Source organism: Chryseobacterium phosphatilyticum (assembly GCF_002899825.2).
GTDB lineage: Bacteria > Bacteroidota > Bacteroidia > Flavobacteriales > Weeksellaceae > Chryseobacterium > Chryseobacterium phosphatilyticum.
Genome location: NZ_PPED02000001.1, coordinates 1 through 57,671 on the forward strand (window position 1 = coordinate 1; position 57,671 = coordinate 57,671).

The window sequence follows — 57,671 nt, forward strand, 5'->3', positions numbered from 1 at the left end:
AGAAGAGAGACTTTCAGATATTAAACTGAACAGAGACGGCTCTATTATCCTTGCCGGAACCAGCGCTACAGAATTAGGAAAAGAAAACTGGAAGATTATAAAGCTAGGCGATAAACAGGTAGATCAACTGATCCCAAAATATGATATTAAGATCTATCCGAATCCTGTTTCAGAGTATGCTTACGTAGAAATCGGTTTCGATTTTAAAGAAGCTGAGATTTTGTTGTATGACATGAGCGGAAGACAGCTTCAGAATCTTAAAACGAAGAATAAAGTGACTAAAATAAATACACAGGCGCTGGTGCAGGGTGCTTATTTAGTGATGATAAAAACGGATATGAATAAAACGGCTAATGCTAAGTTGATTAAGAAATAAACATGAAAAAGAATAAAATATTATTATTGGCTCTTAGTATTGCCAGTCACTATTATTGGGCACAACTAGATGGACCTCCCCTTGCTCCTTTAAAAGTAAAGGCGCCTAATGTAGATGCTATCTCGGTATTTAATTTCATAGAAAGCCCTGTTTCTCTTCATACAGGATTGGTTAATATAAGCTATCCTATATATGAGATTAAAACAAAGGGACTAACTATTCCTATTAATCTAAGTTATTTTTCCAGAGGAGTCAGAATTGAAGATATTGCTTCATCCGTAGGGATGGGCTGGAGCCTTAATTATGGAGGTATGATAAGCCGGCAAATCCGCGAGGTGGCAGATGAAGAAGGAGGTTATGGTTATTTGAATAACAATGTATACAATGGCTTTTTTACCGATAATGAGGAAAGGAAGAAAGTCATGCAACGGATGAACAGTGCGGAATTAGGAAAAATATATGATCTTGTACCCGATCAGTTTTACTTTTCAACAGCTGAAAATTCTGGAAAATTTATTTTAGACAGATATGATAAAAAAGCTGTTCAACAACCCTATACTGATATAAAAATAGAACCGGACTGGAGCCAGGGCTCTGTTCTTCACAGCTGGCTTATCACAGATACAAAAGGAAACAGATATTATTACGGAAGGAATGCTGAAAAAAATATTAATTATGAAAGTGTTATTAGAACACGAAATTTTAGACAAAAGCATCCATTTGCTCAGATTGCAACTCTTGATAATATAGAAAGCATAGATCCTGATAGTTGGTATCTTCAAAAAATAATAACTCCTTATAATGATACTATTACATATAATTATACCAAAGATGAGGTAAAATATTACAAAAAAAATTATGACCAACAAATTATGCCATGCCTTGCTCCATGTGATAATCCTCCTGATAATGCAGGAACAATTTATACTTTTTTTTCTGATGTAAATGAAGATAAATATTCTTTAGAGTCCATTGAATTTCCACAGGGAAAGGTACAATTTGTGACAGGAAGTACTGGACGACTAGATGTAAACCATGGTTTCCCATTGGAGAAAATTATAGTTTACGATAAGTATAATAAGCCCGTAGAATCTCATACATTCACCTATAGTTATTTTGATGCAGCACCAAATTTTTTAAGTACAAACGTAATATTAGTAAATAAGGATCCTAGTTCACTGAAAAGGATGTTTTTGACAGAAATTAAAAAAGAAGGATGGAGTAATAATTCTCCTGTTTTAATTGAAAAGACTAAATATAACTATAATTACGGTGAAAAAAACGCATTACCGGATCGCTTTTCAACTTCTAAAGATTTATGGGGATATTATAACAATCAGAACAATAGTACATTTGATCATTTTTACGATCATCAGGGGGTAATAACTAACAGAACGACCAGTGAAACCCATTCAAAAGTTGGTATTCTTACCTCAATAGAATTACCTACTGGAGAAAAAAGAGTGTTTGAATATGAGAACAACAAATTACTTGCTCCCTATTTTAATTACAGTAAAATTGCTGGTTTTCCTAATGTAGACGGTTTAGGATATAACTATGGACCCGGGCAAAGAATAAGGTCGATAAAATATTATGATGGTAATGAATTAAAGCTACAAAAAACATATGATTATACATCTGGTTCAGGAAAGTTATTCGGACTTCGAGAATACAGAGCTATATTAGGATACAAAAGTTTCCCCGCGGTAGGTCCCATTCCCATTCTTGATCCGGACGGAGTAATGGGTGGAGATCTTAATTCAGCTCTTGAATCCAGGGATTTTGGATATGAATATGTCACAGAATATTTTGGGAATTCTTCGAGTAATATCGGTAAAATAGATTACACATTCAGTAATCATCCCGATACATGGAATTTTACAGATTATCCTTTTCACTGGGCTAATGATAATAACTGGTTAAGAGGATTACTTCTGAACCAAAAATATTATGAAAGTAAAAACAATCAATATGTTGTTGTACAGGAAATAGACAACCATTATAAAATTGGTGGCTACAATTATCCTGATATAGCTGATTTGGTGGGTCCGGTACCTGGTGGTTTCGCTTTATCTTCTGTTGTTTTTGATTATGAGAAAACCAATTATTTATATAAGACCCCTTTGGCGAAAATTTATTTAGATAAAAGGATAAGTGCTGGTTTAGCTCAAACTGGAACCAACCCTTCATATCTGATACATATAGATAATACAAATAATAATCGGAGATGGTATTATAAACCTTATTTCTTTACTGCGGGAAAAATAGAAAAAGATGAAACAGTAGTCACTTCCTATTATGGCAATAATCAAATAACTACGAAAACAAAATATACATACCCTTCATACTCCAATAATATTTCTATAGTAAAGAACGAAGGCACCGACGGAAGCATATTAGAAACTAATTATAATTACGCTCAGGAAAAAGGTCATCAACTAATGATCAGTAAGAATATGGTAGGTATACCATTGGAAACTGTGACATCTAAAACAACAGGTAACGTTACTAAAACGATCTCTAAGGTTGAGACTTTTTATCCACCAGCTATTCCTAGTGCACAAACCGGAAATCTGGTATTACCACTATCAGTAAGGTCTTTTAATATTCAGAATCCTACCGATATCAATAGGGCAACTACAGACATCACCTATGATCAATACGATATCAAGGGAAATCTGCAGCAGTATACGACCAAGGATGGAATATCAACTGTAATCATCTGGGGATACAATCAAACCCAGCCTATTGCCAAAATTGAGAATGCAAAATTAGCGGATATTGGGCAATCTTTCATCACGGCTATCGTCAATGCCTCCAATACGGATGCAGCGGTAGGTGCTAATAATGATGAAACCAACTTATTGAATGCCTTTAATACATTCAGAGGACAATTACCTGGATATAAAATCACGACTTACAGCTATGATCCGCTTATCGGGGTCAGAAGCATCACTCCACCATCAGGAATAAGGGAGGTTTATCTTTATGATTCAGCCAACAGACTGAAAGAAATCAGAGAAAACAGCCAAACAGGCAATTTATTAAAAGAATTTAAATACAACTACAAACAATAAAAAAACAGAAATTATGAAAAGAATATTCTCAACAATTGCCGTCATCGCAGTTTCTTTTACCTACGCTCAAGAAATAGCGTTCGATAAATTGTACAGCAACTCAGATCCTGTCAACTATGTTATAGGTCACTATCCTGTCCAGGGTTCTGACGGCCTTAAAATCAACTGGCATGGAGGAATAAGATTAGAAGCATCAGCTGGAAAAGGAATTCAGGTATTAAAAGACGGAAATGTAGGCATTGGAATTCAGGATCCTCATTCCAATTTAGAAGTGGGTGATCAAAACGGGGGTAAAATCACTATTTCAACCGGAGGATCGAGCGCTTCTTCAGCGAACCCTAAATATCCGACCTTGGAATTTGCAGGATATTTAAACTCTCCTAAAGCAAGAATAACAGCGACTGAAGAAACAGGGAATAAATACGGATCAAAATTCTCGATTTTAGTAAACGATAACACTAATGCTACCCAATTGGTGGAAAGGTTTTCAATTTTGCAAGATGGAAAAGTGGGAATCGGAACCTCTGCTCCCGTCGAGAGACTTGATGTTTCAGGAAATATCATTGCAGGAGCCAGTAGTTCTACTGAAGGGATCAATGCTCTTGCCATACGATATGTGGACGGTTCTCTGAATAACTGGGGATCTCTCAGAAGTTCAGCGTCTACGTATATGAGCTTTGGAGTAAAGGCAAACGGTTCCAACGTAGGATGGTTATCCAGTAACGGAACCTTAAGCTATGTAAAAGCTGCGGTTACGCTAGATAATGAAGGATTTAAGTTTATGGCATCCCCTGCTCAGCAAACAGCTTTGAATGTTCCGGTAAACATGAATGAACTTCTTAAAATATCTCCTTCCGGAAATGCTTCATTAATAGGAAAACTGGAAGCCAAAGAAATTAAAATCACCCATACGCCAACTGCTGACTTTGTCTTCGAAAGTGATTATTATCTTCCCAATTTAGAAGAAGTGGAAAGACATATTAAAGAGAAAAAACACTTACCGGAAATTGCTTCGGCCAAAACCATGGAAAAAGAAGGGGTCAACATCGGAAGTTTCCAGATTCAGCTGCTGCAAAAAGTAGAAGAACTGACTCTCTACAGTATTGAGCAAAACAAACAGCTGAAAAACCAGCAGCAAAGAATTCAGCAGCTGGAAAGAGAAAATACAGAGCTTAAAAACTTACACCAGGAAGTAGAACAGCTGAAAAAGCAATTTCTTACCCTTAAAGCCAACCACTAATCCCATGAATAAAAAAATATGTTCTATTCTCTTATTGGCGGGAACTGTGATGCACTACGGGCAGATTGTCCTCAATGCTCCTCCTACGGCTAATACAGAGGTGTCCGATCCCCAGAGCATACGTTTGCTCCCGGGATTCAATTTCAATTCCAACAGCGGAACGTTCAGGGGATATCTGGGAACTTCCGGGAATTCGGGAAATAATCCTTATGTTCCTGTGGTGGTAGATCCATCTACCAATATCGCGAACACTGAAAATTATATCTATACCCGACAATATCTGGCTCCTACCACGACATCAAATGCTTCACTCCCACAGATACAGGGAATACAGTTTTTTGACGGATTGGGAAGACCTAAACAAAATGTAAGCATCAAATCTACCCCTGGTGGAAAAGATCTGGTGACGGTAATTCCTTATGATGGTTTTGGTCGTCAGGTAGACTCCTGGCTTCCGGTACCCATGGCTTCTCAAAACGGGAATATCCAATCCGGAGTGGAAAGTACTGCCACCGCCTACTATCAATCCAATGGGATTAACGACTCCTTTCCGTTTACCCATAAAAACCTGGAAAATTCACCTCTTGACCGCGTGTTAAACGTTAAAAATCCGGGTGCCGACTGGCAGAATAAACCCGTTAATTTTGGTTATGATGCCAATACGGTAGCGGATGGAGTAAGAAAATTCACCACCACCACGACGTGGGTAGAAGGAGCTACGAAATCTGTGCTTGGAGAAAACTGGCTGTATTCCGACGGACAGCTTTATAAAAATACGGTCACCGATGAAGACGGCAACAAAACCATTGAGTTTAAAAATGGCCAGGGGCAGATCATTATGGTGAAAAAAGAAGATGGCAGCAGCACTTACTACGTTTATAATGAATACGACCAACTGGCTTTTGTAGTTCCTCCATTAGCCAGTATAAGAGGAGATATTGTTGCCAATACCACCAAACATGATGAATTATGCTATCAATACCGTTATGACGGAAGAGGAAGACTGGTAGAAAAGAAACTTCCCGGTAAAGGCTGGGAATATATGGTCTATGACAAACAGGACAGGTTGGTAGCGAGTCAGGATGCTAATTTAAAAGCAAAAGGTCAATGGCTTTACACCAAATATGATCAGTTTGGAAGAGTGGCTATTACCGGCATCAGTACGGGAAGTAGCAGAGTAACGGAGCAGTCATTGGCAGATCTTCAGGGATCTAATTTTGTTACACGGCTTTCTACTCCTCTTTTCAACAGACAGGGAATGGATGTGTACTACGGTAATCCCGAAGGAACCTATCCCAAATCCCCAGCCTGGGTCACGCTATTATCGTTGAACTACTATGATTCTTATCCGGGATATGGTTTTAGTCCGGCTTTTCCTTCCTCTATTCAGGGAGTGCCAACGTTAACGGCAACTCCTTCTTCTGACGGAAGAAGTACCAATGGACTTCCCTTGGTGAGTCTGGTGAAAAATATTGAAGATGATAACTGGTCAAAGAACTATACCTATTATGATCAGAAAGGAAGAGCCATAGGAGGTTATTCTATCAATCATTTAGGCGGATATACCAAAACAGAAAGTCTGCTGAAATTTTCAGGAAAGCCTGAGTATGTCCTTACTTCCCACAAAAGGACTCAAAACGATGCTGAAATCAACATCAAAGAATCTTTTGAATATGACCATCAGGAAAGAGTGGTGAGACACTGGCATCAGGTCAACGGAGCGAACAAGGAACTTCTGGCAGAGAATATATACAATGATCTGGGACAATTGCAGGCTAAAAATGTAGGAAATACCACCGGCAGCCCACTGCAAAGTGTAAATTACCAATACAATATACGAGGCTGGATGACCAAAATCAATGAGCCGGGTAACCTGCTCAATAAACTTTTTGCCTATGAGCTGAGATATAACAACCCGAACTCCCAGTACAGCGGAACAGCCAGATACAACGGAAATATTTCCCAGGCTGCCTGGATCACCCAAAACGATGCCGTCTTAAGAAATTATTCCTATCAGTACGATGGACTGAACCGATTAACAGAAGGTCGCCTATGGGACGCCATGAATCTGGACAGAGGAGAATACACCGAAAGTCTGACCTATGATCTCAATGGAAATATGGGCACCCTGAAACGAAAAGGAAGACAATTCCCGGGATACACAGCTCCGGAAAACAGGGATGACCTGGTATATGAATATGCAGGAAACCGTTTAACCAAAGTCAATGATATTTCTCAAAACCCTTCAGGATATCCTCTGGGAGGAAAAGCTTTTGGGTATGATGACAACGGAAATATGACCATGCAGGAAGATAAAGGCCTCACCATCGCCTACAACTACCTGAACTTACCTCAAAGTATTCTTTCTCCACAAGGGAATACTTCATATCTTTACAGTGCTGATGGAACCAAGGTGAAAAAGACTTCAGGAAGTAAGGTGGTAGATTACCTGACCGGCTTTCAATATGAAAATAATACACTACAATTCTTCCCAACCTCAGAAGGCTACTTTGATTTTGTGAAAAATAAGTATATTTACAACTATACAGATCATTTAGGAAATGTGCGATTGAGTTATATGAACAACGGGTCCGGAGTAGAGATCATTGAGGAAAGTAATTATTATCCTTTTGGGGTAAAGCATGAAGGGTATAATATCCTGACTGGGAATGCTGCGTATCAGTACAAGTACAACGGGAAGGAGTTGCAAGAGACCGGAATGTATGATTATGGAGCAAGAATGTATATGCCGGATCTGGGAAGATGGGGCGTGGTGGATCCACTGGCAGAAAAATCTAGAAGATGGAGTACTTACAATTATGCTTACAACAATCCTGTTAGGTTTATTGATCCGGATGGAATGCAAGCAGAAGATAAGATTAAGATATTTAATAATGGAGATATAAAACGAACAGTAGATAGTAATCCTTATGATACTATTACTAATGAAGATGAATCTAAATCTATAAAAATTGCTCGTACCAATGTAACAGATACAAACCCAACAGGAGATTCTCAAATAGGAACTATAAATACAATTCCATTAAAAGTACCTGGAATTGATGAGGCTCCAGGAGGAGAACAGTTTACATTTTTTCAAATTCAGAATTATGACGCTGCTACCCAATTCTTTGAATTTGCATCACTTAATACGGATGTTGAATTTAGACAAGAATTGTTTTCTTTCTCCGATGGAGGATCTACTAATATGATTACTACAAATGGGATGAAAAATTTAGTTTTTGGAATTAGTGATATTTTTGAAAAAGATTATACATTTTCAGCAGGCCATAATGTTGGAAATTCTACAAAAACAGAAATGTCACATTCACATCCTGATGAAAATCCGTTTTGGCCTTCTGGATATAATAATCATGGAAAAGATAGTAATCCTACTTTTACCCCTGGTTTACCTTGGTACGATAGAAAATCAGCAAACGCCACAAATAATTATGTTTTCAGTAAATATCTGCATAATTTAAACGGTGGTGGCTACATCAAGTATAATACAGAAAAAGCAACTTATACAAAAACAAAAAAATGAAATTTTTAAACCTTATATTAATAATCTTATTAATATCCTGTAAGGGACAGAATATAGAAAATAAACAAAATAATTTAAAAAAAATTACCCAGTCATACATCGATTTTAAGAAGAGTATTAGAAAGTTTGATATGGAGAATGATGTTATTTTGATAGGTGCAAATTCTATTGATAAGAATTCCTATTGGTTGGATATTGTATTTGATAATAGCTATACTTTATCTGGCATGGACTATAAAGATTTATATCAAATAGATGGACTAAAGGTTATAATATTTAAAGATTTGGATAAAAGTCAATTGTTGGAAGAGCTTTTCGATAAAATCCCCTACGAGAATCTTAATAAAGCAAAATATAATATGACTTATGACTTAGTTCCTTTTCATACGGAGCTTAATAATAAAAATGAAATTTTATCAATAAAATCAAAGTATCCAATAAAAGATATACTTCCTTTTTTAAAGAAAAATAAAGTAAAATTTTCAAAGGACTACCAAGAATAATATTACATATATGAGAGGCTTTCTTTAGGGATAGTCTCTCATTATATTAAGTTCTACAAACTACAAGTACAATGGCAAAGAGTTGCAGGAGATGGGAATGTATGATTATGGTGCAAGGATGTATATGCCGGATATAGGAAGATGGGGTGTTACCGATGCAATGGCTGAACAATTTAGCTCACTAAGCCCATATAACTATGCGTTAAATACCCCAATTATGGTTGTTGATCCTGATGGGAATTATGCAGTAACCTATACTGGAGCAGCTGCACAGGAGGCTTTTAGAGCTTATAGAGAAAGTATGTCAATAAACGAAACTTCTAATTATTTTTCAGGATTTAATTTTATGCCTAACTGGCACAGAGATGAAAAAGGGAATCTAGTTAAGGATAAAGGAGACAATGTGAAAACGTTAAGAGAATATATAAATAAAAATTATAAAGAAGCAAAACTTACTTCGTCTGCTGCAAATACTTTATATGCTACGTTAAAAAATGGTAAGGTTAATTTAAACCAGCTAAATCCCGAGACACTAAATCAAAATTTATTTGGATATAACTATCCTGGACCTGATAATCCCAAAAAGTACAATGGAGAATCAGATTATTCTGTAGCTCCTACGGAGATTGAAGTTCCTGCATATTTACATGATAAAGACTATGACGAATTAGGTGCAAAAGGAGCAAATGGCCTTTTTGCAAATCCTGCAACTATATCTGCTGATAATCGTTTTGTTGAGCGAATGGGAAAACTCTCAGATAAGTACCAAAAAGAAGGGAAGTATAAATTGATGCTTCAGTCTACCATAATAGGGAATGGGCTGGGTGCTGCTTCAGCTCCAAAACAAATAATAAGTAAAGTAAAAGCTGCTATAACAGTTCCATCAATATTAACGCACCCCTAAGTATGAGAAATAGAAAAATTTTATTTAATACAATGCTATTTAGTTTGATTTATGTGATATTAGGTACTATTGCAGTAGTTGTAAGCTTTCCTAAATATTCAATTTTAGACTTTGATTATAACAGCCCATTATGGATTCCATTAGTTGTGGTAACCTTTCCCGTAAATATTACTTTGTTCGGTTTAGTAATGGTTGACAACTCATTTTTATCCATTTTCATACTTCAGACAATAGTTTTTTTAATTTTATGGTTTATTTTATACAAATTGGTTTTATACTACTTTAAGCTAAAAAATAATAATAGAAAATAAATCTATAACAACAAGCCCTCCCCGCTGCCGCGCGAATCCTTTCGCGTGGCATTTTTATTATTGACAGTGCAAAAATTATTATATTTACAACTATACAGATCACTTTGGAAATGTACGTTTAAGTTACATGGGTAGCGGGTCCGGAGTAGAGATCATTGAGGAAAGTAATTATTATCCTTTTGGGTTAAAGCATGAAGGGTATAATATCCTGACTGGAAATGCTGCGTATCAGTACAAATATAACGGCAAGGAATTGCAAGAGACTGGTATGTATGATTATGGTGCAAGGATGTATATGTCGGATTTGGGAAGATGGGGAGTGATAGATCCTGCTGCTGAATTAGGAAGAAGGTTTTCGCCTTATAATTATGCTTTTGACAATCCTGTAATGTTTATTGACCCTGATGGAATGTGGCCTTGGCCAACTTGGGGACAAGTTAAAAGCTTTGGGAAAGGAGCTTGGAATACGACTGTAGGAATGATTAAAGGCTTAGGTACTTCCAATGGAATATCAGGAGTACTGCAAGGAAGTAGAGAATTTAATAAAATTTATAATGCGTATCAAACAGGTGAAGCCTCTGCTGCTGTAAAACAATATGGAAAATCTCTTTATGAAACAAGCGGTGCAAAAGCGATTGTTCAAACAGCAAAAGGCGTGGCAAAAGGAGATGCTGAATCTATAGGCTCTGCAACCGTTCTGGTAGCCGCTGCTGTAATTAGCCATAAAGCAGCAGGTGGAACTAAAGCAGGAGGAAAAGTAGCCGCTGTTGAAACATCAACAATGAATGAGTTGACAAATGCTGTTAAGGAGAAAGCAGCACAACTAAAGGAAAATAAACAATTTGTAGCAACTGTTTCTGGAGCAGAATTAAATGGTCAAACTGTTATAGCAACAAGTGGAAATGCTCCGTCAGTTATAGCCCCACAATTAGAGGCAGTAGTAAATGAATTGGGAGGTTTAAATACTTTAAATGAAAGTTCTGGAAATCGAGTTGGTTGCTGTTCAGAATTTAATGGTGGAAATCAATTATTATTAGATAATCCTTCTGCAACTCCAGGACAAATCAACTTTACAGAAGCTATAAGACCTAGAAATGGTAAAGTAATTCAAATGTGTGAAAATTGTAAAAAAACTTTTGATAGATAATATTGATTATGATAACAGAAATGGAACAAGCTGGTTTAGACATAGATTGGTTTATTACGGATGGTGAATATATTGGATTTATGGCTTCAGGCGGTGGTAAATTACCTGAATCAGTTGCAAAATCTAAAAAAAATAATGAACTATTAGTTGAATATTTTAGGAATTTGCCTGAAATATCAGAGGTAGTAATTAATCCAAAATTAGACGATATATTAATTAAAATATTTGGTTCAGGAGTTGATGAAAGATATTTGGAATATTATGTGTCAATGACAAAAAAAGGATTATTCTCTTTTGATAAAACTTATCCAAACCAGTTTTCAGATCCTAACTATCATTTAGTTACAAGTCCAAAAACTCCATTGAAATTAAAAGAGCTACCACAGGACATATTAGATATAGTTATTGGAACGCAATATAATAATACGCTTATGGAAGTTCAAGAAATTAATAGATTAGAAATTAATTAAAATAACAAAGCCCCGCTGCGGCGCGAATCTTTTCGCGTCGCATTTTTATTATTGACAGTGCAAAAAATAAGTATATTTACAACTATACGGATCATTTAGGAAATGTACGTTTAAGTTACATGGGTAGCGGATCCGGAGTAGAGATCATTGAGGAAAGTAATTATTATCCTTTTGGGTTAAAGCATGAGGGGTATAATATCCTGACTGGGAATGCTGCGTATCAGTATAAGTATCAAGGACAAGAGTTGCAAGAGACGGGGTGGTACAGCTTTAAGTGGAGAAATTATATGCCAGACTTGGGAAGGTTTTTTAATATAGATCCTTTGAGTGAAAAATATGCTTATCAATCTCATTATAATTTTTCGGAAAATCGAGTTGTTGATGCAAGAGAGCTGGAGGGATTAGAAGCTGTAGATTTTAGAAAGAATGATGGCTATAAAAATTTAGTTGTTGTTGTACAGGGATGGTCGGGAGATACGAAGAGAGGATATACCCAATCTCAGAATGTAGGAGGTAGCAATAATCCTGATTTTAAAGGAAAAGGAAACCTTGATCTTACTGGTATTGGAGGATTAGTTGGTTTAGCTAATTCTAATACTCGAGTTGTTGTTTTTGATTCATCACAGAATGAAAATACAAAAAATGACCTCAAATCAACTATCTCAAATTTTAATAATGTGCATTCAGATGGTGTGGTTGCTGCTGTTGGGCATAGTTTAGGAGGTGATAATCTGGTAGAATCAGTAAATGAAAATAAAAATTTAAAAGTAGATTTAATGGTGACTTTAGATATAATGGATAGTTATTCTGATACAAAGATACCATCTAACGTATCGAAAGCGGTTAATTACTACCAGACAAAAAATATATACGGAGGAGAGAAAATAGAACCTACAAGCGATAATAAGACTACTAAAATAGTAAATGTTCTTGCCCCTACATCAGATCATAAAAGCATAGATAATGATTTAAGCACAAAAGTTAGAGATGTTGTAAAAAGAGAATTAATACCTAATCAATAATGAAAACAGTCACAAAAATAATTTTAATTATTTCAGTAATTCATACCGTACTTTTATTATATTTTCAATATGATTATTTTTTAGAATTTACCCCTTTGGTGATAGTTCTATTGGCAATTAACTTTTACATGATTTATAAATACAATAATAAGCTGCTAAACTTTATTTTAAATGGTTTATTGTTTGTCTTTCTAATATTTTGCTTCTCCTTTGGGGTAGCATTAAGGCAGGACTGGTAGACATAAGCTTTATAAAAACAACAAAGCCACTCGTTTGAGTGGCTTTTATATTACATAATAGATTGCAGCTTAATTTGTTTAAGGAACGCATCCAGGAGAGCGAAGACATGTTGTCTGTCGTTCTCTTTTAGTTTTTGGATGTCAAGGATTTTGGAGACGATATTTTTATCCAGTAGAATATCCGTAGAGCCTACGAGATAATCCAGAGATACTTCCAAGGCTTCTGCCAGCTGCCGCGTGAATCTTTTCGCGTGGCATTTTTATTATTGACAGTGCAAAAAATAAGTATATTTACAACTATACAGATCATTTAGGAAATGTACGTTTAAGTTACACGGGTAGCGGATCAGGAGTAGAGATCATTGAAGAAAGTAATTATTATCCTTTTGGCTTGAAGCATGAAGGGTATAATATTCTGAGTGGGAATGCTGCGTATCAGTATAAGTACCAAGGACAGGAATTACAGGAGACTGGATGGTACAGTTTTAAGTGGAGAAATTATATGCCAGACGTAGGTAGGTTCTTTAATATAGATCCATTAGGAGAAAAATATACCTACAATTCTACCTACGCGTTCCAGGAAAATAAATTGGGAATGGGGGTCGAATTAGAAGGATTGGAATTATTAAAAAATCATACAGGATTTTTTGCAATTTATGGTAACGCAATGAGAGTTGTGCGTGCTCCGACATCGCAAATAAGTAATGGCCAAGCAAATTTTACGGCTGCTGATATTGGATTAAGCACACAAGGATATAATCCGGGTGCAGCAAGAATATCTGATGGCTCCAGCGGTTTAAAATTGAAATCTTACGCTTATAGTGGCCCTACTCCAAATGGAGCAACTATGGAGAATTTACAGGAAACACCGGAAAGTATGGATAGGCAAAAGTTTACCACAACAAAAAGAGGTTTAGAGATGACCAATAAAATGATAAAGAATTATGATAAACTCAATATTGCTGCAGGAGGGGCACAGGAACTGGTTGGATTATTAGATCTAGCTGTTAATGTTCCTGATGCAGTAAAGAGCACAAAAGTATATGTACAGGCTGTAAATGATGTTAAAACAGTTGATTTTCAGGGCTCACAAATGGATAAAGCGATTAAATATGTTGATGGGAGTGGAATTAAAATGAATCAGCAAACGAGAAATGATGTGATAAATTACATTTTTGATGGAACTTTACCTAATCCACGAGCAGGATTGATGCCAAATTCTTTGATTATCCAAAATGGATCACAAATTATGAAAACTAACAACATTCCGATCCAACCAGTTAATCAACAATTAAACATAAATAAAAAAGTTTTACCGTAATGAAGTCAGCAATACTATATTTAGTTTTATTATTGTTTTGTATAAGTTGTGTATCACAAGATCAGAAAGATAAAGAACAGATAAAAGAAACAGTTGTAGAATATTGGAAATCAGTTAAGTGTAATGATTTACAGTCATATAACAATTTAATTTATAACTCTGAAAATTATCCTGGAGTAACTGCCTCTGAATTATTTTTTTTGAATAAACATTATAATGAAATTAACTCTAAAAAACATTTTTTAAATAACATTATTATAAAGGATACTATAGATGCTTTTGTTCCTAGTGTTAAAATGAAATACGTCCAGTATACATATAAAAAAGAAAACGATACAACTTACTTAAAAAAACCTTTAGTTATTACGTTAATGTTTTATAAACCTAATGGACTTAATAAAATATCTAATCCTGGAGTTTTAGAAAATCACATAGGTTGGGATAAATAATTTTGATAACTATATGCCCCCGCTGCCGCACGAATCCTTTCGTGTGGCATTTTTTTTAATAACAAGGTTTACGTATTCTGGATTGATATTTTAGATCCTGATGAAAAAAAACAAAGAAATCTTAGCTGATTATAAAAAATGTAATTAATTTTAACCTGTTCAAATTGCTGAAATAAAGAATGTTATGATGGGGGGCGTGATTCATTTATCCAGCTTGTTTAAAATAGAATATTATGAAAATACCAATCATTTCCAGGGTGTCTTTTTTCTTTGTATTGTGTTTGTTCACTTTTTCTTTTGGAAAATTATGGGCATCTCCGGTTGTAAAGATTAAAATGTATGAAAACTCCGCTGTACTGAATGCCACGATTATGCGCAGTACAGTGACTAAGCTTGCAGAAGGTGTTACCTATGAAATATTTATGTTTACCAATGCTAACGGAAAAATAGGTAAAATAGATATTGCGGTATTGTCTAACGAGAAGAATATTGATGTTCAAAGTCTGATTCTGAAAACCTTTCAACAGTCTGTTATAACAACGGTACCTGGTATCAGACCTTGTCTTACAAATGAGGGATCAGATAAAGATACATTAAAATGTATTCAGCCATGGGTAGAAAAGCAGTTTGAAGGAGTAACTGTAGATTTGATCATGAATTTGTTTGAACAGCATTTAGGTGAAGTAAGGGAATGTTTTCACTCCAAAGCAGTGGATCCGGTATGTGTTTCCGGTATTCTGTTTCCTTAGCTTGAATACAGTTAAATTAATACCTATACCCATCTTGCCATTCTAATTGCAGGGTGGGTTTTATTATTGGGTGAGGATCTCCATTAAGACCAGAATAGATACTAATTTCTTTGACGATTTATAATCAGGGCTCAGCTTTTCACGGATTTCTCCAAGGGTTTTGCTGAGTTTATTACTCACGGTCTTATTACTTATCCCCAGAGTTTCGGCAGTTTCGTTTACTGACATATTCTTTCGTATTCTCATATCATACACCTGCTGCTCCGTGAGAGGGAGTTGTGCAACTATTTCATCAATCATAGACAATAAAGACGAAATTTCATTTTCTTCAAGAATTTCGAAATAGTCTGTATCAGATAGTTCTGCCTCATTGGGAATATCAAACTCATCAATACTCACAGTAGGAGGGGCTTTTTTATAACTGTTGTAATAATCAAGGATCCGGTAATGAAGATGACGAAGTAAATACCCTTTTGCACTTCCTGAATCATCAGTATGTATTGCATCCGTATTTTCCAGGATTTTCACCCAAAGATCCTGAAGGATTTCTTCCGTAATTTCTTTATCCCGCGTACGTACAAAAACAAATCGATAGAGACTATTCCAGTATCGGTCATACAGCAACATAAAAGCAGGGCGGTCACCTGATTGTATTTTCTTTAATAATATAGAGTCTGTCGGGTTCATAATCTGACCACAAAATTACCTAAAGGAAAATTAACTTTTTGTGAACTTTGGGTATAGTAACATTAAATATTTCTGAAAAATACCGCTTAAAAAGGGTTATTATGTTGAGTAAATGTGAAAAACGAAGAAAATTATTAACAATTTGGTCATAATATGAATAAAACATTAACAAAGCCTTAGGGAAGTTTTTCATTTTCACTGTCTTATAGATAGAAGTATCTGTGAATACCATGAAAGACTCTATGAAACGTTTAACATATAAAAATATTGAAACCTTTGTTTTCAGACTTTGGGAGCGGGAAGTTTCGGAACATACAATTTCTGAAAAGGAAAATGAACTTTTAAAACAATGGAAGAGCCATACAGAAAAAGATCTGGATTCCATTCATATGAAAGAATCAAAAGAAAGAATACTATCCGGATTGGAACACTACTTTTCATCATCGGATAGTATTGCTGTCAACAGATTTAAATCATATATCTATAAGATGGCAGCTGTTATTATTCTGTTACTGTCTTTGGGAGGTATTTTCACTTACACAATGTTTATTAAGCCGGATGTGTACGTTGCAGGAGCCGGAAATCGTATTGTTCACCTTGAAGACGGATCTGTGGTAACCCTATTGCCGGGATCTGAGCTTACTGTAGAAAAATCATTTCCCGCTTCTACGAGAGTGGTCGATTTAAAGGGAGATGCAGTATTCTCTGTAGCCAAATCAAAAACACATCCTTTTATTGTGAATGCAGAGGGGTTCAGTACCAAAGTATTGGGAACCGTATTTAAAATTTCACAATCCGGGAAGAAAAAAGCGGTAGACCTTTATGAAGGTAAAGTAGCGGTCTCTTCTTCAGGAGTACCTGTTTCTTATCTGAAACCCAATCAAAAGTGGACCAACTTCGGAATCGCCCATACGACGGCCATTATTTCTATGACTTCAGACAAAACTTCAGGAAAAAAAGCTTTTGAGCTTTTGTCTTTAAGCTTTAATGATGTCCCGTTGAAAGAGGTGGTTACAATCCTTGAAGGCAATTATAGTACAAAAATCCACTATCCTGAAGAAATTGAAAATAAAAAGATTACCGCAGACTTTACAGGAGGAACCTTTGGAGAAAATATTGAATCACTCGCCTTTATATTGGGATTGGAGGTGCAAAAAAAAGATAATATCTACACCCTGAAAAAATAAAAAAACAACCATAAAAAAAATTAATAATCAGATAACCTTAAATCAAAAAGAGAACATTTACGTATGAAAAGTTTGAAATGTGGTTTTACCATAGCAGCGTTATTTTTTACGGTAGCAGCCGAAGCACAGGAATTGGTTCAGAAAGTTTCATTTTCTGTTCCTGCCAGCAGACCATTAATCGAAGTATTGGAAGAATTTGCAGGAAAAACAGGGATGAGACTGGCCTATTCAAAAGTAGATATCAAAGAGCTGAAGGTAAAAGGAGTAAAATGTGAAAATACATCGATCAACAGCTGTCTGAAAGATATTACCAGTGGGCTTCCTGTGGTATTCCGGCTTCACGGGGATCTTATTTCAATCAAGTATGAAGGAGGCAATGCTTCTGTACAGGGAAACGGACGTATTTCCGGGAAAATCGTTGACGAGGTAGGAAATCCTGTCGCCGGAGCTGAAGTGAGTATTGCACAGAAAACTGTACTGACGGATAATAACGGTGATTTTACGGTAGATCTTCCTTCAGGAGTGTATAATCTTACCATTAAGGCTCCAAAATATAATACACTCAGAGTAGAAAAACTCTCGGTTGTCAATAAAGAAACCAATACCGTTTCATTTGCTTTAAATACAGTTTCGGATAAAATTACAGATATTAAAGAAGTGGTGGTAACGGCGACACGTAAAGCCGATACTCAGGCTGGATTACTGGCTCAGCAGAAAAAAGCAGCCCAGATGAGTGATGGGATTTCTGCTGAACAGATTTCCAAAACACCGGACAGCGATGTCGGTGGAACATTGAAAAGAGTAACCGGAATCACAACGATCGATAACAAATATGTAGTAGTTCGCTCAATGGGAGAACGATGGAACACCGCGGCTATGGATGGGATTAACCTGCCCAGTACAGAAGCGTATAATCAAAACTTCTCATTCGATATTATTCCTACGGCCATGGTAGAAAGTGTGGTGGTAAGCAAATCAGCCACTCCGGATATGAATGCCAATTTTGCTGGAGGATATGTGGAGGTAAGAACCAAAGATATTCCCAATGAGAATTTTACAACAATAACGTTAGGAACATCTTATAATGATCAGGCCACATTTAAAGAAGCACTTACCCGTAAGAGAGGAAAATACGATTATTTCGGATATGATGACGGGACAAGGGATTTTCCAAAAGGATTGGAAGCACTGGCAGTCAACAATCCTCAGCTTTTTGAGCAATCTAAGCAGTTTGTCAATGACAATTTTACTACTTATAAGACCAGAGGAGATATGGGATCTAATATTCAGGTAGCATTAGGAAGAACCTATCGTCTTAAAAATAATAACAAATGGGGTTTTGCGGGAGCTTTCATCATCAAAAATGAGCAGAATAAACTGGATATTGACCATACGGGAAGAGGAAACTGGCTGGACACCAACAGCCCCCGGGATCCTGAAGGGAATATCACTTTTTATAACTTTAAAAATAAAGGAGCCTCGTACAATTATAATTCTACCGTAGCAGGAATGCTTAATTTCGGTGTACAGTTGAATAAGAGCAGAATTTCATTCCGTAACTCATACACTCATATTTATGATAATACCCTGACAAGAATTACCGGCTGGAATGAGTACACAGGGGGAAGTGGAATGGCTTCCAATGCAGAAGCTTCCTATAATTATTTCTATAACGGAATCGTTCCCAATAATGATCCTTCACAGATTAAATCTTTAGACAAACCTTTTACAGGAAACACAGATTATCCTGTCTACCAGATGTTTTTACAAAATAAACTGGAAGGAAATCACAAAATAGGCAATATGGAAATCAACTGGTTTGCCGCCAGAACCGGAGTTTCTTCTGATACTAAAGACTATACAATACATCAGACTTTATACAATTTTATAGGGAGGGAAATTTTAAATTATCATGAGGTCAATAACTCTTCCAGTGACTTTGCCAGAGGGTATATTGCCACTAAAGAAACGGATTACAACTATGGAGGTTCCTTCAAATGGAGTTTTGATAAAAATGCATTTAAAAATGACATAAAAATCGGATATGCGGGGGCATCAAAAACGAACACCAATCAACAACAAAAATTTTTACTGAGAGTGGATGAAAAACGAAATGTACCCAACAGCAAGATTCTACAAATGTATGGAGCTCTTTCAGATTGGTTTGACGGTTCCCACTATGCACCCGGGGGAATCGGATGGGAAACAAGACCCTTGTATAATAATGAAAAATATGAAGGTGAAGTAGAGCAACACGCCATGTATGTAATGTTTGATAATCGCTGGAGGAATAAATTCAGATTAGTATGGGGATTGAGAGCAGAATATTTTAAATATGATCTTATCTCTCAACAAATTGATTCTGAAGACGCCAGGAATGTCAATAAACCTGTCATTGATGATCAACCATGGCAATGGATGCCTTCAGCCAATTTTACGTATAGCCCCACCAATAAAATGAATGTGAGACTGGCATATAACAAAACGGTAATCCGGCCTCAGTTCAATGAAAGAACAGGACTACCTTATTTTGATCCGATTGCCAACGGAATGATTTACAACACATCAATGGTATCATCTGTGGTCAATAATTATGATTTTAAATTTGAATGGTTTCCGGGATTAGGAGAAATATTTTCTGCAGGAATCTATTATAAAGATATAGATAATCCAATTGAACGTGAAGGCTATCTGTCAGGAGAAGGAAATCTTTACCTGTACAACGGAAACTCCAAAAATGCAAAGCTGAAAGGGTTTGAAGTGGAAGTAAGAAAAAATCTGGGGTTTATTGCTCAGAATCCTATGCTTTCTCATCTTTTTATCAGCGGAAATTTTACCTATAACAGTACCAAAGTCATTGCTTTTAAAGACAAGGAAAAAACCGGACCTCAGGATGATACGTATGAAGTGTCAAGACCCCTTTACGGACAAACTCCTTATGCGTACAATTTAGGACTGATGTATGATGGAGAAAGGTTGGGGTTGAGTTTTTTATATAATGCCAAAGGGGATCAATACATTACGGTAGGGTACTCCTATAATGGAGAAGAAATACAGCGTCCCTATGCGGTAGCAGATGCACAGATCTCCTATAAATTTCTCAGAAACAGAAATCTTGAAGTGAAATTGAATGTGAAAAACCTCTTCAACAGAGTGAAGGAATATTATAACAATTTTAATTCTTACGTAGCCAAAAAGAATGGTGGAGGAAGTGATGTCCTTACAGACAGAGAGTCTATGGAACTGGCTCCCGGTGCTACCGATAAGTATGATAAGAATATTGATAAAATCTTATTTCGTGCTTACAGTGGAAGAATGTTTGGGTTGAATGTGATTTATACATTTTAATCCATCATAAGATAGAACTTAAGTAGACCTCTACAGGTTTCGGAATCCTGAACATGAACCGGATAAATACTGATGAAGCGCACACCAGTACCGGATCAGCAAACCACCGACTGCTATTGTCTTTTCCCGAACATCAGCAGAAAAAAGGGAAGTCCGGCAGATCAGCTCCTCATGAAATGCCGGGGAAATAAAAACCAAATCGCAGGAATATAGAGGCGGATATTTCTGAATATTAAAACTTCCGGTTGAAAAACCAATAACCGGATGCAACAAAAATTATAACAATGAAAAGATTAACTCTAATTGCAGCTGCTGCATTATCCCTTACTGCTTGTCAACATGATAACCTTGCAGATTCTTCTACACCATTTGACATGAAGTCTACTTCAGCGGAATACCTTACAGCTTCTTCACTTCCTGTTACTAAAGTAAACGGGCCTATTACTTCCAATACAACATGGAGTGGAGTGATCGAAATTGATGGTACTGTGGCTGTTAAAGATGGAGCAACACTTACCATTCAACCGGGAACTTTTATCAAAGCTAAACCTAATGCCGCAGGAGAAGGTTCAGGAATCCTGGTTATTACTAAAACAGGTAAAATCAATGCTACAGGTACAGAGTCTCAGCCAATCGTTTTCACAAGCTACAACTTGTTGGATGGAAATGAAGACACTACAGCAACTCCGGGAGATTTCGGAGGAGTAATTCTTTTAGGAGATGCACCTACCAACGTACCTGCTACCACAACTATTGAAGGTCTTACAGGTAGCGATTACTACTTTGGAGGTTCAAATGCATCTCACAATGCAGGAATTATGAAATACGTGCGTATTGAATTCGCAGGGTATGATTTCGTAGGAGCGAATTCAGGTAACGAAGTAAACGCTTTATCATTAGGTGGTGTTGGAAATGGAACTACACTAGATCATATCCAGGTATCTTACGGTCAGGATGATTCTTTTGAATTCTTTGGAGGTACGGTAAATGCTTCCAATCTAATCTCTTTTGCAGCAGAAGATGATAACTTTGACTTTGATAACGGATACACAGGAACTATTACTTGTGCACTTTCTTTAGCTGATTACAATTCAGCACACACCGTGAGTGGTGGAAGCCCGGATTCTAACGGTATCGAGTTGGATAACAATGCTACAGGGACATCTACTTCCTTAATTACAAACCCTGTGATCAACAACCTGACTATCGTAGGACCAAAATTTGGTACAGCAGGACAAGGTGCTGCTTATGAAAACGGGATCCATATCAGAAGATACGGTAAGTTAACGTTAAATGATGTTGTAGTAACAGGATATCCTACAGGAATCAGAGTAGAAGGAGTAGGGTCTGAGCTTTCTGCAGCTTCTAATTTAGGTTCAATCCAGGTTCACGGATTTACTACCTCTGTAACAGGAGCAGGTACTGCAGGAATTCCTGTTGCTAATCTTCTTACAGGAACTACCGCTGCATCATGGGGAATGAGCCAGCCTTTCTTCAACGAAGGAAGCTGGAATGTATCTCCAAGAAACTGTGGAAACTTCCAGGGAATTTGGACAAAATACAATTTTGCCATTGTAGAGTAAAAAAAATAAAGGCAGGGAACAGCGTACGCTGATTCCTTGCTTTTCTATTTAAAAAAATCTAAATAATGAGTATCATGAAAAAAATAATTTTATCATCTGTTCTTTTTTTAACTCAGCTGGCTACAGCACAAACCATGGTATGGGGTAACACTTTTGATACTCCTGCTGATCTTCAGGGGTGGTCTTTCCACGATCTGAATAACAATAACAACGGATGGCTTCAGGGGCAAAATATTTATCACAACGGTACAGCTATGGTATATGGAACTGCAGGAGTCCTTCGTCATTCTATGAGCTTGGTGCCAACCGGAAGTGCTGTGGGATTTGCGACAGAAAATGACTGGATCATTTCTCCTCAGATTGATCTTACCAATGCAGGCGGAACCATTACTCTTGCGGCTTACATCGGAAGACAGAGAACGACTCATACGATTCTGGGACGTGACCTGTATATCTTCGTAAGCACCCCTCAAAAAGAAGTTCCTGCATTGTCTGATTTTCAGGCCATGACGGTAGATGGATCGGGGAATGACCTTCCAAGCCCATACAAAATACAGGTAGGAGGCTCTACGAATCCTTTCCCGACAGACCTTACTCAGTTCGTAGAAAACCTCGTGGATCTTTCTGCTTTTGCAGGCAAGAAAATTTATATCGGAATGTGGTCAAACAGAAAGCCAACCGGTAATAATATTCAAAATATCAATATTGATGAAATGGCTATTTATGCCACTGCTTTTTTAGGAACTAAGGATGTAAAAAAGAATAAAAATTTAACACAGATAATAGAAAATCCTGTAAAAGAAACGCTGAAATTAAAACTTAATCCAGGATTGAAAGAAAATACAGCAGTGGTAAGAATTTACAATACTGCAGGGCAAAAAGTTCTTAGTGTTCAGTATTCTCAATCTATTCATGTAGGAGAATTATCCAGTGGCGTTTATATAGCAGAAATTACTGACGGAAAGACAAAAGAACATTTGAAATTTATCAAAAAATAATCAGGGAATTTTTGAGAATTAAACATCAAAAAAATTCTGATTTAAATATATAAATAAGGGTGACCATTGGAAGAAGGTAATCCCAAACATATCCGACTTAGTTTTTTTTATAATTGTGTATTGCCCCGCACGAAGGGCGGGGCAATATTTTTAAGTTTAAATGATATAATTAATTAAAAAGATGAATAAGATCTTTGCATTAGTATTCTTTGCCATACTATTCTCATGTACAGACCATACTGCAATGGAGAAGTATGATAAAGCACAAAAGCCCGGAGAAGTAACCATAAAAGGTTTTTCTAAACCTGATGTACTTCAGATGAGGTTTAACGGAGTTCCGGTAGCTATAGACGGAAACACTTCATATACCAATAAAATAGAAACTCAGCTTCAGTTTGTACTGGATGAAGGAGAGACCAACAAACTGGGAATATATAATAATGAAACAGGAACAGAAATCGCAAAATATACGATCAGCTACAATAATGTAGAGGAGTATAAAAATTTGTATTTCTTTAATCTCCCAGGGATTTTCCTTCAAACGTATGCTGTAAAACCTCAGGTTAATCTTGGAAAAATAGGGTTTGAATTTATTTTTCCCAATCTGGGAGAATTCTCGGGATCAGCTCTTAAAAATGTAAAAGGTATTTTAAAAAGAGATAATGGGGTAGTACTTGCTGAATTTGAGAATATCGGCAAAGATAACTTTACTGCTGTGAAAATTTATAATTCTTTCAACCCTTTGACTCCTGCTTATCTGGAACTCTATAAACCCGGAACTACAGAACCATATATAGGATCTCAAATAATTAAAGTTAAAATCAACCAACACACCGGAGCCAATATGATTGTTCTTCAGGAAAAAATAGAAAATGGAGTATGGACGGTAAAAGGAGATATCGATATAGCAGGATATCTGTAGCAATATGAGAAAAGTTTTATTATTTCAATGGATCATAATAGCTGCCTTGCTCTTTTCATGTACCAGTAATAATGATGATGGAGCACCTGTTTTTCCTGAAGGAAGTACAGAATCTGTCAATGTTTGGGTACAGGACAGTATGAGGAGGTATTACTATTGGGCTGATCAAATGCCGGCCAAACCGGATTACCATCTTCCTGTAAAAGATTTTTTCAAAAGCCTGTTGTCTTCTCAGGATCGTTTTTCTTTTGTGGTCAATACAGAAGATCCGTCCAGCTATCCAAGATCCATACGAAATATGTATGGTTTTGATTATACAGTGATTCAACTGACGAATGGTGAAGTGGTGACAGTTATAAAGCTGGTTCTTAAAAATTCTCCGGCTTTTAATGCGGGATTGGAAAGAGGAATGATCATTACAAAAATAAATGGTAAGGTGATTACAGCAGCCAATGCAGAGTCTATTACCTCATCCATGAAAGAACAGACGGTTATCGACCTGAAAGTTGGCTACTGGAAAAATAATACAGTTGCTGATGAAAAAGATATTACGGTATATTATGGCTATTCCTCAGAACAACCTTTGTTGTCCCGGATTTTTGATAAAAATGGTAAAAAGACAGGTTATCTTTATATTTATGACTTTCCGGACGGAATGACCTCTGCGCTTAATCAGAAGTTTGCAGAATTTAAAGCTGCCGGGGTTCAGGACCTGATTCTTGATCTGAGGTACAATTATGGAGGATCGGTGTCATCCGCCGCTGCATTATGTTCATTGATTCCTTCCGGGATATCTGTCAGCTCGCCGTTCATTATTTTTAAAGGAAACAAAAATGGAGGCGAAGTAAAAAGAACATTTGCCCAACAAATTGCTTATGATCCCAAATCCCTTGATTTTAATACATTGCGGGCAAATGCAATGGGTTTGAGTAAAGTACATGTTCTCACCTCAAACAGTACGGCATCAGCAGCGGAAATAGTGATTAATAACCTGAAACCTTATCTGCAAGTGATTCAGATCGGAGAGGTTACTTTAGGAAAAGATATGGCCGGGTTTATTGTAGAAGATAAACGCAAACCCAGAAAGATTTCCTGGCAGATTCATCCGGTTATTTACAAAGTGTTCAATGCGAATGGTACAGGAGAATACAGCAAGGGAATTTCTCCGCAAACGAATGTAAATGAATATATTGAATTGCCATTACGCCCTTTAGGTGACCCGGATGAAACCTTGATTTCGTCAGCTTTGACAAATGTATATTTAAAATCAGCAAATGTCCAGGGCCCACAGCATCAGGTTAAGATTTTATATCAAAGTGATGTACCTGGTGTAGAAGGAAATATCTGGTAAAAAGATCATCATTTATTTATTTGCCTTCTCATTTTTTGTCATTTCACCACATCAAACAAAATATTAAAATTATGCAGGGAATAGAACCCAAACTTCACACAAGCCTCACCAGCAGAATCGAAAACTATCGTTTGCTGGTAGAAGCTTTGGAAGACCCTGAATCCCGGTCTTCTGATATTGCATTGCAAATTTCAGAACTACGTAATTTGTATGAAGATTATTTATCCAGCAAAAGAAACCTTGAACAGAGTATTAAAAATTACAAAGAATATCATGAGAATTTAAGGAAAAGACTGACCTTAAGATACCGGGAACTTAAAAGAAAAGCACGACAGAAATAAAGTGCTTTTTTGCCCATATTTATTGCGAAATTCATACATTTATAACTTCAATTTGATAGTGGTGAATTTATGATTTCCAATGGGACCGGGCTTTCAGGTTATATAACGATTTTTTGGCAATTTTCATGGCCGGAATGGGTTGTATTCAGTCTTGTTATCAATGTATTTCTTTATTTGTTCTCCATCGGACTCTATATCTTTATTGATAAAACCTGCCGTAAAAAGCCCTTGCAGGAAACCGATCATTCTATCACAACATCTGATTTATTTCTCAGCCTTTTTACCGTTGTTTGCAATAGCCTTGTCCTGTTGACAGGAGCTTTTCTATGGAAAAACAAATGGATTGAAATAGGGGAGAGTATGTCTGTTGGAGTAATTTTTCTGGAGGTTGTTGCATTGCTTCTTTTCATGGATCTGTTCATGTACTTCTTTCACTATGCAGCACATTTACCATGGGTATATAAAATGTTGCATGGAAAACACCATGAACATGTAAGTACCAATTTCTTAAGTCTTTTTGTCTTGCACCCCTTTGAAACCATTGGGTTCGGACTGATGATGCTGGTTGTATTAATGGGGTATGACTTTTCAGTTATTTCAATTTCAGTATATCTGATGATCAATCTTATTTGGGGGACAATAGGACATCTTAACAGAGAGTTTTTTCCTGCCAGTTTTGATAAGCTTTTGGTGGGAACGACAAGATTCCATAACCAGCATCATCTGGATGAAACCAAAAATTTTGGATTTTATACCTCTATTTGGGACCGCCTGTTTGGAACTTACAGGTAAAAAGTAACCTCTCATATATATACTTTTTTAAACGCAGGTTGCCTATTTTAAGATCACAATGCTTTACACTCATATATGTTGTCATTGCAAGTCGCAGGCGAAACAATTTCTTAATATTCTTAAAACCTTATCATTTCTTAATGGTTTAAAATTAGAACCTGTTATTGATCAGCAGTTTTTGTGCTGCCTTTATTTTTTCCTCCGCAAGCCTCAAATCATACAATTAAAGTCTAATTTGATTTAAGACTTTAGTAATCAGTCGATTGAAGTCGTTTAATTCCTTGGCAGTGAGTATAGCGGCTGTTTGCCGGGTGATATTCTTTCTGAATGTTTCTGAATTTTCTACAATAAACCTTCCTTTTTCCGCCACCGAAAGATTAAATTTCCGCCGATCCGTTTCATCCTGTTTCTGGATAATAAAATCATGACTGATCAAAAACTTTAATTGCTTTGATATGGCTGCCTGACTGATTTTAAACGCTGCAGAAATCTCTCTTCCTGTTGCATTTTCTTTTCTCATGATAAACTCAATAATATTATAATGAGTTGCTGTAACTCCGTTAATGTCTCCCCGGTTCATATGAGCCAGAATAAGACATTGAAAATCAGTAAAGGTGTTAAAAAACTCTTTTTCAATGGTTTTCATGAATAATATACTTAACTTAGTTAACTATTAACAAAGTTAATCATTTTCATCATGGAAAATATAGAAATTACGAATGCGAGGCAAAATAATCTCAAAAATATTTCCATAAAAATTCCAAAACATAGGATTGTGGTTTTTACAGGAGTTTCTGGCTCGGGAAAATCCTCATTGGTTTTTGAAACTATTGGAGCAGAAGCCCAACGACAAATTAACGAAACCCAGAACAGTTTTATCAGAAATCGTCTGCAACATTATGGAGTACCGGATGTAGATAAAATTGAAAATCTCAATGTTCCGATTATTATCAATCAAAAACGACTGGGAGGAAATGCCAGATCCACAGTGGGCACAGCAGCAGATGTCTCTGCTTCTTTACGATTGTTATTTTCAAGAATGGGAGAGCCGTTTGTGGGATACTCTAATGTTTTTTCATTTAATAATCCTCAGGGAATGTGCCCGGAATGTGAAGGATTAGGATTTGTTCAGGCACTGAACATTAACACTCTGATTGATAAAAGTAAATCTTTACAGGAAGGAGCCATCCGTTTTCCGACATTTCAGCCGGGAGGATGGCGTCTCACCAGATATACTTTGTCCGGATATTTTGATAATGATAAAAAGTTGGAAGACTTTTCCGAAAAAGAATGGGAAATGCTTTTACACTCGCCGGAACATAAACCTAAACACCCACACAAAGATTGGGGCAAAACGGTGAGGTATGAAGGCATAATTCCCAGAATTGAAAAAGCATTCCTGAAAAAAGATTCCAAAGAAAATATAACAAGAAAAGATGCGCTGAACCATATTGTCATTACAAAAATATGCCCTGTCTGCCAGGGAAAAAGGCTGAACGAAAAGATATTATCCTGTAAGATAAAAGAAAAAAATATAGCCGACTGTGCGGCACTTTCAGTTGATGAATTGCTGGAATTTATAAGTTCACTGGATTCTCAAACATATGAAGTTATTATCAATGAACTTTCTGCAAAGTTGCAGAATATGATAACCATTGGTTTGCAATACCTGACATTGGATAGAAATACAAACACCTTGTCAGGTGGTGAATCGCAGCGTATCAAAATGGTACGAAGCCTTGGAAACAGCTTGGTAGACCTCTTGTATATTTTCGATGAACCCAGCATTGGCCTTCATCCCAAAGACCTGCAGAATATTATATCCATTATCCAGCAAATCAGGGATAAAGGAAATTCAGTTCTAATCGTTGAACATGATCCTGATTTGATTGCCATAGCAGACCGTGTTGTTGATATAGGTCCCGGTTCGGGAAGAAATGGAGGAGAAGTGGTGTATGAAGGAACATTTAAACACTTAAAAACTTCCAAAGGTAAAACAGGTTCTTATTTTGCTAAAAAACCGACTTTAAAACGTGGATTCAGGAAACCTGCCGGATATCTGGAGATTAGAAATGCCAATTTATACAATCTTAAGAATATCAGTGTAAACATTCCCACAGGACTGATGACTGTTGTAACCGGAGTGGCAGGATCAGGAAAAAGTACATTAATCAATCGTGTATTGCCTGAATTTTATCCTAATGTAACCATTATTGATCAGTCTTTATTTGCAGCTAGTACCCGATCAAATTTACTTACCTATTTAGGAATATCGGATATTATACGCAAGCTTTTTGCTCAAACCAATCATGTTTCGGAGAAGTTGTTCAGCAGAAACAGTGACGGGGCTTGTCTCAACTGTAAAGGATTGGGAGTGGAAAGAATAGACCTGGCCTTTATGGATGATATTGAACAGCCTTGTGAGGTCTGTGGCGGTTCAGGTTTTAATCCTGATGTATTGCAATATAAGTATAAGGAAAAAACCATTGCTGAGGTAATGGATCTCACCGTTTCCGAAGCGGCTCATTTCTTTACAGAAGAATCTGTTCTCAAAAATTTTGATTTGTTGTTGCAATTGGGATTGGACTACCTGATGCTGGGACAAAGGTTGGACAGCTTTTCCGGTGGGGAAAGACAACGCCTGAAACTAACGAAGGAATTGAAAAATACTGATCAGATTATTATTTTAGATGAACCCAGTACAGGTTTACATCCGAGTGATACCCAGAAGTTGTTGACTTTTTTTAACCATCTGGTGCATCAGGGAAATACTTTAATTGTGATTGAACATAATCTGGATATTATCGCACAGGCCGACTGGATCATTGATATTGGTCCCGGTGCAGGAAAGTATGGAGGAAAAATTGTCTTTGAAGGAACTCCTGAAGATCTCCTGAAAGATAAAAAGTCTTACACCGCAGAGTTTCTGATAAAACATATTCAATAGATTAAAAATAAACCATTAAGAAAATTAAAGTTCATCATAGCATCACTGCGAGTCGCAGGTGAAGCAATCTAAAAACCTTATCCTTTCTTAATGGTTTAAAAAATAGAAACTGTTATTGACCGGCAGTCTTTTGAGCCGCCTTAATTCTTTCTTCCACAAGTCTCCAGTCATATAAATGAAATACTCTTCCATTACTCATCGCAACAAATACTCCTTTCGGGAATTTCGGTCCCAGATTGACAGCTGTTACCTCGGAACCGTCACTTTCACTGGTGGAAACAGGAATCTCTGCAATTCTTCCTTTTGAAGGAGCTTCTCTCAGATACACATTGAATGTGTCATTCTGCTGGTTGGAAACGAGGATGTAACCCGTGTTTTTTGAAACAGGATAGATGGATATTCCTTCCACATCAGAGGTGAAATCTCCTTTACCAAACACAAGCAGTTCTTCATTCCCTTTTGAAGGATCTGCAAAGTATTGATGAACCCCAAACTGTTCGTCAGAATAATAAATATATCCCATTTGGTCATCCACAGCAATACTTTCAATCTCTTTCAACCCACTATATTTTCCGAATTTCCGGACTATTGTTCCTATCATGGTTCCATTTTTTTCAGAAAGCTCATACTGCCAGAGATATCCGTCTTTTGGCCCTGATTTTCTTCCTACAATGGCATATATTTTTCCCGTTTCAGGGTTTTTGTACATTGAAATTCCCATAGGCCCGCGTTCTGTTTCCCCATCAAATACAGAAAATTCACCTACTTCTTTTAATTCCGGAAGAGAATAAAGCTTAACCTTATTGGTTTCTCTCTCTGTTACCGCTGCGATATCAACCTTTTTTCCGTTTAAAATAAAACCATATTCAATATCTACATTATTGGGACGCTTTAGTCCGGGAACTTTATTGATGATTTTTCCATTCAGATCAAAAGCATACAATCCGCCGTCAGTATCCTTATCTGTACCAATGATGATACTTTTTGACGCATCTTTTGGATTAATCCAGATCGCCGGATCATCCGTATCATGAACTACGGTTTCCGTAATGATACTGGGTTTTAACTTTTCTATCGATTGTTTCTGCCCCTGACAGCTCATCATAAAAAAGGAAACTGCGAGGGGAACTATATAATAGGATATCTTGTTCATGTTAAAAATCAAATTTTACTCCCATGGTAAATCGAGGTCTGTAATATTCTGCCTGAGCAGTTCTGTCCTGGATTCCCTGATAATACCTTAACGGCTGATTGGTTAAATTATTGGCTTCTGCAAATACCCTCAATTGGCTGGTAATTTTATAAGATGCATTGGCATCAAGGAAAAACTGTTTGTCATAATACCGGTCATCAAAAGCCTTACCTCCTAATTCGTCAATATAATGAGAGGCATAATTCATGGAAATTCTGGCTGAAAAACGTTTGTTTTCCCATGAAAGCGATCCATTGAACATATGAGGTGCAGCGCCCGGAAGACCTACATCTGTTCTTTCAATACCTTCCTCATTGGTGATTCCTTTTGCTTTTGAATGAGTGTAGGTATAGTTAATATATATTCCAAGCCCTTTCCAGAAGGCACCCGGAATGAAATCAAGCTGTCTTTGTAAAGCTACTTCAAAGCCGTAAATATCAACATGATCTCCATTACGCTGCTGTATAAACTTCCAATTGTTTTCACCTGCCGGAATCGGATTGGATTGACCTGAAAAATCATGGGCAAAATCATTGGTGGTATAATTTCTACGCGAATAGGTATAAATAAAGTCATTGAGGTTTTTGTAAAAAACACCCCCCGAAAGAATACCCACAGATTTAAAGTACTTTTCTGCCATGAAATCAAAATTATAGGCATATGTAGCCTTTAAATTCGGATTTCCTGCCGAAATAATCTCATCTTCCGAGATTACATTCAGGTACGGAACCAATGAATAATAATTTGGACGGGCAAGTGCTGTGGTAAAGGCTGCACGAAGCACCAGATCCTGTACCGGAACATATTTGAAAGAGATATTGGGAAGTACATTGGTGTACGTGTTGGTATTATTAATTTTTCCCACCAGATCTTTTTCGTTCATCACATAATTTCCGGTGTAGTCAATTTGTGTAGTTTCAATACGTGCTCCCACGATCATGGAAAGGTGATCATTGAAATCCTGATCCCAACGAACATATCCTGCATAAATCTGTTCCTTTGCACTATAATTGCTGGAAAGGAATTTGGACGGCTTCAGCTGTCCGTTAAACTGACCGGAATTAAATAAATCTAAATTTCCCAGATACGAAGGATCCACAAAAGTTCCCGGAACATAATTTCCCGGCTGAAAGTTTTGTCCGTTAAGATATAAAGTCGGTACCGAAAGTAAGCTTCCCATAGAAGTAACCGGTGTAAAGCTATAATAATCATTATTCCTTTCCTTCTCCTTTAAACGCATTCGCAAACCGGTACGAAGTCGTCCTTTTTGTCCTTCGATAAGAGAAAGAGGAAAACGCACATTCACTCTTGCTCCGAATTCCTTCTCCTGAGTGAAGCTATTGGCATCTGAAAGATCACTTAATTTATAGTTTCCTAAATTATCTTCATTCAGAAGGTTAATCGTTGGTGTGCGCGGATCACTTAGATCCGGAGAAAAGTTCATTTTACTATTCTCAAACTCTATATATCTTTGGTGGGGCTTATCCTCACTTGCTGTTGCATAATTCATGGACCAGTCAAGATCTACCGTAGAACCCAGTAAATGTTCCCCTCTTAAGGCATAATTCTGTACTTTTTGCTTTTCCAGACGGGTGTTATCATTTTCAGCATCACCTCCTTTGTTTTGTCTTGTCAGACTTCCTTTCCAACCCGTGATCTCAGTTTCATCGGTATTATAAACCGGTTTTACTTTATACCCCAGGGCAAACCGGGTTTCTTTATCATTTCGGAAGTTGTACATCGCTGAAGCATAGACTTTATTTTTTGAGTCAAATTCATAATCCATATTCAGATCAAAACTATGTCTGATACGATGTTCATTGTAATAACGAACTCCCATTTTGCTGATGTAGGCAGTTTGTGCGGCATCATTGGCTATACTCCAGACAGGTTCAATATTATCTGATCCAAAATTGTTGTTGTTGTAGGAAAAGCTGAATACCGCTCCCAATTTTTTGTTTAAAAAACGATTTCCATATACTAAGCCAGCCGTATAGTTTCCTTTTTCACGGATTGGGTTGTAACCTCCGGCCAAAGTTGCTGAAATTCTTTGCCCGTTAGGCGATGCCCTTGTAATCAGATTGACCGAACCTCCGATGGCATCGGCATCCATATCAGGAGTAAGGGTCTTATTCACTTCAATGGTAGAAATCATATCGGAAGGGATCAAATCCATCTGAACATTACGGTTGTCTCCCTCAGCAGAAGGAATTCTGTCTCCGTTCAGGGTAACAGAGTTCAGGTTGGGGGCAAGTCCTCTGATGATCAGGTTTCTGGCTTCTCCCTGGTCATTTTGTATGGTAATACCCGGAACACGCTTCAAAGCATCACCAATATTGGGATCCGGAAAACGTCCGATCTGGTCGGAAGAAATCACGTTGGTGATATTGGCATTATTTTTCTGCTTGTTTAGGGCTCTTGCCTGATTTTTCAAAGTTGTTCCCGAAACAATTACTTCAGCGATCGTTGTTTCTTTTTTGTCAAATACAATATTCTGTCTTGTATTTTTCTCAGGCTCAACCGTAACATTATATTGATGAATGCCGTACCCGAGATAATCAATTTTCATCGTATAATTCCCTGGAGGGACATTCAGAAATACAAAATTTCCATGTTCGTCGGAAGTTGTATAAATATTTCCCGGACTTAAGGAGATTCGGGCTCCCGGTAGGGCAATCTTCGAGTCATCGTTAATGTTCCCGGAAAGAGAACCGGTTTGTGCATAAAAAAATAGAGAAGCACAAAACAGTACAGATGTAAAAATTTTCTTCACTTTCTTTAATTAGATTAAAAACTGCAACAAAATTAAACGTCTGTTTGGGAAAAGACTTGAAGTTAAAATTAAGATTCCTTTAAGAATTGTTAATATGGAAAAATTTAAAAAAGCTTATTTACACTTCAGATCCCAGATTTTTTTCACTAAGAGAACCTTCAAGCAATAAGGTCAATTCATCACATTGAATAATTGTACCATGTTGGATCGTAAATTCTGCCAATACCTTATGTTTAGCGATACTTCCATCTTTTAATAATGATTCTACAAGATGATGAGTAAAAATGACATTCCCGTTTTCTGCATAATGAATAATCTCAATTTTTTGTTCGGAAATTTTTTCTTTCAGCTTTTTGATATGCAGGACAAATTCCTTATAGTGTAATTGCTGGTGATCAACGAATTGAACATAATCTTTGGAGAAATATTTTTCAATTAGTATTTCATCAAATACAGGATTTTCTAGCACATGAGTGAATACCTCCCGGATAAAATTTTTCATAGCTTGATATTAATATGAAGCAAAATTATATCACAGATTAACTTCGGGACGATAACAATTGTAAATAAATTATCTGCGGTTTCTGATCCTGCTCAGAGACACACTGGTGATTCCAAGATAGGATGCAATATAATGTTGGGGAAACCTCAATAAAAGCTCCGGCCTGTCTTTAAGGAGATCTTCGTAGCGCTTTTGGGGAGAATCTTTTATAAAAGTCATCAATCGTTTGGTAATCTCACTGAAACGTTGATAGAAAAGCGGATTAAAAGTCTGCTGAAAGTCCGGATTATTCATCAATTTTCTGAAACTATCAATTTCCAATTCATGCAAAATTGTTGGCTCTAATGTTTCGATGATAAATTCACTTTTAGTTCCGTTGAGAAAGCTGTCAAAAGATGATACGGCCTGGTTTTCTGTGATAAATTCTAAAGTAAGCTCACGACCATCCTGATAAAAATATTCTCTCAGGGCACCGCTTTTTACAAAGAACATTTTGTTGGAAATTTCTCCTTCATCCAGAAGAACTCTTTTTGCCGGATACTTTACTTCAGATAATTCCTGAAGATTATTTTTTAAAAGAAAGAATAGGTCGGGTACATGCATAACAATCAAAGGTAGGAAATTAAAACAAGCTATCGGAGAAATATCAGTAGAGGTGGGCTTTAGCCCGCCTTACTATAAATAAACATATCCATTGGCTTTAGCCAAAACTTAAAATTGCCTTATGAATAGTTGAATTTTTTTCCCAATTTGCAAAAGAAAACGATGAACCCTATGAGCACATTCCCACAGATTTTATCCGATGAGAAAGTAAATGAACGTCATATTGACTTCAGAGATGCACTGTATCAACTGGATACTGAAAATTTAACTTCCGAAAACACTGATGTTCTCATCAAAATATACAAGACAACCAAGCAGATTGATTATCGTAACAGAATTCTAAAGTTGTTATATACTCACAACTCATCCGATCTGCAGGAGTTTTTTGAAGGAGCATATAAAAAGGAAAGGTATCTGGATATGAAAATATATGGTTTGCGTGGTCTTGCTTTGTTTTCTAATGAGAAATACATTGAAAAGCTGGTGAACAAGCTGAAATTGATATTGGCAAAGCGTGAAGAAACAACACCGTACAACTATCAGGAATATGAATTATTGAGAGGAAAGAATGCATTACCTTTTATTGTCGATACCTACAATTATAATTGTTTAAAAGAATTATTACAACAGGTGAACGAACAATATGAAAGGATGCCTGATGCGTTTAAAGGGCATTTTACCACCGATGAAAACGGGGAGATTACAAACCTTAGAACACCTGCTGAAAACTCAAAATTAATCACTGCATTTTTTAACCAACAGAAAAAGAATTGAAAATCATAGATTTTCAAAGCCTAAAGTGAACTTATTATGCACAAAGCTTTTAACTTACAATAACTTAAGAGTTCAAAATTCTAAGTTTATATCAGATTATAAGATTTTCTGATATGAAATTATAAGTGTTACAAACTTTTGTGGTTACAAAAAACCGCATCGGATATTTCCAATGCGGTTTATAGTAAGTTTATTTTAATATTAATCGTTATCCACTCTGATCCATTTTCCATTTTCTATTCCTTCATAGAAATGGTCATTATGGTAAATAACCGCTCCCTGAATATGGGGTTTATTGGCCGGAAGTGTTAATACCTCAGGTGAAGCATTGGTATTTCGGATCATAAATACATCATTTCCTTCTTTAATTACAATTCCCGCTCCTGAAATAAGCCTGTTCAGACCATTATCAGTGAGAGGATCAGGTATTGCTGATGGAAGTAATTCGGTAATACGTCGTGCTCCTGCTGATGCGGTACAACCCCGTAGCGTACCATCCATCAACATCATCACTCCAGGTGTTGGGCATTCCGGATTGATATTGACTACAATTTCTTTATTGCTGATATCTACCGGACAAGTTTGTTCACCGGTAAATTTGATATTCTTCAGCCGGTAAGCAAATGTTCCGACCTGACTTTTAGGATGGAGAATAACTGCCTCACCATTGGCTCCGGAAGTAACGGTTTGATCCGGACCTCCATTCAAACTGTAGGTAAAAATATAATTTTGAGGAAGAGATCCTTTAAATCTTACCTGTATATCTCCTGAAATCTGTTGTACAGTACTTGTTGTTAAGGATATAGTAGAATCTACCGGTAAGGCTATCGATGAAATCCTAAAATCTTCAGTAATATTACATCCGTCCTGGCCGTAAGTAACACTTACCTTATAATTGCCCGGTTGAGTAAAAGTAATCACTGAACTGTTCCCGATAACGGCCGAATTGATCGTATTTATTTTCGTCCATGTATAACTTGCATTAGGATCCGTTCCAAATAATGTGGAAGCATCATAGGTCTTTGGAAATTCTGAAGCACAAAGTGTTTTATTGCCTCCAAAACCTGCAGCCTGTACATCAGTAGGTACTATGGTAAGATTCACAGTGTTCCCCAGATCCTGACTGTTCCCATAGGCATTGACAGGACGTGAAAAATTCATATCCTTGATAGAAGCATAAAACATGGTATATTTTGCTGAGGGGGCAAGACTCATCATATTCTGACCTGCAGCTGATCTGAGCACTGAAATTCTGTTGCACGGAGTTCCTGTCATAAAAAGATTTTCAGTAACTACCTGGCTATTATTGACCTGATAAGATCCCGGGTTGAAATACAAGGTTTTGTATTTTCCGGAAGAGGAGAGTGTGCTTACGGAATTCACTGCTGAACTCCCCAGAAATGTTACTGTATTGAAATCCCAGGTCTTTGTTCCTGTATTTAGAATTCCGTCTTTCCATAGAGTAAGATCACCAAATGCAGTGGCTTCCGGAGTATTGGTGACGAAATATCCTGTTTCTACTTTAGCCTCTCTTAGTTGCAAATTCACGGGGTTATTTCCTGTATTAATATTAAAATAAGGACTGTAGAAATTGTAAAAAGGAAGACTTGGCATATAATAATGAGAAGTACCTGCACTGTTTGCTCTGGTTCCGGTAACAATTGATTGTCCAAAATCTACAACAGGATTATTGTTGGTCGTTTGGTTCCAGCTAAAATTGACAAGAGTCATGGGTTGGCTATTGGTTTTAAATCCTGCAGCATTATTAAAATTAAGATCTCCCAGATAAGGACTTTTCAATTCAAAATAATCTGGTGCATTGATATTGAGGTAAATATAAGCTCCTTTAGTATCAATATGACGAGTTCTTCCACTAGTTGCTCCCTGGGGCATAATGATATTACGAATAAGTCCGTAGGATGAAAAAGGAACATTAATCTTAAGATCATTTTGCAGCACCAGATTACCATATATATTCAGATAATACAGGTAACTGCTATCCGCTCCGAAATCCAATACCGGTTGGTTGGGGGCATTATTAAATGTGAGATTATGGGCTTTTGATATGCTGCTTCCTTTGATAATAATTTTATTTTGCCCTGGAGTAAATCCGGAATTTTGGTCAAAAAAAACATTATCTATAGAGGTAGGAATATCACAATTTGTTATTGGGGTTCCCCCTGAAGTTAGTGACCAGTGCAATGGATCTCTCCATTCTCCCTGACCACCAATCCAGTAAAGATTCCTTGGATCTGTAGAAATAGCATCCTGAAAACTGATTCCGGTATTTCCTCCTAAATCTGTACTTTTTGTGGTGAGGTAGGTTTGACCTCCGGACGAAGAAATCATTTTAAATTGTACTCTGTCCATTGAATAATGAGAAGAATTGGCAGTATAATTGGGAAGTACCAGTGACCTTGGTTGTAGGTTGGCAGAAGAAAAGATCAGTTTATCAATACAATCTCCATACATATTCAGAGATTGATTTACCTGAACATTGCCTTCTAAAGCTATGTGATTATTTTTTTCGATGACCAGATTATTAACCGTGAGTAGAGATTTAATGGTTAAAGAAGGATTTATTTTATCAATTCTTGTTCCTGATGTTGAATGGATGATAAAATGATTGATAATCCCGCCGGTAATGTTGAAGTTCATCATATAATCATTAACACCTGCTGCATTGGTAAATTCTATTTTTTCAAAATAGTGAGCAAGATTATTGGAGGAGATTTCATTCCCTAAACTACCGGAAGGTTTAATAATTTTGATGACGCTGTTACCCGTATCTACTACAGGCTGAATGGTATTGACAATGAAGTTGGAGCTTATTGTAATATCTGCATTATTCATCAGAAACTGATCTCCATACAAAGTCAGTGAAGTAAGTTTCAGAAGAGTTCCACTTGCATCCAGAATGTTTCCGGAGATGTTGTTTTGCATAATAATAGAATTACCATTAAGATCATACGTTGAGGTCCCTCTGTTGATTTTCCACCGGGCAGAGCCCGAAAAAGTAAGTACAGAAGTGGCTCCGTTCGGTGTGAGATTCTTAACAATGTTCGTGGGTTTATTGGTATTAATGAACGTGAATCCCAAAAAATATCCTGCATCATAATATCCGGGATGTAAAATCATATTTCCATTCACATTCATTTTATAATAATTGTTATTTCCCGCAAAATAAGATTTTGAGGTAGTGGGTAAGTCACTAAAAGTAATATCATTCACCGTTACGTCACCGGATAGCTGTATGGCTGTAATTCCATTGAGAATAAATCCTGAGTACCGGTCAAAAAATACATTATCGTTGCTGCCCGGTATACCACAAGTTGAGGTGATCCTTGCATTTGTAGGATCCAGAGACCAGTGACTGATATCATTCCAGTTTCCGTGTCCTCCTTTCCAGTAAAAATTTTTCGCGGTTGCTGCAGTAAAATTGATTCCTGAGTTGTTTCCGCTATCAATTGAATTATTGGCATTAACGGGTTTTGCTCCCTGTACAGGAGTAATGTATCCAGCATTAATTCCTGAAATATTCATTCTGTTCAGCTCAACCAATCCATTCCCGTTAATCATATTCCCAAGTACCAGATTATTTCCTCCTGAACCGATTAAATTAACTGCCAGATCACAATCTGCTCGATTGTAAAGAAAGGTGTTGTTGATAATCAGTTGAGAAGAATCCTGAATTATGATGTTAGAAGGAGAGTTGATGATAAGGTGATCCGGTTTATTGATATCCAGAAACCTGATATCTCCCGCATTGACCTGAAATATTCCGGTATTCATATACCGGATATCTCCCTGGGAACTGCTTTCCTTAAAGATTTTTCCAAAAAAATGACTGGTATTTCCTGAAAAATAATACCGCCCATTATAGTTTTGGATAAATACAGATGTATTGGGAGCTGTAATGGTTTGTTTGGTATTGATATTCAGAGTGATCATTTGTAATGTTGCATGGTCTATACTGACATTGTTGCCACCCAACCAGAATTCCCGGGCCTTTATTTTCCTGCCATCAGCATAAAGATTGCTTATCATGGCACTGCTGTCAAAATTGAAACTCCCAGTCACTTCAATATCATACGGCGTGGTGCTGGTGGCAGGCATCAGATAATAATTGTCATTACCCAATACACTCAACTGGGTTACTTTCTGCCCTTCAAAGTTCATATAACGGTTGATTACCGGATCGGTATTACTGTATTTTCGAATATTGAAGCTCGTAGCAGTTGCCGTCATTTCTTTTTGGAGATAAATATTACCATAGATATAGGTAGTGGGGCTATAAACGGGGTTAGCCGGAGCATTATTCCAGGTCATATTACGGACAGAAACAGTTCCGGTACTTGTAATGCTGTTATTTGTAGGTGTAAAACCGGAAGATGCATCCAGAATGACATCATCATACATATGAGGAATACAATTGGCTGGTGAACCTCCTGAAGTAAAGGACCAATGCGAGGGATCATTCCAGCTTCCGCCACCACCTATCCAATAGAATGTTTTGGAAGATATGCCCGAGTATGTAATATTTCCCGTATTGCTTCCGCCATCGGTTCCTGCGATCATTGATCCGCCTCCTGTTAGCTTTACAGCGATAAGATTATAATCAGAAAGTGAAGAAATACCATTCCCATTGACAGAGCCAGGAAGAATAACATTAACCGGATTAGTGGTGTCTGCACCTCCAAACCTCGGAATTGTACCATTACATGGAGAATTGGCTATGAATGTTTGATGAACCTGAAGATAATTAGGACTTAGATTTGGCGCTGGGCGGAAGGTATACAATCCACCATTGAGTACCAGATTGTTAATATCAATTTGCTGGGTTCGCAATGTAGCATTTCCTTTACCGAGAGTCAGGTTTTTAATTTCGTGTCGTGTTCCTGAGAAATCACAGCTTCCATCGCCTAAAATAACTTCATTGGCCTTCCATGTTGTGACATTTACTATTAGGCCGTACAAACTAGCTTTATTAATATTCAATTCATTTCCCGTGATATTAGCACCGCTGTTTCCGGCTCCTGTTAATTCATCTACTTTCAGAAAATTGCCTGCTGAGATTTGAGAATAGTTTCCTGTGGGAAGGGTAATTTTTTTGATATCCTGAGTCGTTTGAATTGTCAGTGATGAAAAGGAAAGGGAGGCCTGGGTCAGATTAGCTGCGGAATTGAATTGCATCGCGCCTGTTGTGGTTAACGACGAGCTTCCGAATCTTGATGTTGCCGTGGAAGTGTGAGTTAGGGTATTTGCAATGATATTCTTATTATCAGTATCAAGAAGGGCATTCTCACTAATATTAAACTGGAAGAAGCCATTGCTGGCAAAATTTTTAACCAGTTTAAAAGTGCCGTTTCCCTTCAGATTGAATGATGAGGTATATGAGGTACCAATGTACCTTGGGTCAATCAGGTTATCGGGAATATCAATAAGATGAGGACTTGGGTTTGAACTGTCTGAAAAAAGGTTCATAGTGAGGTTGTAATACGCTCCGGCATTGGATTTCCACCTCAGATTTCCGTAAATATTGAAAATACTTCCTGCCGGAAAACCCAGTTTTCCGATAAATGAATCCTCAATAATAAAATCTTTACAGGTTGCTGAAGAAGGAATAGTCAACAACCCTCCTGTAGAATTAAAACCACTTCCTGATGTGATATATACATTATCATAGCGGGATGGAATAATGCTGGCTGTTGGCCCCGATGCTGAGCCGATACGCCAATGGTTCAGGTCACTCCAGGAACCGATCCCTCCGACCCAGTAGTAGTTATTCTGAGCCAGAAAACTCTGACTTAGCAGACAGAGAAGAACAAAATATAATTTAAGTTTCATGGTATTTGAATTACAAAATTAATAAGGAGAGGAGGCATAAATGCTCAACTCCGATGATGCTGAAAAGGTCAGAAATTAATTCTTTGTCAACTATTTTAATTTCTTCAGCAACTGTACTTCTTTTTGTAATTCTTCGATTTTTTTGCCTTGTTCCTGAACGGTCTGCACCAATAACGGAATCAGTTCATTATAGTTGACAGATTTGTATCCTTCGTTGTCTGTGCTTACGATGTTGGGAAGTATTTTTTCCACTTCCTGAGCGACAAGCCCATATTGGAGCTGTATATTTCCTCCTTTCTTTTTCCCGGTTTCATTCCAGAAGTAAGAGACAGGTCTCAGCTTTAATAATAATTGATCTGATGATTTTATGTCGGTAATATTTTGTTTAAGTCTTTCATCAGAATTGTAATCAATAGCACTGGCCCTTACAGTTCCTGCTACATCCAGTTTGGCAGAGGCGGAGGGAGTAGTGCCAATTCCAACACTTCCGTTTCCTGAAAAGACGAGATTTTTACCATTGAGGTCTACATTTCTTGCAGCGAGCGGGGTGGTAATGCTGCCGTCTGCAGTATACATATTGGAGTTGAGCCCTAAGCTTTCCCAATGGGTTCCGTTCCAGAAATAATATCCCGGTTGGGTAATCTTGGCAACTTTTGAAACAGGAGAGAGCGGAGCTGTGGTCGCATAGATCATGAGAGATTCTGTACCTGACTGCATACTGTTTGTCATCGCCTGGATCTGATCTCCAGTAAGTCGGGGAATCATCAAACCTTCTGTCTGTGAAGAGCCATCTGTTTTGGCGCTGATATCCAATGTAGCTTTGGGGTTTATGGTGTTGATCCCTATTTTACCTGCCTGAGAGTATATTGAAGAACTGATAGAGATCGTTCCGATAAGGCATAGAATGAACATTGCAGAATTATTCTTCTGCAAGAAGGTAGAGTTTTTCATAGTTTTTAATTGCTTATTATTTGAGTATAAATCAATCTCCTTAGTGTGAAAGTGAAGATTGTAGGAGGTTTTGTACGATGAGTTTGGATTTTTCTATTAATTCATTCGAGCGGTAAAGTTGACTGGTCAGAATGCAGCTCTCAAACAGAAGATAGAGGTGAGCTGCCAGAATATCATTTTTGAGGTCCTTATGAAAAGAATCTCTAAGCGTAGCTTTATGATCACGTATTATTTTGTGAATTTCGATTTTATCAACCGGTATTTCAGACATAATATTTAAAAAACTACATCCTCTGAAATCTTCCTTCTGATTCATATAGATCAAAAAATCAAATGATTTTAAAAACTTTTCTTCAAGAGTTTTTGCACCAGAGGTAAAATTTTCAAGCTCAGAAACCCAGTATTTAAATCTTTTATTAAAAAATTCGATGCACAGATCATCCTTCGATTTAAAGTGCTGGTAAAAACTGGCCTTTGAAACGTCTGCTTCTTCAATGATTTGGTTGATACCAGTGCTGTTGTAGCCTTGTTGATGAAAGAGTATCATCGAGGTGTTTAAAATTCTTTCGCGGGGTTTGGACATAAGGTTTTGGATTTGCAACAAATGTAAACAAAAAATGAACAGACTGGTATGTGTGTTAATAAAATCTTAAATGCAAATCATAATTGTTATATTTTGAGTAGAAAAACTTTCTCTGGTACCTTTAGGATATGGAAAATATTGATGTGGATTACACAAAGCCTCTTGCATAGTAAAGTTGTATGCAGAAAAATAATAATGTGAAAATCCAAACCACATAGGGATGATACCGAAAGTTTTCCTTCAGAATATAATGCAAAGCTTTTAATAGCTTAAACAGGCCGATTACCCCTATAATAATAAATAGTAAGAATACAATAAAAAAGGCATAGTCTCTTGTGCCGTAAGTCTCCAGCTTTTCGAGGTGTGCCAGATAACTTTGTACATCAATAGTCTGACCCAGAAACATTGCCGAAAGTATTAACAGGAAAAAAGGAGTCGAAGTATAGACTGTAGTATAGATAAAAGAAAACAAAAGGGTGCGAAAGGTGACCGTATTTACTTTTTCTCTTTTATACCATAATAATATAACGCTGAATAATACGGCAGTAAAATTATTCAATAAAAATATGAACAATGCTTTTTCTACCATAGTCAAACCTTTTATTTTTGATATGAAATTTTGTTGCCCGCTATAATCCATTAAAAGAATCGAAACAATAACCGAAGTATACACTGATAGTTTAATGGGAGATAAATAGTCCTGAAAACGTTCTGTTTCATCCTTTTCCATTTCATGTACAGAAAAATCATAACAACGTGCAGGTTGCTGAAATAATTTTAAAATAGTTACCGGAACCAATAAGACTTCAATAATAATCTGCAGACAAAGCTTCTCAAAGCTATCAATCAGTTTTTCAAACATATGGATCTGGTTTTAAGTAAGAAAGGAATTAGTTTACTATGCAATTTAAATAAATTTTAAATAGCTTCTCCAGATAAAATGTATGAAAATTAAAAGTATGAATTTAATAAAGAAAAATATTTATCAAATAAACTGGCCGGGAAAAAAATCCCGGCCAGTTTATTTTTATTTAGGTAGTCCTTTTTTTAAGGCTTCATGAGCTCTTTCAACAGCTTTTCTTTCCTTCCAGTCCATATATCTTTTTTTATAACGACCTTTCATGAAATTGTCAAAATTACGCTGTACGGCAAGATTCCAAAGGGAATGTGCTTTTACAGCCCAGCTTTTATCCCATGCTCTAAGAGAAATGGAGAAAGATCCGTCCAGATATTTCATCCAATGCCACCATCCGGTAGGCATAAATAAGGTATCACCATGCTCAAGGAAGCATTCAATTCCTTCAATACCATCCAAAGCGGGGAACTTTTCGAAATCCGGATTGGCTATATCGTAATCTTCCAGTGCGTAAGTCGCATAAGGTAGTTTATACAAACGTGTTTTCCATTTATATTCGAAAAGTAAAACATGCTTTCTACCATTAAAATGAGTATGGAATATATGAGGCATATCAATATCATAATGAAGGAAAGTGACAGAACCTTTCCCCCCAAAAAACATGCTCGGATATTTATCTAAAAAACCACCCATCAGATTCTTTGGCGGAATATAGTCATCCAATAATTTAGGAGCATATTTGATAGGATCAAAAAAGAAGATTCTAAGATCAGTAGGCTCGCGCTGAATAAGATCAACATAGTCAGCAAAAGGCATTTTGGTTGTTGGTGTATTGATAGGTGCTGCAGGATCAGCTTTCGCACTGTCATATAAAGGTACTTCTACATCGCCCACTACTTCTTTCATGTAATCCATTGTCCATTTCTGGTAAGCAGGCCATTTTCTAGCCATATTCTTGATAACCACTGGCTTACATGGTTTTAGATATTTTTCACGGAAGTCTTCTTGTGAAATGTCATCTACTACATCAATAGGTTTAAGGAGTATTCCCATTCGTTCAAATTATCAGGCTAAATTATTAAATATTTGTGACAAAAAATACAACGTATTTAAATTATTTGGAATTAATATAAATAAAATGGAAATTATACATAAGAGGTACTCAGTAATATCCTCCAGAGTAGTTTTATTTATCTGTTTTATTTGCGGTTGTTCTAGGCATTTTAATTAATACTTTTAAGAAATTACATCATAATCAATTCTTATATTTGATGTATGAAAAAAACAGGTATACTAGCAATATTTTTAGTCGTTTTCAGTAGTGGGTATGCACAAATGAAATCTTTATCTAAGCTGGAACCCGGGGTTTCGTATGAGCTGGCTCAGTTGAGAAAAAGTACATTAAGTGAAATTAAGTATGAGCTCAATCTGAAAATTCCGGAAAATAAATCAGAAAGAATTACAGGAACAGAGGTTATATTCTTTAACTATAAAAAACAGAATGATACTCCTTTGCAGATTGATTTTAAAGAAGAGCCTTCCTCTTTAATTTCTGTATCCGTAAACGGGCAGATCATAAACCCTGTTCTGGAAAACGAACATGTAATTATACATGGAAAATACCTGAAATCGGGAGCTAATAAGATTAACTTTAGCTTTGTTGCCGGAAATGGGGCATTAAACAGACGTGATGGATACCTGTATGCTTTATTTGTGCCGGATCGTGCCCGAACAATGTTTCCTTGTTTTGATCAGCCTGATCTGAAAGCAAATTATTCTTTAACCTTAACCATCCCTGAAAAATGGAGTGGTATTGCCAATGGAAAACTGAAAGAAACGAGTTCACAGCAAGGACTAAAAACGTTGAAGTTTGCTGAATCGGATCTGTTACCTACATACCTGTTTTCTTTTGCTGCAGGGGATTTTAAAAATTTCACTGAGAAAATCAGCGAACAGGACTCAAGGATGTTATATCGTGAAACCGATTCTGTGAAAATTAAAAACAGCATGGATTCTATTTTCAGCTTATACCGAAATTCGCTGGATTATTATGAAAAATGGACAGGTATTAAACATCCTTTTCAAAAGCATGGAATGGTGGTTATTCCCGATTTTCAATTTGGGGGAATGGAACATCCCGGAGCCATTTTATTTCAAAATTCCACTTTATTTTTAGATCAGAATGCTACCCAAAATCAATTGAATAACCGTTCCAACCTTATTGCGCATGAGGTAGCTCATCTTTGGTTCGGGGATATGGTTACAATGGATTGGTTTAACGATGTATGGATGAAGGAGGTATTTGCCAATTTTATGGCGGATAAAAGTACCGGAGCCTCTGCTGATAAAAGTGTTTATGATCTGAAGTTTTTAACGACGCATTTTCCTGCCGCTTATGGGGTAGATCGCACATTGGGAGCCAATCCGATCCGACAGGTTTTGGATAACCTGAAAAATGCAGGGATGATGTATGGCCCCATTATTTATAACAAGGCACCGATCATGATGCGCCAGCTCGAGTTACTGATCGGTGAAGAAAATTTTAAAAAGGGAGTAAGCGAATACCTTAAAAAATATACATACGGTAATGCAAGCTGGCCTGATTTGATTACCATTCTGGATAATCATACGCCGGAAGATTTACAAAGCTGGAATAAAGTATGGGTAAATGATCCGGGAAGACCGGTTATAGACTATACTATAAAATATAAAAACAATACCATTGATCGCTTTACCCTTTCTCAGCATCCTGAATATGGAAAAGAGCAAAAGGTATGGCCACAGGAATTTCAGCTAAGCTTATTCTATGCGGATAAGGTAGAAAAAGTTAATGTTAAACTGACGGGAAAACAGCAGGAAGTTTCCGGATTAAAAGGAAAAATAAAACCTCTTTTCATCCTGCAAAACTCATCAGGAGTAGGATATGGGGTATTTGGTCTGGATAATGGGATGCTGTCTCACTTTTCTTTAATAAAAGATCCGGTAAGTCGTGCCAGCGCCTACATTTCACTGTATGAGAATATGTTGAACGGTTCAGGGGTTACTCCGCTAGATTTATTCCATTTTTTTGCAGGGCAACTGCCAAAAGAAGATACAGAACTGAACCTTCGTTTGATGACGAGCTATATTTCTACCATTTATTGGGAGTTTTTACCAGAGGATATACGGTTAAAAGAATCTGAAAATATAGAAAATAAGGTATGGCAGGCATTACAGACACAAAAAGCTAAGAATAATAAGAAAATTCTTTTTGACAGCTATCAGGGAATTTTCCAGTCTCAAAAAGCATATGATAATCTGTACACGATCTGGAAATCTCAGACTGCACCACAAGATGTATCCCTTAATGACGAAGATTTTACAAGCCTTGCTCTTTCTCTATCGTTACGAAATTCTGGCAATAATGAGTTGATGCAGCAGCAATTGACCAGAATTAAAAACCCGGATCGTATCAGTCGTTTTAAAATTATCATGCAGGCAGCTTCTTCAGATCAAAAAATAAGGGATGATTTCTTCAATGGTCTTATACAAAAACAGAACAGAACGAATGAGTCTGCTGTAGGTGTTGCGCTTGGTTATTTGCATCATCCGCTAAGGCAAAATACTTCAATTCATTATCTTCCAAAGACCTTAGATTTGTTGCAGGAAATACAAAGAACCGGGGATATATTTTTCCCGGATAACTGGCTTCGTTCTACATTTAGCAGCTATCAAAATCCAAAAGCTCTTGAAGCAGTTAACCAGTTTCTTATGAAAAGCCCCGATTATAATCCTATTCTGAAAAATAAAATTTTGCAGGCTACTGATAATCTGAGAAGAGCACAGAAGCTGGTAAATAATTAAAAGTATGTATTAAGAGAAAACAAGATGAAGCATTATGCAGATGTAGATAATCATTACTTAGCAAAATATTTGGATGCTGATATATTAGATGGCTTTACAAGTTCGTGCTTCTTTTATGATAAAATGGAAGAATTCAAACTTACAGAAGTATTGGATATGGAAGGACATATTTTCTCTTTTTTATGGGAATACTCAGATAATACCTTATTAGAAAAGATAGATCAATGGAAGAGAGCGCTGAAAAGAAACCATATTGAGTTTCCTTCAGACGTGAAAATCAGAAATGAAAATTATTTATATTCAGGAAAGAAAGTGTATTTAGACATCATTGAAACTGATTTTAAAACTGCAGACAAATCATTTAAAGACTTTTCGGCTTTTAACGTTGCTAAAAATTTAACGCAGTTCATTGTAGATAAAAGCATGCATATAGACAAGCTGAATTTAAATTTTCTGGATGCTGATGATCCTTTAACCCGATTCAAAAACTGTATAAAATTGGTGGATTCCAGATGGTTACGGGCCATTGTTTTAAATGGGTACCATCACGGGGGAGATCTGATAAAAATATTCATTCACAAGAAAGAAGAACGGTTTTTACCTAAACATGACCCACTTGAATATGAGATTTTTGAAAATATACATGTTGCAAACTCCCTCAGTTGGATGTAATTGTATGGAATAAGGAAAATGGATTTTCATGAAAGCATGATGTGAAAATTGAAAACAAATTATTGGCCTATGTTTGAATATAAAGGTTGGATTACGTTGGAATTTGATCCATATGAAGAAGATCTTTTGAAGTTGAAAGAACAGGTCTCTCTTCTGGAGAAACATCTCAATAATGTAGATCCAAAGCTTCCTCTTAATAATTTAAGTATCTATTTCTTTTTATAGGAATGTAATTTAAAATAAATCATTTTCGGCTTAAAATTTCCCTTGCTTTTTCTGTTATTTAATAATATTATTCCCAGCCAGCAGCTCCTTATTTCTCAGAAAATGGCTATCTTCGGCTTCATAAAAAAATGATATGCAAGTATATGAAGGGATTTCTGTGGGGTTGTATCTGTTGTTAATGATAGGTATAGGCATATATTCTTATAGAAAATCAACAAGTAATTCAGAAGAATTTTTAATTGGAGGGCGGAAAATGGGCGCTGCAGTTACAGCATTGTCTGCAGGGGCAGCCGATATGAGCGGATGGCTGCTCATGGGGGTGCCGGGAGCCATGTATTTATCCGGAATTTCCAGCTCATGGATTGCGATTGGTTTAACAATCGGGGCTTTTCTCAACTACATTATCGTAGCTCCCAGGCTGAGGATTTATACCGAAGTTGCCCAGAACGCCATTACATTACCCGTATTTTTCGAGAACAGATTTAAAAACAAAAACCATCTCCTGAAGATCACTTCTTCTATTTTTATTCTGGTATTTTTTACCCTTTACACTTCAGCAGGAATGGTATCCGGAGGAAAACTGTTTGAATCAGCCTTCGGAATGGATTATACCGTAGGATTACTGTTAACAAGTTTAGTAGTGGTTTTATATACCTTTTTGGGTGGATTTCTAGCGGTAAGTCTTACGGACTTTGTACAGGGAACCATTATGGTATTGGCTTTGGTGATTGTTCCTATCGTTGCTATTATTCAGATTGGAGGAGTAGGAGAAACTTTATCATTAATTGAAGCGAAAGATCCCAAATATCTGGATTTATTCAGAGGAACGACTACCGTAAGTATTGTGTCTTTATTAGCCTGGGGATTGGGGTACTGTGGACAGCCGCACATCCTGGTTCGTTTTATGGCGATTGATAAACCTAAAGATCTGGTGAAAGCAAGGCGAATCGGAATTACATGGATGATTTTCACCGTTGCCGGAGCCTTAGCTATAGGTCTGGTAGGAATTGCTTACCTGCAAAAGTTTGACATGGAAACTATGATGAAATTCGATGGTTCAAAAACAGAAGCAGAGACCATTTTTATTTATTTCTCCCGTATTTTATTCCATCCGTTTATTGCGGGATTCCTGCTTACTGCAATTCTGGCTGCTGTAATGAGTACTATTTCATCCCAGTTATTGGTGACTTCAAGTTCATTAACCGAAGATATTTATAAAGCTTTCCTGAATAAAAGTGCAACACCCAAACAATTACTGATCGCGAGTAGATTATCTGTTTTACTGGTTGCTGTGATTGCTGTTCTTTTATCTTTGGACCCTAAAGACAGTATTCTTAATCTGGTAGGAAATGCCTGGGCAGGTTTTGGTTCCGCATTCGGGCCGTTGATTCTTCTTTCTCTTTTATGGAAGAAAACAACCTGGCAGGGAGGTCTTGCAGGAATGTTAGTAGGAGGAATAACCGTACTGGCATGGGTATATCTTCAGCATCCATTGAAAGACTGGTATGAAATCATTCCGGGATTCATGCTTTCTCTATTGACCAATATTGTAGTTTCATCATTCACCTATCAACCTGATGCGGTGATTGAAAGCGAATTTAATGAGATGAATAAGATAATGCAGGAATAATAATCAAACAATTTCTATTAAAAAACAAGATAAAACCCAACCCTCGCTCATCGCGAGGGTTGGGTTTTTTATACAATTATTTTTGTCCATTAGATAAGCTTGATCCGTTCTTCATACCTCGAAAATTTTTAAGGTATTTCAATCTGACGAACGTTCTTTATTAATCAGGATACAATAAGGTACAAAGTCTGTCATAGTGAATATCCAGTCGGATGCTATGATATTTAATTTTTTATTATTATGACCTTTCAACCAATCCATGAATTTTGGATTGGTTTCTTCAGCCAGAGATTGTAAAGAACCTGGTTTTCCGTTAAAAGGAATGACTCCGTCTTTAATCATGTTGGTATCAGGAGTTAATTGACCATGTAAATAAAAGAAGGTGTCTTTGTCAAAATTTTCCAGTTCATTATTCAGGTTTGTAATGAGTTCATCTATTGTGGTTGCTCCATAGTAAGGTGAGCAAAGGTTTTCTTCTTTCCATAAGAATGGGTAATTATCACAGGTAGAGTCATCCTTATAAAACACCAGTAGTTGCTGGTCTGCTTCCCAAAGTTGACCAACAGTGATGTTACATCCCTGACTTGAATTGGTCATTTTGCTCCCGAAAGCATCAGATAATAAGGTTGCCATTTTTTTGTTAAGTGAATCATCAAACTCATACAAATGATTAAAATCCAGAATGATAATTTCCTTAGGATTACTGGCGATAAATCTTTTAACATCATTCAAAACATCCTGTATCGGGACGCTATAAAGACTATGGCTTAGCCAGATATCTCCATTTCTGTTGGAAAGCCGAAGATCCAGATATCTGATACCTCCCATTAATTGTGTGTAGATATTATAACCCTGTGCCTTTGACCATAAACTGGCAATGGCTCCGATGCTTAAGTAAGGAATTGATCCTGCCCAGTCCCGAATTTTTTTTAACCAATCAGGTAAATCCTTTTCAGGGCTGAAAGAGGATAGTGGAGTAATACCATATGAAGCAGAATCATGAGTTCCCGGTATTAGCATTTGCTTAAGCTGCATACTTTCAATGGCCGTGCTCATTTCTTCCATCCATTTGTTTCTTTTTATAGAAAATGCACCCAATTCAGAAGTTCCAACAGCATATCCGTTACTGCCAATATATAGATTGGTTTGATTTGGTCCCATAGATAAACGAACTTCATTAACTCCCAGTCCTGGTAAATTATTGGTTGTAATGATCTCGCCATTATTGGGATCAATCTGACTTACCCGTCCTGCTGATCCGGCATAAATAAAACCATCGTTGGCAGTAATCATATTAACGATATTTCCATTGGCTTCAGGTAAAGGAGTTGTCCATTGTAATGTATTTACATTGTTAACATCCATTGAAACAATATTCCCATTAATGCCTCCAAACAATTCCGTACAGTCCTGCGATAAAGCAAGACGTACTTCATGATTACCCATTCCCGGTAAATTATTGGTTTCAATAATATCACCGTTCAAAAGATTTATAGAATTGATGAAACCATTAGTACCTATATAAACTCTATCTTTTATAACCAATACATTTACGATCTCTTCCCCTTGTCCGCTTAAGCCATTTTTCCAAATAGGGTCTTTGGAGATTGCGGATGCATCAAGACATACTACATTTCCATTTATTCCGGCTATAAGATATTTCTCATCTTCAGACAAAGCAAGTCGTACTTCATGATTACCCATTCCTGGTAATGAATTTTTTGAAATAATACTTCCGTCTGTAATGCTCATGGTGTTTACATATCCGCCTGTAGCACTATAGATATATTGAGAGCTTGCCACTAATGATACAACTCCGGTGTCTTCTCCTTTCAGATTATTTTTCCACAGAGTGGTGCTGATATTATTGGCGTCAAGAGCAATTACATTTCCGTAGGTTCCAATAATGAGTTGATCTTTTTTTTCAGAAATGACCATTCGGATTTCATGTTGCTCCATACCAGTCAGATCATTTTTGTTAATAAGAGTTCCAAAATGCGGATCTAACTGGAAAACGTACCCATTACTTGCTACATAAATGTAACCATTGGCACTTAAAATACTAACTGTTTCATAGCCGGTTCCCGGTAAAGAGTACTGCCAATCCGTTTTGATGAAATTGTCTTTTAATACAATTTCTAGTGTGTTGGTTTCCATGATTTTTAGTTTTAATTAGATGATTGTTTTAATGATTTGATTATTGTATAAATTTAATTAATTAAATCATTATGTAGTGATTATTTATTTTTAATTAACTTTATGTTGTGAAAATGTTAACAATTTTCGTTTATGGTTTGTGTATTTAAACTTTATGTAAAGTGTTATTGAACTCATTAGTATACCTGATATGCTTGCCCAAATCACATTTTTAATTCCATAATGGTTGATCCAGTAGCCTCCAACTAGAGTTCCTGCGGTCACAGCAAAATTTCCGCAAGAAGTAAAAATACTATTGATAAATTCTGATGATCCTTCAACAGAGGTAACATTGATATTGCTGATGAGAAAACCTCCTGAATGAACAAGCCCCCAGATCCCTGTAATCCATATCATAGGTAACAACAAAGTTCCACAACAATACACTAATAAATGGATTCCTGCCAGAAGAGTAAGGAAAATAAATGTGGTTAAAAACGGAAACCGGCTCATATATTTTCCTGCAATTTTATTTCCTGCAATACCTACACCTCCAAATAAAAAAAGCATCATACTAATCTGTTTACCGTCTATTCCGGTCACATTCTTAAGGAAGTCAGCCATATATCCATAGGTGGAGTACATCGAAGCAATGATAAAAAAGGCAAGAAATAAATTTATCCATACTATTTTATATTTAAATATGTTAGAGTCAAAGCTGATGGGTGGCTCGGTTCCTTTCTCAATTTTGGGTAAAAATAACTGAACTCCCAGTAATGCCACAATATTAAGCAATGCGGTAAGCAGAAAGGAAGCTCTCCAGGAAAAGAAATCAGACATTAAGGTAGCCAATGGAACTCCCAGAACGGTGGCCAGAGTAAGGCCTGAAAAAATAATACTGACTGCTTTTGATTTGTTTTCGGGAGTAGACGTTTTCTCGGCTATGGATAAATAAATAGACCAGTATACCGGATGGAAAAATGCCGGGATCATCCTGATAATAAGCAATAGATAAAAATTGTTACTATAAGCTGAAAGTATGTTGGCCACCGCAAAAACAAACAGGGATACAATCAGAAGATTTTTTCTTTTAAAAGGTGAAAATAAAGCGACCATAAAAGGGCCAAAGATGGCAACAATCAAAGCAAATGCGCTTAGTAGCCAACCTGCTTTTTCAATGTTCACATGGAATGCAGTGGCAATTTCAGGTAATACTCCGATGACTCCGAATTCCGTAGTCGTTATTCCAAAAACGCCTAAAGCAAGTACATGCAGATTTCTGTTCTGATTCATAATTTTTTGTGCAAATTTGCAAAATGAACTATCAGGAAACTATATACTTACCTTTTGGTTCTATACTCACCTTTTTGAAAGTGTATTTATAAAAAACAGTATTATGCCTCAATTTTTTCACGATAAAAGACTTTATTATACCCCCATTGAATTTGGATTAAGCCATATTGGAGGTACCTGGAAAATGCCTATTCTATGGAGGTTACAGGAAAAACCACTCCGTTTCAGCGAGTTGAAAAAGGACATCCCGCACATCACCGATAAGATGCTGACCAGCCAGCTGCGTGAGCTGGAAGCTAAAGAGATGATCCATCGTGAAGTATTTCCTGTTGTTCCTCCAAAAGTAGAATACAGTTTGACCGAAAAAGGAAAAAAATCTATTCCTGTTATAGAAACCATTATGCAGTTCGGATATGATCTGATGAAAGACGAAGGAATTGTTTTTCCACCCAAAGAATAATAGCAGTTTAATTGCCTGCTAAGTGAAAGCTTTTTCTTACCTTCACCATAGTTTGATCATAAAAATTCTATTTGAAGAGTATGAAGCTGAAATTAGGAATATTAGACCAATCGCCCGTTGTGATGGGAGATGATGCCGCATCAGCATTAACAAATAGTATTAATCTTGCTTTATTTGCTGAAGAAGCAGGGTATTATAGCCTGATGTATGCCGAACATCATGGGGTAGAAGCATATGGCAGCTCCAGTCCTGAACTTTTAGCCGCTGTTGTTCTCAGTAAAACAAAAACAATACAAGTGGGTACTGCCGGAATTATGATGCGAAATTATTCCGCGTACAAAATAGCTGAATGGACTAAGTTTCTCGGGACATTGTACCCAGAGCGTTTCATACTCGGACTAGGAAAGGCTCCCGGAGGATTAAAAGATGCCATAATGGCTCTGAACAGCCATAAACCAGTTGTTTTATCCAATATGGAAACCAAATTGGAAGAAATTATCCATCACATTAAGGAAGAAAATGAATTGTATGGAGGCCTTATTGCACAACCTGCTCACCTCAAAGATCTGCCTCAAATTGTTTGGCTCGGCTCAGGGATGACATCTGCCCGGGAAGCTGCCAAACATGGAGTAGGGTATTCTTTTGCAGCTTTCATGAACAATGAGAATGGTGTTGAATATACCCAAACGTACCTCAGGGAGTTTGATACCAATCAATATACGTCTTCCCCTTCTTTGCAAGTTGCTGTTGCTGTTTCGGTCGCTGATCATATTGAAACTGCCAGACATAATGCCTACGGGATGGCCTATCAATTTTTGCAGTCGAGGCAATTGGTAAGTCCCGAAGCCGTACTTCCTGCTGAAATTGTAGAACAAAGAGTACTGGGAACCGACTCTGAAGAAGAATTTTTTACTATCTTAGACAGAATTATCATAGAGACCCCACAATCTGTCTCCCGAAGATTGCAACAGGTGTCGGAAAAATATAATACGGACAATGTTCTGATATTGTGTAATATGCATCGGGAAGAAAACCGCATTAATACTTATAAAAGTATTATCAAAAATAATAAATAGCTCCTCAAAAATCACGAAAATAGGATTGAACTCATGATTTCAGAGGGATTATTTTTTTCAACAATAATCTAATCTTACTACTTGAAATGATGTCAAAATTATATGTTCTGACCGGTGGTCCAGGTGCAGGAAAAACAAGTCTTTTGAATGAATTGGAAAAAAAAGGATTTGTAACTGTTCCTGAAGATGGCAGAAGAATTATCAGGGAACAAATAGCTATTAATGGAGATGCTTTGCCCTGGATGGATAAAGAAAAATTTGCAGGTCTTATGCTTGAAGCTTCTGTCAATGCCTATCAGAAAATGAGTGAAATTCCGGGAGAGAAAACTGTTTTTTTTGACCGTGGGATTTTGGATGTCATTGGCTATCTCAGGTTGGAAAAAATTCCTGTTCCCGAAGATCTTGAAATGAAAGCCGGCGAAATGGTATATCACAACCATGTTTTCATCCTTCCTCCCTGGGAAGAAATTTATGTAAATGACCCGGAAAGAAAACAAACACCAGATATTGCAATTTCTACATTTAATTGCATGAAAACTGTTTATCTTGAATATGGTTATACTGTTATTGAAGTGCCGAAAATTTCTGTAACGCAAAGAGTTGAGTTTATTCTTGATATGATTCGTTAACCATTTATTATTTGTAATTTGGTAAGACTATTTTTAAAAACACCATCATGAACCTGAGAAAAATGAGTAAGGAAGATCTCTACAGTGTTATCAAACTGCTTGATCAGTTGGGATATCCTGATACAGAAAAGTTTTTGCCTCAGAAAATTAAAAACCTTCTGCAGGATCCTGACGAATATCTTACTGTAGCGGAAGGCCCGGATGAAAAAGTAATTGGATTTATATCCATACACATTATTCCGCAGATAGCATTGAAAGGTGATTTTGCAAGAATAAGTTATTTCTCTGTCGATGAAAATTACAGAAGTTCAGGGATTGGAAAACTTTTAGAAGAATATGCTGAAAAAATTGCCCGCGAAAGAAATTGTGACAGGATAGAACTGCATTGCAGCTTTACAAGAGAAAAAGCCCACCGTTTCTATGACAGGCAAGGCTATATTGAATCTCCTCAATATTTGATGAAAAAACTATGCTATGGTAAATGATCAACGGGCAAAAGAAATCATTAAACTGGCAGATTACGATTTGCAGGTAAGAGCTCAACTGGCTTCCGATGGAAAATTATCCGGAGGTTATCATCCTGAAATGGAAAGAGTACATCAAACTAATGCAAAACGATTACGTGAAATTATTGCAGAAATCGGTTTTCCTACGATATCGAAAATAGGAGCTCAGGCAAGTGATGCGGCATGGTTAATTATCCAGCATTCTATTGGTGAACCGGAATTTATGAAAGCATGTTATCAGATGATGGAAGAAAATAGTAATGACATTAACCCTATTCATAAGGCTTATTTGTATGACCGTATTCAGGTGTTTCAAAGTAAGCCTCAAAAATATGGTACACAGCTAACAGCCGAAGGCGTGTATCCTGTAGAAGATAAAGAAAAACTGAATCAGGAACGTGTAAGAATACATTTACCAGAACTATCAGTGCAAGAAATTAATAACATTCCGGATGCTAAAAATATTCCTGAAATTGATAGCCAAGATCAGGAATATAACAATTGGAGAAAAAAAGTAGGTTGGTTATAGGATATTCAGGAATGTAATTTTAAAAGCAGATAGATGCTTACATGGGTATTTTCAATTTTTTGCTGCTACTTCAACAGACTTGAAATCAATAATCCTGATATATATAACCCAATTCCGTATACCAAATGTGCCTGTAAACTGCGAAGTCGTGCTATAGAGGGATGAGGCAGCCTGGATGTGGCGATACCATATCCAAATGCAGGCTGCATTATAAGCTATGGTGCCAGAGTTGTGGCGAGTCCAATAACAACAGGTGGAAAAGCAGTTGGATGTATCAACCAGCTTTCACCCCAAGTAAATAATAATACATAGGCAAAAATAATTCCTATCGAATAATGGGCTATCCAGCCTAACGCCTTTTCGCCCTGAAGGCGAGAGGCTTGTATGATATTAGGATGGTTGAAAGTCCCTTTTTTAAAATGTCCTATCTACAGTAGTCTAAAGATGGAATGTTCCATATTTTCTTGATGACAAGAGCGTACAAATCCATAAAGACTGTCACTCCCGCACCAAGTAACACTGCATCAATTAACATGTTCATTTTTTTTATCTTTCCTTGATCTCAAACCGATTAATTTCTGTTCCAAAGCAGATTCTGAAAGAACTCCTGAACTTCGCCATACCTCTTCATTGTTTTTTAACACCACAAAGGTAGGTACAGATCTGATTCCGTATTTCACAGTTAATTCCTGTTGCGCTCGTCCACATTGACCTGGTGAACTTTTAGCCAGTCTTCCAATTTACTTCTAAAGTATTGACGACAGGCATCATCATTTCTTTCTGTCATTGTTCTAAAATTTATTAATACAAAATTAGAGAGGGCTTAAACCATTGAGGTGACACAAATCGGAGAGAAAACGGGGCAAATCAAAGAACTTGATGTAATAGAGAATTGAAAATTGAAAGTTGAAAATTAAATGAGTCTCTTTCAACTTTCAATTTTCAACTCATCAGCTAGGTTGTTTGTTTCAAAACCTCGCGGACTTCAATGTTTCCACCAATTTTAAAAATAGGATTTTCTTGAGCCATTTTTACTGCCTCATCTATAGATTCAGCTCTTACAATAATATATCCACTGATAAA

The 57,671-nt window shown here is 36.8% G+C and carries 46 protein-coding genes and 3 pseudogenes (1 of these 49 running past the window's edge); 32 read left to right on the forward strand and 17 right to left on the reverse strand.

The features are described 5' to 3' along the window. From C1631_RS00005 to C1631_RS00050, 9 genes and pseudogenes are all read left to right on the forward strand, one after another. A partial coding sequence (locus C1631_RS00005; protein ID WP_133248962.1) for a T9SS type A sorting domain-containing protein occupies positions 1-376 on the forward strand: 376 nt, incomplete at its 5' end. A 2-nt stretch (positions 377-378) separates the two neighbouring features. Then, positions 379-3,453 (forward strand): RHS repeat domain-containing protein, encoded by a 3,075-nt coding sequence (locus C1631_RS00010; RefSeq protein ID WP_109709590.1) that lies wholly within the window; start codon positions 379-381, stop codon positions 3,451-3,453. 13 nt (positions 3,454-3,466) lie between these two features. Continuing rightward, positions 3,467-4,693: a hypothetical protein gene (locus C1631_RS24285; RefSeq protein WP_228440900.1), complete on the forward strand. Its 1,227-nt coding sequence runs from the start codon at positions 3,467-3,469 to the stop codon at positions 4,691-4,693. 4 nt (positions 4,694-4,697) lie between these two features. Further along, positions 4,698-8,237, forward strand: coding sequence for a DUF6443 domain-containing protein (locus C1631_RS00020; RefSeq protein WP_109709592.1), 3,540 nt, complete (start codon positions 4,698-4,700; stop codon positions 8,235-8,237). After that, positions 8,234-8,740, forward strand: coding sequence for a hypothetical protein (locus tag C1631_RS00025; RefSeq protein ID WP_103249789.1), 507 nt, complete (start codon positions 8,234-8,236; stop codon positions 8,738-8,740). The genes C1631_RS00020 and C1631_RS00025 overlap by 4 nt, the downstream gene beginning before the upstream one ends. Positions 8,741-8,783: 43 nt before the next feature. Then, positions 8,784-9,644: an RHS repeat-associated core domain-containing protein gene (locus C1631_RS00030; RefSeq protein ID WP_228441082.1), complete on the forward strand. Its 861-nt coding sequence runs from the start codon at positions 8,784-8,786 to the stop codon at positions 9,642-9,644. A gap of 381 nt (positions 9,645-10,025) precedes the next feature. Beyond that, positions 10,026-10,367 (forward strand): annotated as a pseudogene (locus C1631_RS24290) (RHS repeat domain-containing protein); the annotation flags it as partial. A gap of 743 nt (positions 10,368-11,110) precedes the next feature. Next, entirely contained in the window at positions 11,111-11,572 is a 462-nt protein-coding gene (locus tag C1631_RS00045; protein ID WP_103250126.1) for a hypothetical protein, read from the forward strand. 119 nt (positions 11,573-11,691) lie between these two features. Continuing rightward, the gene (locus C1631_RS00050; RefSeq protein ID WP_109709599.1) at positions 11,692-12,594 is read left to right on the forward strand and encodes an RHS repeat-associated core domain-containing protein; all 903 of its coding nucleotides are present in this window, start codon (positions 11,692-11,694) and stop codon (positions 12,592-12,594) included. 289 nt (positions 12,595-12,883) lie between these two features. On the opposite strand, the gene C1631_RS24295 is transcribed toward C1631_RS00050, so the two are convergent. Further along, complete coding sequence (locus C1631_RS24295; protein ID WP_228440903.1) at positions 12,884-13,051, reverse strand: hypothetical protein; 168 nt, start codon at positions 13,049-13,051, stop codon at positions 12,884-12,886. A 173-nt stretch (positions 13,052-13,224) separates the two neighbouring features. On the opposite strand from C1631_RS24295, the pseudogene C1631_RS25075 reads away from it, so the two are divergent. From C1631_RS25075 to C1631_RS00065, 4 genes and pseudogenes are all read left to right on the forward strand, one after another. Next, positions 13,225-13,359, forward strand: a pseudogene (locus tag C1631_RS25075) (hypothetical protein); the annotation flags it as partial. Between the two features lie 69 nt (positions 13,360-13,428). Then, on the forward strand, positions 13,429-14,154 hold the full coding sequence (locus C1631_RS25080; RefSeq protein WP_228440906.1) for a hypothetical protein: 726 nt from the start codon (positions 13,429-13,431) through the stop codon (positions 14,152-14,154). Further along, a complete protein-coding gene (locus C1631_RS00060) occupies positions 14,154-14,603 on the forward strand; it encodes a hypothetical protein (protein WP_103249107.1) in 450 nt (149 codons plus the stop codon). The genes C1631_RS25080 and C1631_RS00060 overlap by 1 nt, the downstream gene beginning before the upstream one ends. Positions 14,604-14,836: 233 nt before the next feature. Continuing rightward, a complete protein-coding gene (locus tag C1631_RS00065; protein ID WP_123966540.1) occupies positions 14,837-15,352 on the forward strand; it encodes a hypothetical protein in 516 nt (171 codons plus the stop codon). 63 nt (positions 15,353-15,415) lie between these two features. On the opposite strand, the gene C1631_RS00070 is transcribed toward C1631_RS00065, so the two are convergent. Continuing rightward, positions 15,416-16,039, reverse strand: coding sequence for an RNA polymerase sigma factor (locus tag C1631_RS00070; RefSeq protein ID WP_103249109.1), 624 nt, complete (start codon positions 16,037-16,039; stop codon positions 15,416-15,418). 242 nt (positions 16,040-16,281) lie between these two features. On the opposite strand from C1631_RS00070, the gene C1631_RS00080 reads away from it, so the two are divergent. The 8 genes from C1631_RS00080 (at position 16,282) to C1631_RS00120 (ending at position 26,561) form a co-directional block, all read left to right on the forward strand. Then, on the forward strand, positions 16,282-17,226 hold the full coding sequence (locus tag C1631_RS00080; protein ID WP_228440909.1) for a FecR family protein: 945 nt from the start codon (positions 16,282-16,284) through the stop codon (positions 17,224-17,226). A 63-nt stretch (positions 17,227-17,289) separates the two neighbouring features. Beyond that, positions 17,290-20,574 carry a TonB-dependent receptor gene (locus tag C1631_RS00085; protein WP_109709604.1) on the forward strand — a complete coding sequence of 1,095 codons (3,285 nt, stop codon included), beginning with the start codon at positions 17,290-17,292 and terminating at the stop codon, positions 20,572-20,574. Between the two features lie 284 nt (positions 20,575-20,858). Beyond that, the gene (locus C1631_RS00095) at positions 20,859-22,157 is read left to right on the forward strand and encodes a beta-helix domain-containing protein (RefSeq protein WP_103249268.1); all 1,299 of its coding nucleotides are present in this window, start codon (positions 20,859-20,861) and stop codon (positions 22,155-22,157) included. 74 nt (positions 22,158-22,231) lie between these two features. Next, positions 22,232-23,155, forward strand: coding sequence for a T9SS-dependent choice-of-anchor J family protein (locus C1631_RS00100; RefSeq protein ID WP_109711389.1), 924 nt, complete (start codon positions 22,232-22,234; stop codon positions 23,153-23,155). Between the two features lie 181 nt (positions 23,156-23,336). Then, complete coding sequence (locus C1631_RS00105; RefSeq protein ID WP_228440911.1) at positions 23,337-24,077, forward strand: hypothetical protein; 741 nt, start codon at positions 23,337-23,339, stop codon at positions 24,075-24,077. A 4-nt stretch (positions 24,078-24,081) separates the two neighbouring features. Continuing rightward, on the forward strand, positions 24,082-25,428 hold the full coding sequence (locus C1631_RS00110) for a S41 family peptidase (protein WP_109709608.1): 1,347 nt from the start codon (positions 24,082-24,084) through the stop codon (positions 25,426-25,428). A gap of 71 nt (positions 25,429-25,499) precedes the next feature. Next, positions 25,500-25,769 carry a hypothetical protein gene (locus C1631_RS00115; protein WP_109709610.1) on the forward strand — a complete coding sequence of 90 codons (270 nt, stop codon included), beginning with the start codon at positions 25,500-25,502 and terminating at the stop codon, positions 25,767-25,769. A 69-nt stretch (positions 25,770-25,838) separates the two neighbouring features. Next, positions 25,839-26,561 (forward strand): sterol desaturase family protein, encoded by a 723-nt coding sequence (locus tag C1631_RS00120; protein ID WP_109709612.1) that lies wholly within the window; start codon positions 25,839-25,841, stop codon positions 26,559-26,561. 223 nt (positions 26,562-26,784) lie between these two features. Here C1631_RS00120 and C1631_RS00125 read toward each other — a convergent pair whose 3' ends face one another. Next, positions 26,785-27,207, reverse strand: a complete 423-nt coding sequence (locus C1631_RS00125; protein ID WP_109709614.1) for a MarR family winged helix-turn-helix transcriptional regulator — start codon at positions 27,205-27,207, stop codon at positions 26,785-26,787. A gap of 51 nt (positions 27,208-27,258) precedes the next feature. Between C1631_RS00125 and C1631_RS00130 the strand changes: the two genes are divergently transcribed. Continuing rightward, the gene (locus tag C1631_RS00130) at positions 27,259-29,508 is read left to right on the forward strand and encodes an ATP-binding cassette domain-containing protein (RefSeq protein WP_109709615.1); all 2,250 of its coding nucleotides are present in this window, start codon (positions 27,259-27,261) and stop codon (positions 29,506-29,508) included. Positions 29,509-29,620: 112 nt separating this feature from the next. Here C1631_RS00130 and C1631_RS00135 read toward each other — a convergent pair whose 3' ends face one another. The 4 genes from C1631_RS00135 to C1631_RS00150 all read right to left on the reverse strand — a co-directional run bounded on the left by C1631_RS00135 (position 29,621) and on the right by C1631_RS00150 (position 34,578). Beyond that, complete coding sequence (locus C1631_RS00135) at positions 29,621-30,613, reverse strand: phytase (protein ID WP_228441085.1); 993 nt, start codon at positions 30,611-30,613, stop codon at positions 29,621-29,623. A gap of 49 nt (positions 30,614-30,662) precedes the next feature. Next, positions 30,663-33,473, reverse strand: coding sequence for a TonB-dependent receptor (locus tag C1631_RS00140; RefSeq protein ID WP_109709619.1), 2,811 nt, complete (start codon positions 33,471-33,473; stop codon positions 30,663-30,665). A 118-nt stretch (positions 33,474-33,591) separates the two neighbouring features. Further along, positions 33,592-33,975, reverse strand: a complete 384-nt coding sequence (locus C1631_RS00145) for a hypothetical protein (RefSeq protein ID WP_103249837.1) — start codon at positions 33,973-33,975, stop codon at positions 33,592-33,594. Between the two features lie 69 nt (positions 33,976-34,044). Beyond that, positions 34,045-34,578 carry a Crp/Fnr family transcriptional regulator gene (locus C1631_RS00150; RefSeq protein ID WP_109709620.1) on the reverse strand — a complete coding sequence of 178 codons (534 nt, stop codon included), beginning with the start codon at positions 34,576-34,578 and terminating at the stop codon, positions 34,045-34,047. Between the two features lie 171 nt (positions 34,579-34,749). On the opposite strand from C1631_RS00150, the gene C1631_RS00155 reads away from it, so the two are divergent. After that, complete coding sequence (locus C1631_RS00155) at positions 34,750-35,352, forward strand: hypothetical protein (protein ID WP_123966542.1); 603 nt, start codon at positions 34,750-34,752, stop codon at positions 35,350-35,352. A 201-nt stretch (positions 35,353-35,553) separates the two neighbouring features. Here C1631_RS00155 and C1631_RS00160 read toward each other — a convergent pair whose 3' ends face one another. From C1631_RS00160 to C1631_RS00180, 5 genes are all read right to left on the reverse strand, one after another. Then, positions 35,554-41,199: a hypothetical protein gene (locus C1631_RS00160; protein WP_109709622.1), complete on the reverse strand. Its 5,646-nt coding sequence runs from the start codon at positions 41,197-41,199 to the stop codon at positions 35,554-35,556. Between the two features lie 90 nt (positions 41,200-41,289). Further along, complete coding sequence (locus C1631_RS00165) at positions 41,290-42,150, reverse strand: tail fiber domain-containing protein (RefSeq protein WP_109709624.1); 861 nt, start codon at positions 42,148-42,150, stop codon at positions 41,290-41,292. A gap of 40 nt (positions 42,151-42,190) precedes the next feature. Next, positions 42,191-42,733 (reverse strand): TetR/AcrR family transcriptional regulator, encoded by a 543-nt coding sequence (locus tag C1631_RS00170; RefSeq protein ID WP_103247788.1) that lies wholly within the window; start codon positions 42,731-42,733, stop codon positions 42,191-42,193. A 148-nt stretch (positions 42,734-42,881) separates the two neighbouring features. After that, positions 42,882-43,595, reverse strand: a complete 714-nt coding sequence (locus C1631_RS00175) for a hypothetical protein (protein WP_103247787.1) — start codon at positions 43,593-43,595, stop codon at positions 42,882-42,884. A gap of 165 nt (positions 43,596-43,760) precedes the next feature. Next, complete coding sequence (locus tag C1631_RS00180) at positions 43,761-44,642, reverse strand: cupin-like domain-containing protein (RefSeq protein WP_109709626.1); 882 nt, start codon at positions 44,640-44,642, stop codon at positions 43,761-43,763. 222 nt (positions 44,643-44,864) lie between these two features. On the opposite strand from C1631_RS00180, the gene C1631_RS00185 reads away from it, so the two are divergent. The 4 genes from C1631_RS00185 (at position 44,865) to putP (ending at position 49,959) form a co-directional block, all read left to right on the forward strand. Then, positions 44,865-47,432 (forward strand): M1 family aminopeptidase, encoded by a 2,568-nt coding sequence (locus C1631_RS00185; protein WP_109709628.1) that lies wholly within the window; start codon positions 44,865-44,867, stop codon positions 47,430-47,432. Positions 47,433-47,456: 24 nt separating this feature from the next. Continuing rightward, the gene (locus C1631_RS00190; protein WP_109709630.1) at positions 47,457-48,104 is read left to right on the forward strand and encodes a hypothetical protein; all 648 of its coding nucleotides are present in this window, start codon (positions 47,457-47,459) and stop codon (positions 48,102-48,104) included. Between the two features lie 69 nt (positions 48,105-48,173). Further along, a complete protein-coding gene (locus C1631_RS23905) occupies positions 48,174-48,329 on the forward strand; it encodes a hypothetical protein (protein WP_165828210.1) in 156 nt (51 codons plus the stop codon). Positions 48,330-48,462: 133 nt separating this feature from the next. Further along, positions 48,463-49,959 carry a sodium/proline symporter PutP gene (gene putP, locus C1631_RS00195; protein WP_109709631.1) on the forward strand — a complete coding sequence of 499 codons (1,497 nt, stop codon included), beginning with the start codon at positions 48,463-48,465 and terminating at the stop codon, positions 49,957-49,959. A gap of 138 nt (positions 49,960-50,097) precedes the next feature. Here the strand turns inward: putP and C1631_RS00200 are convergent, their stop codons facing one another. Next, the gene (locus C1631_RS00200; protein WP_109709633.1) at positions 50,098-52,116 is read right to left on the reverse strand and encodes a phosphatidylinositol-specific phospholipase C domain-containing protein; all 2,019 of its coding nucleotides are present in this window, start codon (positions 52,114-52,116) and stop codon (positions 50,098-50,100) included. Positions 52,117-52,206: 90 nt separating this feature from the next. Beyond that, a complete protein-coding gene (locus C1631_RS00205) occupies positions 52,207-53,388 on the reverse strand; it encodes an MFS transporter (RefSeq protein WP_109709635.1) in 1,182 nt (393 codons plus the stop codon). Positions 53,389-53,491: 103 nt separating this feature from the next. Here C1631_RS00205 and C1631_RS00210 point away from each other — a divergent pair, with 103 nt between their 5' ends. The 5 genes from C1631_RS00210 (at position 53,492) to C1631_RS00230 (ending at position 56,588) form a co-directional block, all read left to right on the forward strand. Next, positions 53,492-53,848 (forward strand): winged helix-turn-helix transcriptional regulator, encoded by a 357-nt coding sequence (locus tag C1631_RS00210; protein ID WP_109709637.1) that lies wholly within the window; start codon positions 53,492-53,494, stop codon positions 53,846-53,848. An 80-nt stretch (positions 53,849-53,928) separates the two neighbouring features. After that, entirely contained in the window at positions 53,929-54,924 is a 996-nt protein-coding gene (locus C1631_RS00215) for an MsnO8 family LLM class oxidoreductase (RefSeq protein ID WP_103248277.1), read from the forward strand. Positions 54,925-55,010: 86 nt separating this feature from the next. After that, positions 55,011-55,553, forward strand: a complete 543-nt coding sequence (locus C1631_RS00220) for an AAA family ATPase (RefSeq protein ID WP_228440918.1) — start codon at positions 55,011-55,013, stop codon at positions 55,551-55,553. Positions 55,554-55,600: 47 nt separating this feature from the next. Further along, entirely contained in the window at positions 55,601-56,038 is a 438-nt protein-coding gene (locus tag C1631_RS00225) for a GNAT family N-acetyltransferase (protein WP_109709640.1), read from the forward strand. Continuing rightward, complete coding sequence (locus C1631_RS00230; protein WP_103248274.1) at positions 56,028-56,588, forward strand: DUF6624 domain-containing protein; 561 nt, start codon at positions 56,028-56,030, stop codon at positions 56,586-56,588. Before C1631_RS00225 ends, C1631_RS00230 begins: the two co-directional genes overlap by 11 nt. A gap of 65 nt (positions 56,589-56,653) precedes the next feature. Here C1631_RS00230 and C1631_RS00235 read toward each other — a convergent pair. From C1631_RS00235 to C1631_RS00240, 3 genes and pseudogenes are all read right to left on the reverse strand, one after another. Next, positions 56,654-57,016 (reverse strand): annotated as a pseudogene (locus C1631_RS00235) (DUF2938 family protein). 96 nt (positions 57,017-57,112) lie between these two features. Then, positions 57,113-57,268, reverse strand: coding sequence for a thioredoxin family protein (locus C1631_RS24305; RefSeq protein WP_228440923.1), 156 nt, complete (start codon positions 57,266-57,268; stop codon positions 57,113-57,115). A 274-nt stretch (positions 57,269-57,542) separates the two neighbouring features. Further along, on the reverse strand, positions 57,543-57,671 hold the end of the coding sequence (locus C1631_RS00240; RefSeq protein ID WP_109709642.1) for a YciI family protein. Its footprint extends 216 nt past the window's final position; 129 of the gene's 345 nt are visible here — the last part of the coding sequence; the start codon falls outside the window, past its right edge — the gene reads right to left on this strand; it ends in the stop codon at positions 57,543-57,545.

Bases quoted from the DNA above. Each gene is read 5' to 3' on its own strand.
- C1631_RS00125 (WP_109709614.1), bottom strand. From the start codon at position 27,207: ATGAAAACCATTGAAAAAGAGTTTTTTAACACCTTTACTGATTTTCAA.
- C1631_RS00115 (WP_109709610.1), top strand. From the start codon at position 25,500: ATGCAGGGAATAGAACCCAAACTTCACACAAGCCTCACCAGCAGAATC.
- C1631_RS24285 (WP_228440900.1), top strand. From the start codon at position 3,467: ATGAAAAGAATATTCTCAACAATTGCCGTCATCGCAGTTTCTTTTACC.
- C1631_RS00190 (WP_109709630.1), top strand. From the start codon at position 47,457: ATGAAGCATTATGCAGATGTAGATAATCATTACTTAGCAAAATATTTG.
- C1631_RS00225 (WP_109709640.1), top strand. From the start codon at position 55,601: ATGAACCTGAGAAAAATGAGTAAGGAAGATCTCTACAGTGTTATCAAA.
- C1631_RS00130 (WP_109709615.1), top strand. From the start codon at position 27,259: ATGGAAAATATAGAAATTACGAATGCGAGGCAAAATAATCTCAAAAAT.
- C1631_RS00160 (WP_109709622.1), bottom strand. From the start codon at position 41,199: ATGAAACTTAAATTATATTTTGTTCTTCTCTGTCTGCTAAGTCAGAGT.
- C1631_RS00200 (WP_109709633.1), bottom strand. From the start codon at position 52,116: ATGGAAACCAACACACTAGAAATTGTATTAAAAGACAATTTCATCAAA.
- C1631_RS00210 (WP_109709637.1), top strand. From the start codon at position 53,492: ATGCCTCAATTTTTTCACGATAAAAGACTTTATTATACCCCCATTGAA.
- C1631_RS00135 (WP_228441085.1), bottom strand. From the start codon at position 30,613: ATGATGAGCTGTCAGGGGCAGAAACAATCGATAGAAAAGTTAAAACCC.
- C1631_RS00050 (WP_109709599.1), top strand. From the start codon at position 11,692: ATGGGTAGCGGATCCGGAGTAGAGATCATTGAGGAAAGTAATTATTAT.
- C1631_RS00150 (WP_109709620.1), bottom strand. From the start codon at position 34,578: ATGCATGTACCCGACCTATTCTTTCTTTTAAAAAATAATCTTCAGGAA.
- C1631_RS00010 (WP_109709590.1), top strand. From the start codon at position 379: ATGAAAAAGAATAAAATATTATTATTGGCTCTTAGTATTGCCAGTCAC.
- C1631_RS00100 (WP_109711389.1), top strand. From the start codon at position 22,232: ATGAAAAAAATAATTTTATCATCTGTTCTTTTTTTAACTCAGCTGGCT.
- C1631_RS00165 (WP_109709624.1), bottom strand. From the start codon at position 42,150: ATGAAAAACTCTACCTTCTTGCAGAAGAATAATTCTGCAATGTTCATT.
- C1631_RS00020 (WP_109709592.1), top strand. From the start codon at position 4,698: ATGAATAAAAAAATATGTTCTATTCTCTTATTGGCGGGAACTGTGATG.
- C1631_RS00215 (WP_103248277.1), top strand. From the start codon at position 53,929: ATGAAGCTGAAATTAGGAATATTAGACCAATCGCCCGTTGTGATGGGA.
- C1631_RS00095 (WP_103249268.1), top strand. From the start codon at position 20,859: ATGAAAAGATTAACTCTAATTGCAGCTGCTGCATTATCCCTTACTGCT.
- C1631_RS00065 (WP_123966540.1), top strand. From the start codon at position 14,837: ATGAAAATACCAATCATTTCCAGGGTGTCTTTTTTCTTTGTATTGTGT.
- C1631_RS00110 (WP_109709608.1), top strand. From the start codon at position 24,082: ATGAGAAAAGTTTTATTATTTCAATGGATCATAATAGCTGCCTTGCTC.
- C1631_RS00080 (WP_228440909.1), top strand. From the start codon at position 16,282: ATGAAACGTTTAACATATAAAAATATTGAAACCTTTGTTTTCAGACTT.
- C1631_RS00170 (WP_103247788.1), bottom strand. From the start codon at position 42,733: ATGTCCAAACCCCGCGAAAGAATTTTAAACACCTCGATGATACTCTTT.
- putP (WP_109709631.1), top strand. From the start codon at position 48,463: ATGCAAGTATATGAAGGGATTTCTGTGGGGTTGTATCTGTTGTTAATG.
- C1631_RS00105 (WP_228440911.1), top strand. From the start codon at position 23,337: ATGAATAAGATCTTTGCATTAGTATTCTTTGCCATACTATTCTCATGT.
- C1631_RS00070 (WP_103249109.1), bottom strand. From the start codon at position 16,039: ATGAACCCGACAGACTCTATATTATTAAAGAAAATACAATCAGGTGAC.
- C1631_RS00175 (WP_103247787.1), bottom strand. From the start codon at position 43,595: ATGTTTGAAAAACTGATTGATAGCTTTGAGAAGCTTTGTCTGCAGATT.
- C1631_RS00025 (WP_103249789.1), top strand. From the start codon at position 8,234: ATGAAATTTTTAAACCTTATATTAATAATCTTATTAATATCCTGTAAG.
- C1631_RS00045 (WP_103250126.1), top strand. From the start codon at position 11,111: ATGATAACAGAAATGGAACAAGCTGGTTTAGACATAGATTGGTTTATT.
- C1631_RS00120 (WP_109709612.1), top strand. From the start codon at position 25,839: ATGATTTCCAATGGGACCGGGCTTTCAGGTTATATAACGATTTTTTGG.
- C1631_RS00145 (WP_103249837.1), bottom strand. From the start codon at position 33,975: ATGAAAAATTTTATCCGGGAGGTATTCACTCATGTGCTAGAAAATCCT.
- C1631_RS23905 (WP_165828210.1), top strand. From the start codon at position 48,174: ATGTTTGAATATAAAGGTTGGATTACGTTGGAATTTGATCCATATGAA.
- C1631_RS00060 (WP_103249107.1), top strand. From the start codon at position 14,154: ATGAAGTCAGCAATACTATATTTAGTTTTATTATTGTTTTGTATAAGT.
- C1631_RS00085 (WP_109709604.1), top strand. From the start codon at position 17,290: ATGAAAAGTTTGAAATGTGGTTTTACCATAGCAGCGTTATTTTTTACG.
- C1631_RS00155 (WP_123966542.1), top strand. From the start codon at position 34,750: ATGAGCACATTCCCACAGATTTTATCCGATGAGAAAGTAAATGAACGT.
- C1631_RS25080 (WP_228440906.1), top strand. From the start codon at position 13,429: ATGGGGGTCGAATTAGAAGGATTGGAATTATTAAAAAATCATACAGGA.
- C1631_RS00180 (WP_109709626.1), bottom strand. From the start codon at position 44,642: ATGGGAATACTCCTTAAACCTATTGATGTAGTAGATGACATTTCACAA.
- C1631_RS00220 (WP_228440918.1), top strand. From the start codon at position 55,011: ATGATGTCAAAATTATATGTTCTGACCGGTGGTCCAGGTGCAGGAAAA.
- C1631_RS00205 (WP_109709635.1), bottom strand. From the start codon at position 53,388: ATGAATCAGAACAGAAATCTGCATGTACTTGCTTTAGGCGTTTTTGGA.
- C1631_RS00230 (WP_103248274.1), top strand. From the start codon at position 56,028: ATGGTAAATGATCAACGGGCAAAAGAAATCATTAAACTGGCAGATTAC.
- C1631_RS00185 (WP_109709628.1), top strand. From the start codon at position 44,865: ATGAAAAAAACAGGTATACTAGCAATATTTTTAGTCGTTTTCAGTAGT.